This is a genomic window from Micromonospora sp. NPDC004551 (genome assembly GCF_040609975.1).
Classification (GTDB): domain Bacteria; phylum Actinomycetota; class Actinomycetes; order Mycobacteriales; family Micromonosporaceae; genus Micromonospora.
This window is the reverse complement of sequence record NZ_JBEXLM010000008.1, coordinates 1-56,155: the sequence shown is the minus strand read 5'-3', so window position 1 is coordinate 56,155 and position 56,155 is coordinate 1. Positions and strand designations below refer to the sequence as shown.

Sequence of the window (56,155 nt, the reverse complement as noted above, 5' to 3'; positions counted from 1 at the left end):
CCACCGCCGCCGTGCTCGGGGTCCACATCCATGCCGAGCAGCCCGGCCGCGCCCGCCCGGCGCCACACCTCCCGGTCGACGATCCCGTCGGCCTCCCAGCGCTCGTGGTGCGGCACGGCCTCCCGGGCGAGGAACTGGCGGCACAGGTCCCGGAAGTCTTCGTGGACGGGTTCGTAGAGATGCTGCTCCATGGCGACGAGTGTGCCCGCCGGCGCGGCCGGCGGGAAGGGGCCGCCCGGCAAGGCAAACCGCCATCAGCTCTTGACGACGCTATCCGTTGCACCTCTATTCTCACGGCACGATTTCCGTGGACCCTGATCCGCTGGCGCAACGTTAACCGTAGGACTGAGGAGCGCCCATGTCAGCCGGGCCCGCCACCCCCGCCGTCTCCCTCCGCGGGCTGTGCAAGTCGTTCGGCGCGGTGGAGGCCGTGGCCGGCGTCGATCTGGACATCGCCGACGGCGAGTTCTTCTCGATGCTCGGGCCGTCCGGCTCGGGCAAGACGACGGTGCTGCGCATGATCGCCGGGTTCGAGCCGCCGAGCGCCGGGAGCGTGCTGCTCGGCGGGCGTGACGTCACCCGGCTGGCCCCGTTCGAGCGGGACGTCAACACCGTGTTCCAGGACTACGCGCTGTTCCCGCACATGACCGTGCGGCAGAACGTCGAGTACGGGCTGCGGGTGCGCAAGGTGGGCCGCGCCGAGCGCCGGGCCCGGGCCGCGGAGGCGCTGCGTGGCGTACGGCTTGACGGTCTGGCTGACCGGCGACCGGCCGCGCTCTCCGGCGGGCAACGCCAGCGGGTGGCCCTGGCTCGCGCGCTGGTCGTCCGGCCGAAGGTGCTCCTGCTCGACGAACCGCTCGGGGCGCTGGACCTGAAGCTGCGCGAGCAGATGCAGGTGGAGCTGAAGGCGCTCCAGCGGGAGGTGGGCATCACCTTCGTCTTCGTCACCCACGACCAGGAGGAGGCGCTCACCATGAGCGACCGGGTGGCGGTCTTCGAGAACGGCCGGATCGCCCAGGTGGGCACGCCCGCCGAGGTATACGAGCGGCCCGCCACCCCGTTCGTCGCCGGCTTCGTCGGCACGTCCAACCTGCTCAGTGGCGACGTGGCCCGCTCGGTGCTCGGCCGCGACGGCACCTTCTCCATCCGGCCGGAGAAGATCCGGCTCGACGGCCAGCCCGCCACCGACGAGGAGACGTCGGCCACCGGCAGGGTGGCCGAGGTCGTCTACGCCGGGGCGAGCACCCGGTTCGTCGTCGACCTCGACGCCGGCGCCCGGCTGGTCGTGACGCAACAGAACCTGACCACCTCCTCGGCCGACGTGGCGGCACTGCGCGGCACCCCGGTCCGCCTGGCGTGGCGCACCGAGCACGCCGTGGCCGTACCCGTCCCCGCCGTACCGACCCCCCTTGCGAAGGAGAGCGCTCATGCGTACCGGTAGAACCCTCACCGCGCTCGCCGCGGTCGGCCTGCTCGCCCTGACCGGCTGCGGCGACGGCGGCACGACCACCGGCGGCTCCGGCCCGGGCGGCATCAAGCCGCCCAAGATCGACAAGCTCGCGGCGCTGGGCACCGGCGAGGGACAGGTCAACGTCGTCGCCTGGGCCGGGTACGTCGAGGACGGCTCCACCGATCCGAAGGTGGACTGGGTCACCGACTTCGAGAAGCAGACGGGCTGCCAGGTCAACGTCAAGGTCGCCGGCACCTCCGACGAGATGGTGACCCTGATGAAGACCGGCGAGTACGACGTGGTCTCCGCCTCCGGGGACGCCTCGCTGCGGCTGATCTACGGGGGCGACGTCGCCCCGGTGAACACCGACCTGATCAGCAACTACAAGGACATCTTCGACGGGCTCAAGCTGAAGCAGTGGAACTCCGTCGACGGGGTGGCCTACGGCGTCCCGCACGGACGCGGCGCGAACCTGCTGATGTACCGCACCGACGTGGTCAAGCCCGCCCCGACCTCCTGGGGCGCGGTGTTCGACGCGAACTCGCCCTACAAGGGGAAGATCACCGCGTACGACTCGCCGATCTACCTCGCCGACGCGGCGCTGTACCTGATGAAGCACCAGCCGGAACTGGGCATCAAGAACCCGTACGCGCTGGACGACAAGCAGTTCGCCGCGGCCGTCGACCTGCTGAAGAAGCAGAACGAGCTGATCGGCGAGTACTGGTCGGACTACACCAAGGAGGTGCAGGCCTTCAAGGCCGGCAACTCGGTTCTCGGCACCACCTGGCAGGTCATCGCCAACCTGGCCACCGCCGACAAGGCCCCGGTCGAGGCGATCCTGCCCGAGGAGGGGGCGACCGGCTGGTCCGACACCTGGATGATCTCCGCCAAGGCGAAGCACCCGAACTGCGCGTACCGCTGGATGGACCACATCATCTCGCCGAAGGCCAACGCGGCGGTCGCCGAGTGGTTCGGTGAGGCGCCGTCCAACAAGCTGGCCTGCGCCGAGACCGCCGACAAGAACCACTGCGCGACGTACCACGCCGAGGACGAGTCCTACTTCGAGAAGGTCTGGTACTGGAACACCCCGGTGCAGCAGTGCCTGGACGGGCGTACCGACGTGAAGTGCAAGGACTACGCGGCCTGGACCCAGGCCTGGACGACGATCAAGGGCTGAGGTGGCCACCTCCATGCTCGACCGGCCCGCGGGCGGCACCACCCCCCTCCGCGGGCCGGCCCGCCGGCTCTCGGCCTGGTTGCACCGGCACGCCGGGGTACGCCTCGCCGCCCTGCTCACCGCACCGCTGTTCTGGCTGGTGGTCGCCTACCTGGGTTCGCTGGCCGTGCTGTTCGTCTCGGCACTCTGGACGGTCAACGGGTTCACCGGGGAGGTCGTCCGCCAGCCCACGCTGGACAACTTCCGCACCATCGTCACCGACGAGGTCTACCGGACGGTCGCGCTGCGCAGCATCGGCGTGGCCGCCGGGGTGACCCTGATCGACACCCTGATCGCCCTGCCGATGGCCTTCTACATGGCGAAGGTCGCCAAGCCCCGCCACCGGCGCTGGCTGGTGGTCGCCATCCTCACCCCGCTCTGGGCCAGCTACCTGGTCAAGGCGTACGCCTGGCGAGTGCTGCTGGCCAACGGCGGGCCGGTGGACTGGCTGTTCGGCGGGCCGGGCAGCGGCCCCGGGTACGGGCTGGGCGCGACCGTACTGGTGCTGGCCTACCTCTGGCTGCCGTACATGATCCTGCCGATCTACGCGGGCCTGGAGCGGCTGCCCGACTCGCTGCTGGAGGCGTCGGCCGACCTGGGCGCCCGGGCGGGCCGGACGTTCCGCGCCGTGGTGCTGCCGGTGGTGGTCCCGTCGGTGATCGCCGGCTCGATCTTCACCTTCTCGCTGTCGCTGGGTGACTACATCACCGTGCAGATCGTGGGCGGCAAGACGCAGCTCATCGGCAACCTCGTCTACGTCAACATCGGGGCGGCGAACAACCTGCCGTTCGCCGCCGCGCTGGCCACCATCCCGGTCCTGATCATGGTCGTCTACCTGGTCGCCGTACGGCGGTCCGGGGCCCTGGAGGAGTTGTGACGCTCTCCCGGTCGGCGCGCTGGCTGCTGCGCGGCGCGATGGCGCTCGGCCTGGCCTTCATCTACCTGCCGCTCTCCATCGTGCTGATCAACTCGTTCAACGCCGACCGCACGTTCGCCTGGCCCCCGCCCCGCTGGACCACCGAGTGGTGGGTACGCGCATGGGAGAACGCGGGCGCCCGGGAGGCGCTGTGGACGTCGGTCCAGGCCGGGCTGGGTGCGACCGGCGTCGCGCTGCTGCTCGGCTCCCTGGTCGCCTTCGCCGTGCAGCGGTACCGGTTCTTCGGGCGGGAGACCGTGTCGCTGCTGGTCGTGCTGCCGATCGCGCTGCCCGGCATCGTCACCGGCATCGCCCTGGACACCGCGTTCCGCTCGGTGATGGCGCCGCTCGGCATCGGCAAGGGGCTCTTCTCGGTCATCGTCGGGCACGCGACGTTCTGCGTGGTCGTCGTCTACAACAACGTGCTGGCCCGGCTGCGCCGGTCGGGCGGCAACCTCCAGGAGGCTTCCGCCGACCTGGGCGCCGACGGCTGGCAGACCTTCCGGTACGTGACGTTCCCGGTGCTGCGCTCGGCGCTGCTGGCCGGCGCGCTGCTGGCGTTCGGCCTCTCCTTCGACGAGATCATCGTCACCACGTTCACCGCCGGTCCGGGCGTGCAGACCCTGCCGATCTGGATCTTCAGCAACCTGTTCCGGCCGAACCAGGCGCCGGTCATCAACGTGGTGGCCGCCGTGCTCATCGTCGCCTCGGTGGTGCCGATCTACCTGGCCCAACGGCTCTCCGACACGGCCAGCGGCGGCCGCCTCTGACCGCCCCCGCCGCCCACGCTCTCCGGTGCCGCCGGCTCAGCCCCACCAGGTGGCGTCGGCCACCGGAATGAAGCCGAGCGAGTCGTAGAGCGGGCGGCCGGCGCGGGCCGCGGTGAGCGTCATGGGTACGTCGCCGAACCGGGCGAGCACGCCGTGCAGCAGGGCCCGGCCCACGCCCTGCGAGCGGTGCGCGGGCAGGCTGGTCATCCAGTAGAGGCCGACGCCCTCGTCCCGGACGGTCAGGCAGGCCCCGGCCGGCGTGGCATCCGTCCCGGTGGCGCCGGCGACGTCCCGGTGCACCAGGAAGAACCGGACCTCCGGCCGGTCCAGCAGTGCGGGTGGGAACGCCTGCTCCGGGCGGTAGGGCTGGAACGGCTCCAGCGGGAAGCCGTGCACCACCACGTCCTCGGCGACGGCCAGTTGGTCGGCGTGCTCGACCGGGGTGACCGGCAACGACGGGTCGTGCACCGGCCCGGGGCGGCGGATCATCACCGGCAGGGTGCGCGGGGTCAGGCCGAGGTCGGCGAGGTCCAGGCGCGCGTACTGGTCCTCGACGACGACCGAACCGGTCCGCCCGCGGACCAGCGCGGCCAGCGTGGCCCGGTCGCCCGGGGACGGGTCCGGGTCGCGCAGGAGGATCCGCAGCCCGGCGGGCGCGTCGCCCAGCACGGCGAGGAATCCCGGCCGGCGCAGCAGCCGGTGCCCGCGGCTCTCGGCGAGCGCCGTCCACATGGCGGCGGCGTTCCCGACGGACAGCTCAAGATCGCTCGTCATGCCCTCGACGCTAGGGCCGCCGGTCGGCATCGTGCAGGTCCATTTCGCCGCCGTCGGGCTGGTCCGTTCCGGCCGGGTACGCCAGCATGGCGGGATGACCACGCTGACCGGACGACAGATCGCCGACGAGCAACTGGACGGCTGGACCTACCTGCTGGGCGGCCTGCAGACCCGGATCCGTACGCCGGACTTCGCGGCCGGGCTGTCGCTCGTGGACGCCATCGGCGCGGAGGCCGAGCGGATGGACCACCACCCGGACCTGGACCTGCGCTACACCCACGTCGACGTGCGGCTCTGGTCGCACGACGCGGGCGGGGTCACCGACCGCGACATCCGGCTGGCCCGGGCCATCACCGCGCTCGCGGCCGAGGCCGGCCTGTCGCCCGCGCAGACCGGCGTGTCCCGGCTCGAACTCGCCCTGGACAGCCCGGACTTCGCCGCCGTGGCGCCCTTCTGGCAGGCGGTGCTGGCCATGGAGCACCACGGTGACGAGGTGCGCGATCCGGCCGGCGCGCTGCCCACGGTGTGGTTCCAGGAGTCCGGCCGCGACGAGCCCCGCCAGCGCTGGCACCCCGACGTGTGGCTGGACCCGGCGGAGGTGGCGCCGCGCGTCGAGGCCGCGCTCGCCGCCGGCGGAACGCTGGTCAGCGACGCGGCAGCGCCGCGTTTCTGGGTGCTCGCCGACTCCGACGGCAACCGGGTCTGCCTCTGCACCTGGCAGGGCCGCGACTGACTCACCTCAGCGCGCGGGCGGCCACCTTCAGGTCCTTGACCAGCCCGTCGTACGCGACGTCCTGGTTGTCGGCGCGCAGCACCGCGGAGGGGTGGATGGTGGCCAGCAGCCGGGCCTCCGGGGCGTCGGCGAGCTTGCCGGCACTGTCCACCGGGACCCGGGCGAAGTCCTCGGGGTGCTGGGCGGCGCCCGGCCAGGGCATCAGCTCGCCGCGCTGCTTCGTCACCCGGAAGGTCGGGCCGAGCAGTGCCTTCGCGGCGGTGGCGCCGAGCACCACCACGATCTCCGGGTGCAGCCGGGCGAACTCGGCCACCAGCCAGGGCCGGCAGGCGGTGATGTGCACCCGGTCGGGGGTCTGGTGGATCCGCCGCTTGCCGCGCAGCTCGAAGCGGAAGTGCTTCACGGCGTTGGTGAGGTAGATGTGGCCGGGGTCGATGCCGGCGTCGTCCACGGCCTTGCGCAGCAACCGGCCGGCCGGGCCGACGAACGGCAGCCCCTTCTGGTCCTCCATGTCGCCGGGCTGCTCCCCGACGAGGACCACCCGGGCGCTCTCGTCGCCGCGGCCGAACACCGTCTGCGAGGCGTCCCGGTAGAGCTCGCAGCCCCGGCAGCCGGCCGCGGCGTCGCGCAGCTGCTCGATGGTGTCCGCCTGCGGCGGGATGAACTCCTGGGCTCCGGGGGCGTTCTCGGTCTCGGCCATGCCAGCTTTATATACCGGTTTCGGCATCGACGCCGGATGCGCCCGCGGTCCGCGTCAGTATCCGGAGCCGCCGCCACCGCCGCGCGAGGCCAGCGCGATCGCGATGATCACCAGGATGATCACGACCGCCGCCACGCCGATCCACAGACCGGTCCGGGATCCGTTCGAAGCCATGCCACACACCTCCCGGCCGCGCGTACCCGCGGGAGGCCGGGCCATGCCGCGCCTCAGGTGGTGAACCCGGCGGGCGCCGGCCGCACCGCACGGGCCACCGCGTCCGCGAGCGGGCCGAGGTCGGCCTCGTCGAGCCGGCTGACGGTGATCCGCACGCCGGGCGCGGCGGCGATCCGGTTCAGCGCGCCCGGGGCCACCGACCAGCCGGCGTCCCGCAGGGCGGTGACCGCGACCGTCTCGTCCGGCACCGGTACCCACACGTTGATGCCGGTCCGCCCGTGCGCGGCCAGCCCGCGCGCCGCGAGGGCGGCGACCAGCCCGTCGCGCCGCCGCTCGTAGCTCTCCGCCGCGCGGCCCACCAGGCCGGCCGTGGCCGGGTCGCGCCACAGCGCCAGGACCAGGCGTTGCAGGACGGTGGAGACCCAGCCGGCGCCGACCCGGGCCCGGCCGGCCACCCGGGCCACGGTGGCCTCGTCACCGGCGAGCACGGCGAGCCGCAGGTCGGGCCCGTAGGGCTTGCTCACCGACCGGACGAACGCCCACGCCGGGGTCGCCCCGGCGAGCGGGTGCAGGGGTACGCGGGCCAGCTCGGCGGCGTGGTCGTCCTCGATCAGCAGCAGGTCGGCGCGGCCGGCGAGGAGCGTACGCAGTTCGGCGGCCCGGCCGGCGGAGACCGCGGCGCCGGTGGGGTTCTGGGCCCGGCTGGTGACGATCAGCGCGCGGGCGCCGGCGGCCAGTGCGGCCCGTACCCCGGGCGCGGTGGGTCCCTCGTCGTCGACCGGCACCCCGATGGCGCGCAGCCCGAGCGCGGCGAGCAGGTCGAGCAGGTTGGCCCAGCCGGGGTCCTCGACGGCGACCGCGTCGCCGGGGCGCAGGTGGGCGGCGAGCAGGCGTTCGATGCCGTCGAGCGCGCCACCGGTCACGGTGATGTCGTCGGCCGGCACCCCGTCGGCGGCGAGCCGGTCGCGGGCGGCGGCGGCCAGCTCGGGCAGGACCGCGCTGGCCGCGTAGCCGCCGGGCGCGGCGAAGTCGGCGGCGAGCGCGGCCAGGTGCGGGCCGAGGGGCGGCAGCAGGCGGCTGTCGGGCTCGCCGGCGGAGAGGTTGCGCGTGCCGGGCAGCGGCGGCGGCATCAGCGCGGAGCGGCGGCTGGCCACCGGGGGGCGGGGCCGGACCCGGGTGCCGTGCCGGCCGGCGGTGACGACGAGGCCCCGCTGCCGTAGTTCCTGGTACGCCCTCGCGACGGTGGCCGGGCTGACGCCCAGCCCGGTGGCGAGGGCGCGGACGGCGGGCAGGGCGTCGCCCGGGGCGAGGTCGCCGGCCCGGATGCCGGTTTCCACGCTCGCCGAAATGGTGGACGAGGAGGATCCGCTGATCTGATAACGTGCTGCCACAGTTCGGAGATTGTACTAGAACAAAGGTGGGATGTCGCATGTACGCCCCGACCGAACGGACCACCGCCACCCGCATGCGGGACCGGATGGGCTACGACGAGGCTGCAGTGCACGCCGTCCTGGACGAGGCGTACCACTGCACGCTCGGGTTCACCGTGGCCGGCGAACCGCGACTGCTGCCCACGCTGCACGTCCGCGTCGGCGACACCCTCTACCTGCACGGCTCCACCGGGAGCCGGCCGCTGCTCGCCGCCCGCGACGACGCCGGCCTGCCGGTCTGTGTCGCGGTCACACTGCTCGACGGGCTGGTCTTCGCCCGGTCCCAGTTCAACCACAGCGCCAACTACCGGTCGGTGGTGGCCCACGGCACCGCCCGCCTGGTGACCGACGAGCGGGAGAAGCTGGACGTGCTCACCGCGCTGGTGGAGAAGGTGGCCCCCGGGCGCAGCACGGACAGCCGCCCGCCGAACCGGCGCGAGCTGGCCGAGACGGCCGTGCTGGCGCTGCCGCTGCGCGAGGTGTCGCTCCGCGCCCGGGCCGCCGGGGCCGGCGACGATCCCGCCGACCTGCACCTGCCGCACTGGGCGGGGGTGGTGCCGCTGCGGCTCACCGCCGGCGTGCCGGAGCCGGCCGCCGGGGTGACCGCGCCGGTGCCGGCGTACCTGCGGCCGGTTCCGTCCCCCTGGCTGGAGCCCGTGGTGCTGCGCGGCGAGCACGTCGTGCTGGAGCCGCTCGACGAGTCCCACGCCGAGGAGCTGTACGCCGCCCTCGACGACGAGGAGGTCTGGCGGTACGTCGGCAGCACGCGCCCGGGCGACGTCGAGGAGATGGCGGCCTACATCCGGTCCGCGCTCGACGCCCACCGGCGCGGGGAGCGGATGCCCTGGGTGCAGCGCTGCGCGGTGACCGGGGCGGTGGTCGGCACGACCTCCTACTACCAGCCCGACCCGGAACTGCGCGCCGTGGAGATCGGCTACACCCAGCTCGGCCGGCCCTGGTGGCGCACCGGGATCAACACCGAGGCCAAGCTGCTGCTGCTCACGCGGGCCTTCGAGGAGCTGGACGCCGTCCGGGTCACCTGGCAGACCAGCTCGCTCAACGAGCGCTCGCAGCGGGCCATCGAACGCCTCGGCGCCGTGCGGGAGGGGACGCTGCGGTCCAACCGGCGCCGCGCCGACGGCACCTGGCGGGAGTCCGCGCTCTACTCGATGCTCGCCTCCGAGTGGCCAAACGCACAGGTCACGCTGCGGGAACGGCTTCGCCCCGGGGCGCCCGTGGCGTCATGATGACCGGCGTGCTGGGGATCACCGACATCTGGACGTACGTGCTGGGCACCGTGGCGATCGTGCTGCTGCCCGGGCCGAACTCGCTCTTCGTGCTCTCCACCGCGGCGCGCCGCGGGGTGGCCTCCGGTTACCGGGCCGCCGGGGGCGTGTTCGTCGGCGACTCGGTGCTGATGATCCTCTCCGCCGCCGGGGTGGCATCGCTGCTGAAGGCGTACCCGGCGCTCTTCCTCGTGATCAAGTACGCGGGCGCCGCGTACCTCGCGTGGTTGGGGTTGACCATGCTGCGCGGGGCCTGGCGGCGCTGGCGCGACCGCAACGACCCCGCGGCGCCGCGGCTCATCGACGCGGCGGAGCCGGCGGCGGTGCGCGACCCGTTCCGGCGGGCGCTGGTGATCAGCCTGCTCAACCCCAAGGCGATCCTCTTCTTCATCTCGTTCTTCATCCAGTTCGTCGACCCCGCGTACGCGTGGCCGGCGCTGTCCTTCCTGCTGCTCGGGTTGATCGCGCAGGTGACCAGCGCGCTCTACCTGACCGCGCTGATCCTCACCGGCACCTTCCTGGCCGCCCAGTTCCACCGCCGGCGGCGGCTGGCCGCGACCGGCACCACGGCCATCGCGGTGCTCTTCCTCGGCTTCAGCCTGAAGCTCGCCACCGCCTCGGTCTGACGCCGGCTTCCCGGGCGCCGCGCGGCCGGGAAGCCGGCGTCAGGTGCCGTCGCTGCCTCCGCCGCCGCCCACGCCCGCCCCACCGGCTGTGCCGCCGAGGCCGTAGCCCGGAGCGACCGGCTCGTCGGGCGGGCGGCTGACGTGCGCGGACTCGCGGAGCCCGGCGGACCAGCCGGCCGGGGCGGCGGCATCGGCGTGCCGGTCGATGGCCTGCCGCAGCCAGCCGTCCACGGTGGCGACCCAGTCCCGCCGGTCGGCGCCCGCGTGCCAGACCCGGAACCGGCTGATGCTCTGGTGGGTCACCCCGGCCAGGGCGAGCCGGCGGTCCATCCAGAGCAGCACCTCCAGCCCCGCGGCGTTGGTCACGAAGATCACCTCCAGTTCGGTGATCGGGCCGGCGTAGAGCGGTGCCACCCAGAAGCCCAGCCGCTCGTGCAGCGGGAGCGCCTGCTCCACCCCGGGCAGCCGCCCGTACTGGAGCCCGGCCTGCCGCATGAGGAAGCCGAGCGTGTCCAGCGCGGCGAGGATGTGCTGCTGGGTGGGCAGCGGATGGACGAACACCGGCACCATGGCGCCCTGGTCCAGGTCCGGGTCGACCGACACCTCGGTACGCAACCCCGTGCGCAGGCTCATCAGCGGCACCCCGCCGAACATGGTCACCGGGGTCTCCCAGGGCAGCGGGATCGCGAAGTCGACGGCCCGCCGCCGCCCGGCGGGCACCACGAACCGGCCGGCGATCGGCACCTGGTGGTACTGCACCAGCCGGCGGGGCGACTCCGGATCGTCCGGTTCGGCCTGCGCCACCAGCCCGAGGCGGATGTGCCGGACGGGGACGTCGGTGCCACCGGCGGTCATGGTGACCCGGCCGGGCAGGCGCAGGCCGGGGCGGGTGCTCGGGTTGGGCAGCGTGGTGCTCACCGACAGCCCGGTCCACACGGACTCCGACGACACCCCGGTCAGCCGCATGCCGCGGGCTTTCCCGCTGCCCGCTCCCCCATGCGGTCCGGGTGCGCCGGTTGTCGCCCTGGCAACAACGGACGCACCCGGACCCGGCCTCAGCGCATCCGGCGGCCCCGGGGCACCGGGTCGGTCTCGTCGTCGAACTCGCCGATGACCTCCTCGAGGAGGTCCTCCAGCGCGACGAAGCCGATCGGCCGGGTCGGGCCGCCCCCGTTGCTGACCAGCGCCAGCTGGGCCTGCTGGCCCCGCATGGCCGCCACCGCCTCGGTGACCGACGCCTCGCCTGGCAGGGTGAACGCCGGGGTCATCAGCTCCTCGGCGGTCGCCGGCCGGCCGGTGGTGACCGCGCGGACCGCCTCCCGGACGTGGACGAGGCCGCACACCTCGCCACCCGTGTCGACCACCGCGAGCCGGGACCGGCCGCTGTCGCGGGAGACGTGCTCGATCCGCTCGGCGGTGTCGTCCCGGCGCACCGTGACGATCCGGTCGAACGGCTCCATCACCTGCGCCACCCGCGTGCCCTGCAGCTCCAGCATGCTGGTCAGCAGCTGGTGCTGCTCGGCGCCGAGCAGACCGTGCTCGCGGGACTGCTCCAGCAGGATGCGCAGCTCGTCCGGGCCGTGCACCTGGGCGAGCTGGTCCTGCTGGCGGACGCCGAACAGCCGCAGCACGGCGTTCGCGAGGGCGTTCAGCGCGGAGAGCACCGGGCGGGCGACCCGGGCGAAGGCCCGGAACGGCAGCGCCAGCAGCATGGCCGAGCGCTCCGCGTCGGTGATCGCCCAGGACTTCGGGGCCATCTCGCCGACCACCAGGTGCAGGAAGGTCACCAGGGCCAGGGCGAACAGCAGCCCCACCAGGTGGCTGACCGCGTCCGGCAGCCCGACCGCGTGCAGCAGCGGGCTGAGCAGGTGCTCGATCGCCGGTTCGGCCAGCGCGCCGAGGCCCAGGGTGCACAGGGTGATGCCGAGCTGGGCGCCGGCCAGCATGAGGCTCAGCTCGCGCACGCCGTCCAGCGCCGCGCGGGCCGCCCGGCCGCCGCCGGCCGCCGACTGCTCCAGCCGGTACCGCTTGGCGGCGACCAGCGCGAACTCGGCCGCCACGAAGAAGCCGTTGAGCGCCAGGAGCACCACGGAGAAGAAGAGCGCGAACCCTGGGCTCATGCCGCCTCCTCCCCGTGCGCGCCGGCCGTGGTCCGCAGCCGGACGGAGTCGGCCACGTGCCGGTCGACCGCCAGCACCTCGACCAGGGCGCGCGGCTCGACCTCCGGCTCGTCGCCGTCGACCGCGAGGGCGATCTCCAGCCGGTCGCCGACCTCGGGCACCCGGCCCAGCTCCCGCATGACCAGGCCGGAGAGGGTGTCGTACTCAGGCGCCTCGGGCAGCGCGATGCCGGTGCTGTCGGCGACCTCGTCGATCCGCCAGCGGGCCGGCACCACCCAGGAGCCGTCGTCCTGCCGGGCCGGGGCGCGCTCCGGCGGGTCGTCCTCGTCGCGGATCGGCCCGACCAGCTCCTCGGCGAGGTCCTCGAGCGTGATCACGCCGGCGAAGCCGCCGTACTCGTCGACCACGCAGGCGAGCTGGCGGTGCCCGACCCGGAGCCGGTCCAGCACCGTCGGCAGCGGCAGCGTCTCCGGCACCAGCAACGGGGGTACGGCCACCGCGCCGACCCGGGTGGTCGCGCGCTCGGCCGGCGGCACCCCGAGCACGTCGGCGATGCCGATCACACCGACCAGGTCGTCGACGCCCTCGGCGCCGCGCACCGGGAACCGGGAGTGGCCGGTGTCGAGCAGCTCGACGACCCGGCTGACCGGCTCGTCGGCCCGTACGGTGTGCACGTCGACCCGGGGGACCATGGCCTCCCCGGCGGTCAGCTCCCGGAAGTCGAGGCCCCGGTCGAGCAGGTCGGACATCTCGGCGTCGAGGTGCCCCTCCTCCCGGGACTCGGCGATGATCTGTTCCAGGTCCTCCGGGGTGGCGCCACTGGGCAGCTCCTCGATCGGCTCGATGCCGATCCGGCGGAGCAACCGCACGGCGGCCCGGTCGAAGAGGGTGATCAGCGGTCCGGCGATCCGCAGGTACATGAGGGTGGACCGGGCGAGGGCCCGGGCCAGGGGCTCGGCGCGGGCGATGGCCAGGTTCTTCGGTGCCAGCTCGCCGAGGACCATCTGCACGATGGTGGCGATGATCAGGGCGAGCGCCACCGACAGCGGCAGCGCCACCGCGTCCGAGACGCCGGCCACGCCGAGCAGGTCGGCCAGCCCGGCGCCCAGGTAGGGCTCGGCGGCGTAACCGACCAGCAGGGCGGTCACGGTGATGCCGAGCTGGGCGCCGGAGAGCATGAAGGAGAGCCGGCCGGTCACTTCCAGGGCACGGGCCGCGGCGCGGTCGCCACCGTCGGCGAGCTGCTTGAGCTTGCCCCGGTCCACGGCGACGTAACCGAACTCCTGGGCCACGAAGTAACCGGTGGCGGCGGTGAGCACGATGATGAGGGCGAGTCCGACGAGGATCAGCACGGGAGGTTCAGGGCTCCCGGGGCCGTCGGGTCCAGAGGTTGCCGGGCACGACCCGGCTGGCTACTGCTGCCCTCCTGGGCAGAGGAGTCGATCATGTGGCCATTTTATCGACGGCGGCTGGACGTTCGCTGAGGGTGCCGGAAGCCTCCCCGCTGTCCGGTTCACCGGCCGGCCAGCTCGTCGGTGTCGAGCAGCTTCCGGTCGATCCGCCCCGACCGGTAGGCGGCCCGCCCGATCATCTGCGCGGCGACCGGCGCCGTGGCCAGCTGGAAGACCGCCACCAGCGCGAGCATGCCCAGGTCCGACGGCGTACGCAGCCTCAGCGCGAGGCCGACGAGGAGCAGCAGCACGCCGAGCACCTGCGGCTTGGTGGCGGCGTGCATCCGGCCCAGCACGTCCGGGAAGCGCAGCACGCCGATCCCGGCAACCAGGCTGAGCAGGGCACCCGCCAGCAGGCACGCCCCACCGAGCCAGTCCGCGACGGTGCTCACACTTCCTCCCGGACCGCGAAGCGGACCAGCGACACCGAGCCGACGAAGCCGAGCAGGGAGAGCACCACCAGCACCGGCAGCGTGGTGGCGTGCCCGTTGACCCCCGCCTCCGCGCCCACCGCGCCCAGCATGGTGGAGAGCAGCAGGTCGGCGGCGACGACGCGGTCGAGCAGGGACGGGCCGCGGTAGATCCGGGCCAGGGCGAGCAGCGCGGTGACCGAGAGCAGCGTGGTCAGCGCGAGGGCGAGCAGCGCGGTCACGGTTGGTTCCTCCGATCGACGGGTTCGAGGCTGAGCCGGCGTACCTCCGCGGAGGAGCCGACGGCGCGGACGATGCGCCGCTCGACGGCGAGGACCCGCTCCCGGCCGGCGGTCAGGTCCTCCGGGCGGCGGACGTCGAGCACGTGCACGTAGAGCACCCCGCGGTCGCGGTCGACGTCCAGGATCAGGGTCCCCGGCACCAGGGAGATCACCTCGGCGGTGAGCGCGAGGTTGAGGTCGGTGCGGACCCGCAGCGGCACCGCGATGATCGCGCCGCGCGGGACGCAGCCGGGCCGCAGCGCCACGGCGGCGACGTGCAGGCTGGCGGTGACCAGTTCGCCGGCGAAGGTGACCGCCAGGACCAGCAGGGCGCCGGGGCGCAGCCGCCCGCCGAAGGTGACCGGCGGGAGCGGGAAGAAGAGCAGCACGGCCGCGCCGACCACCAGGCCGGCGAGCAGGTTGCCCCAGGTCAGGTCGCCCCAGAGCAGCACCCAGACGGCGACCAGCCACCCGAGGGCGATGGCCTGGTCGCGCCGCCGCCCACCCCGGCCCACGGCGGGGGCGGGGGCGTCGGGCGTGAGGTGGGCCGGCGGCGGGCCGCCCGCCGGTTCCGCGTCACCGGCCGCCCGGCCCGGGGGCAGGTCGTCGGTCACGGCAGGACCGCCCGGACGTAGGGGGTGCGCTGGCGCAGGTCGGTCGCCGCGTCCGCGGTGACCCGGAACAGCGGTCCGGCGGCCACGGTGAGCACCAGGCCGAGCAGCACCAGGGCGGCGGTGGCACCGACCATGAGCCCGGGCAGCCGGACGGGCGGGCCGGAGGTGGCCAGGCGGGGCGCGCGCCAGAACGCGATGTTCCATACCCGCGAGGCGGCGTAGAGGGTGAGCAGGCTGGTCAGCGTGCCCGCACCGACGAGCACGGCGGACAGCGTCCCGCCGGCCGCCACGCCGGCTTGGAGCAGGCCGAGCTTGCCGAGGAACCCGGAGAACGGCGGGATGCCGGCCAGGTTCATCGCCGGGACGAAGAAGAGCACGGCGAGCAGCGGGGCGATCCGGGCCAGCCCGCCGAGCCGGCGCAGGTCGGTGCTGCCGGCGCGCACCTCGACCAGGCCGGCCACCAGGAAGAGGGTGGTCTGGATGGTGATGTGGTGCACCACGTAGAAGATCGCCCCGGCCAGGCCCGCGACGCTGCTCAACGCCACCCCGAAGATCATGTAGCCGATGTGGCTGACCAGGGTGAAGGAGAAGAGCCGCTTCATGTCGGACTGGGCCGCCGCGCCGAGGATGCCGACCAGCATGGTCAGTCCGGCCACCACCATGAGCAGGCCGGAGACCTCCCCGCCAGGAAAGAGCAGCGTCTCGGTGCGGATGATCGCGTACACGCCGACCTTGGTGAGCAGGCCCGCGAACACCGCGGTCACCGGGGCGGGCGCGGTCGGGTAGCTGTCCGGCAGCCAGGCGGAGACCGGGAAGACCGCCGCCTTGATGCCGAAGGCCAGCAGCAGGGTGAGCTGCAACGACAGGCGTACGCCGGACGGCAGGCCGTCCAGCCGGACGGCGAGCTGCGCCATGTTGACGGTGCCCGTGGCCGCGTACACCAGGCCCAGCGCGGCCAGGAAGATCATCGACGACAGGATGCTGACCACCACGTACGTCGAACCGGTGCGGATCCGGACCTCCGTCCCGCCGAGGGTGATCAGCACGAAGCTCGCGGCCAGCAGGATCTCGAAGCCGACGAACAGGTTGAACAGGTCCCCGGCCAGGAAGGCGTTGGTCACGCCGGCGGTGAGCACCAGGTAGGTGGGGTGGTAGATGCTCACCGGCGCGCTCTCGCCGGACTCGCCCCGCCCCTGGCCGATCGAGTAGAGCAGCACGCAGAGGGTGACCGCCGAGGAGACCACCAGCATCAGCGCGGCCAGCTGGTCGGCGACCAGCACGATGCCGACCGGCGGCGGCCAGCCGGCCACCCGGACCACGACGGGCCCGTGCCGGTACGCCTGGACCAGCAGCACCACCGCCACCAGCAGGGTGGTGGTCAGCCCGATCACGCTGACCGACCGCTGCAACCCGGGCCGGTTGGTCAGGAGCAGGGTGAGCGCCGCGCCGAGCAGCGGCACCACCACCGGCAGCGGCACCAGCGCCGGGGTCATGCGCTGGCCTTCGTTCGCGACTGCGGGGCTCGCAACCCCGGCTCACTCCTCGCGCTCACTGCGCTGGCCTTCGTTCGCGACTGCGGGGCTCGCAACCCCGGCTCACTCCTCGCGCTCACTGGTCCTCGCCCCGCCGGCGGAGGCGGCGCAGCGCCGGCTCCGGGTCCACCTGCTCCGGATCGTTGTCCGGCCCCTCGCCGCCGAGGTCCGCCGTGGACACCTCGTTGCGCTCGGCGAGCCGGACGATCTGCCGGTCCTCCAGGTCGTCCTGCACCTCGTCGTCGCCGGACAGGTACCAGCTCCGGTAGGCGACGGCGAGCAGGAACGCGGTCAGCCCGAACGTGATCACCACGGCGGTGAGCACCATGGCCTGCGGCAGCGCGTCGCTCATCGCCGCGGCCGGCGCGGTGCCGACCAGCGGCGCGGCCCCGGCCCGGCCGCCGAGCAGGATCAGCAGGTTCACCCCGTTGCCGAGCAGGATGACGCCGAGCAGGATCCGGGTCAGGCTCCGTTCCAGCAGCAGGGTGACCCCGGTGGCGACGAGCACCCCGACGGCGATCACCAGCACCAGGGTCGGCCCCGGCGCGCCCCGCGTCATGGGCTCTCCCCCTCGCGCTGCACGGCCAGCCCCCGGGCCGGCTCGCCGGCCGCCTCGACGTGCCGGTCCACCTCGGCGCCGAGGCTGCGCAGGATGTCCAGCACGAGCCCGACCACGACGAGGTAGACGCCGATGTCGAAGAAGAGCGACGTGACCAGGTGGAACTGGCCGACCAGCGGCAGCCAGAGATCGACCTTGACGCTCTCCAGCACCTGCCCGGTGAGGAGCAGCCCGACGGCGCCGCCGCCGACCGAGACGGCCAGACCCGCGCCCAGCACGGTGCCGGCGCCGACCGGCGCGGACTCGGCCAGCTCGTACCGGCCGCCGGCCAGGTAGCGGACGGTCAGCGCGAGGCCGGCGACCAGGCCGCCGGAGAAGCCGCCGCCCGGGGAGTTGTGCCCGGAGAAGAGCAGGAACAGCGAGAACAGCAGCACCGTGTGGAAGATCAGCCGGGTGACCACCTCGAAGACGATCGAGCGGCGGCGCTCGTGCAGGGTGGCCCCGCCGCGCAGCCAGACCGTCCGCCGGTCCCGCCGCGACCGCACCGGGCCGGGGCGGCGCGGCCGGGGCCCGGTGCGGGACCGCTCGAAGATGAGGCTGGCAACCCCGGTCGCGGCCACCACCAGCACCGCGATCTCGCCCATGGTGTCCCAGGCCCGGATGTCGACAAGGGTCACGTTGACCACGTTGCGGCCGTAGCCCTGCGTCACGGCCAGCTCGGGGAACGCCGCCGAGACCGACGGCTCCCGCCGCGCGCCGGCCGCGGCCAGCGCCAGGCCGGCCATGACCAGGCCGGCGGCCACGCCGATGCCGCGGCGCACCCAGCGGCTGCGGCGCAACGGGCGGGCCGAGAAGCGTTCCGGCAGCCGGCGCAGTACCAGCACGAAGACGGCGATGGTGGCGGTCTCCACGAGGAACTGGGTGAGCGCCACGTCGGGCGCGCCGTAGAGGACGAACATCATGGCGGTGCCGTAACCGGTGACGCCCACCAGCAGCATGGCGGTGAGCCGGCGCCGCGCGCCCACCGCGAGCAGCGCGGCCACCGCGATGACCACGCAGACCACGAGCTGGGTCGGGTTGTCCCACACGGCGATCCCGGTGCGCCACGGCCGGGTGGCCAGCATGGCGCCCCCCGGGACCAGCACCAGGACGACCAGCACGGTGCCGAGGTACTGCGGCAGGGCGCCGCGCTGGGTGGCGCCGGTGACCTCGATGGCGAACCGGTCGAACCGGTGCGTGATCCACTCGTACCCCTGGTTGCCGCCGACCGGCGCGCGCAGCCGGGTCAGCGCGGGGGCGAGCGGGCCGCGGGCCAGGTGCAGCACCACCCCGCCGGCCAGCACCAGGGCGGAGAGGCCGAGCGCCGCGGTCGGTCCGTGCCAGAGCGCCAGTTTCTCCTCGACCGGGCCGAACAGCTCGGCGTACGGGTGCAGCAGGCCACCCAGCCGGCCGGCGGCCGGACCTGCGGCGAGCCCGGCGACGGCGAGCAGGGCCGGGGGTACGAGCATGGCGGCGGGCGGCGGCTCCACGTCGGTCATTTCGACACCCGGCCGCGACGCGAACGCGCCCCAGAGGAACCGGATGCTGTACGCGACGGTCAGCGCGCTTCCCACGACCAGCACGGCGAGCACCACGGGCCGCCCGGTGAACGCGCCGAGCACCGCCTCCTTGGCCACGAAGCCGAACAGCGGCGGCACGCCGGCCATCGAGGCGGCGGCCAGCGTGGCGACCGTGGCGAGCACCGGTGCGCCCCGGCCCACGCCGGACAGGTCGCGCAGGTCCCGGCTGCCGGCGCTGTGGTCGAGGATGCCGACGACCAGGAAGAGCGCGGCCTTGAACAGCGCGTGCGCCAGCAGCATGGCGACGCCGGCGAGAGCGGCCTTCGGGGTGCCCGCGCCGAGCACCACGGTGAGCAGGCCGAGCTGGCTGACCGTCCCGTACGCCAGCAGCAGCTTGAGGTCGGTCTGCCGCAGCGCCGCCCAGCCCCCGGCGACCAGGGTGACCAGCCCGGCGACCACGGTGACCGGCCGCCACGGACCGGCCGGGGCGAGCGCCGGGCCGAGCAGCCCGACGAGGAACACCCCGGCCTTGACCATGGCCGCCGCGTGCAGGTAGGCGCTGACCGGGGTGGGCGCGGCCATGGCCACCGGCAGCCACGAGGTGAAGGGGAAGACCGCGGACTTCGCGAGGGCGCCGGTGAGGACGAGCAGCACCGCGACCACCAGGTAGCCGCCGCCGGGCAGCGGCGCGGCCGTGACGACCGACCAGCGGTAGCTGCCGGCGTGGTGGCCGAGCAGCAGGAAGCCGACCAGCATGGCCAGCCCGCCGAGGGTCGTGACGGTCAGCGCCTGCGCCGCCGCCCACCGGCTGGACCGCCGCTCGGTGCTGTGCCCGATCAGCAGGTAGGAGAAGACCGTGGTCAGCTCCCAGAAGACGTAGAGCAGCAGCAGGTTGTCGGAGACGACCAGGCCCGCCATCGCCCCGGCGAAGGCGACCAGGACGGCCGCGAACCGGGCCAGGCCCGCCGAGCCGGTGTGGAAGTAGCGGGCGGAGTAGACCAGCACCAGCGCGCCGACGCCTCCGATCAGCAGCAGCATCAGCCAGGACAGAGTGGTGACCCGCAGCGCCACGTCGAGCCTGAGCTCCGGGACCCACGGGTACGTCTCGACCACCGCCCCGCCGTCGCGGACCGCCCCGGTGTGCGCCACCGCCCAGCCGAAGGTGGCGGCCGGCGCGAGCGCGAGAACCAGGCAGGCGCGGGGGCCCCACCGGCGGACCAGCAGCGGGGCGGACAGGGCCGCCACCAGGTGCAGGATCAGCAGGACGAGCACGCGCACTCCCGGTCGAGGTGACAGCGCGCCGGCCGGGCACACTGCGGCCACGACCGATCAGACGCCACATTCCCGCCCGACCGGGCGGTTTTCCGGAAACCGGCCCGGCGGTGGGGCGGCGGTCAGCGCAGGGCGGGGTCGGGGACGGAGCGGTCCCGGCGGGGCGTCTCGACGAGCAGGTCGGGGCGGCCGAGCTGGCGGACCGCCTTGTTGACCACCCGCTGGGCGGCGGCCAGGGAGCGCACCGGCAGCAGCTTGCCGCGGCTCTCCCGGCGCAGGACGAAGTAGTGGACCGCGGCCCGGACCAGCCCCCGGTCGGCGGCGCTGGAGTGGGCGGTGGCGACGACCAGCTCGCGCAGGCATCGGGCCAGATCCTCGGCCAGCTCCAGCTCGGGGCCGTGCAGGCCGGTGCGGAGCGCGGCGAGATGACTGTCGACCTTGCGGATGAGCACGTCGGTCCCGGACCCGGACCCTCGCCCCTGCACGGTCATCCAAGCCCTCCACCCCACGCTGCGTTGCGGGTGAAGTTACTTTATGTTGCGCGGTGCAAGCAAGCAGTTAAGTGAGACTTAACGCATTCAAGGCCACATCCGTCGCGTAAGGCCCCGTCCCGGACAGAACAGCGTCCGGCGTGGACTGGTTGTCACACGGGCGGGGCAGGATAGAGGGCGTGGCGGACGAGGTGACCCGGGGCGCGGCGGTCCTGGCGGAGTTCGGCGCGGCGACCCGCGAGTGGTTCACCGCGGCCTTCGCGGCGCCCACCCCCGCCCAGGAGGGCGCCTGGCGATCGGTCGCCGCCGGGCGCAACGCCCTGGTCGTCGCTCCGACCGGCTCCGGCAAGACCCTGGCGGCGTTCCTCTGGTCGCTGGACCGGCTGGCCAAGGAGCCGCCGCCGGCCGAGGCGCGGCAGCGCTGCCGGGTGCTCTACGTCAGCCCGCTCAAGGCGCTCGCCGTCGACGTGGAACGCAACCTGCGCGCCCCGCTCACCGGCATCCGGCAGGCCGCCACCCGGCTCGGCCTCACCCCGCCCGACATCACCGTGGGCATGCGCACCGGCGACACCCCCGCCGACGAGCGGCGCGCCTTCGCCCGCACCCCACCGGACATCCTCATCACCACACCCGAGTCGCTGTTCCTGCTGCTCACCTCCGCCGCGCGCGACTCGCTGCGCGGGGTCCGCACGGTGATCGTCGACGAGGTGCACGCCGTCGCGGGCACCAAGCGCGGCGCCCACCTGGCCCTCTCCCTGGAACGCCTCGACGCGCTGCTGGAAACCCCGGCGCAGCGGATCGGGCTCTCCGCCACCGTCCGGCCGATCGACGTGTGCGCCCGCTTCCTGGGCGGGGCCCGCCCCGTCGACGTGGTGCAGCCGCCCAGCAGCAAGACCATCGAGGTCAGCGTGCAGGTGCCGGTGGAGGACATGACCCGCCTCGACGAGCAGGAGCCGCCGGAGGACGCGCTGGGCGGGCTCGGCCCGCGCCGGGCGTCGATCTGGCCGGCCGTCGAGGAACGGGTCTTCTCACTGATCCGGTCGCACCGGTCGACCATCGTCTTCACCAACTCCCGGCGCAGCGCCGAGCGGCTCTGCGCCCGGCTCAACGAGCTGGCCGCCGAGGAACTGGAGGCGGCGGCCACCCCGGCCGGCGGTCGCGTGGCCCGGGGCGGGGAGCCGGTGGGCGTATCCGAGCTGCTGGCGGGCGTCCACGGCCCGGGGGCCGGCGAGGACGGTCCGGCGGACGGCGCTGCGGGGGCCGGCTTCGGCCCGGCGGCCGGCGACGGCGATCCCGCGGACGGGCCCGGCCCGGCGCGGGGGCGTGGCGCCGATGCGTTCGGCGGGCCGGTGGGGCCGTTGCGCGCGCCCCGGCAGCCGGCCGAGGTGATGGCACAGTCCGGAGCGGCGGCCGGCGCGCCGCCGGTGATCGCGCGGGCCCACCACGGCAGCGTCTCCCGCGAGGAGCGCAAGCACATCGAGGAGGCGCTCAAGTCCGGGCAGCTCCCGGCCGTGGTCGCCACCTCCAGCCTGGAGCTGGGCATCGACATGGGCGCGGTCGACCTGGTCGTCCAGATCGAGGCCCCACCGAGCGTGGCCGCCGGCCTGCAACGGGTCGGCCGGGCCGGGCACCAGGTCGGCGCGGTCTCCCGGGGCGTGGTCTTCCCGAAGCACCGCGGGGACCTGCTCTCCTGCACGGTGGTCGCCGAGCGGATGGGCGAGGGCGCCATCGAGGAGCTGCACTACCCGCGCAACCCGCTCGACGTGCTGGCCCAGCAGATCGTGGCCATGGTGGCCCTGGAGCCGTGGCGGCTCGGCGACCTGGCCGTGCTGGTCCGCCGGGCCGCGCCCTTCGCCGAGCTGCCCGACTCGGCGCTGCACGCGGTGCTCGACATGCTCTCCGGGCGCTACCCGTCGACCGCCTTCGCCGAGCTGCGGCCCCGGCTGGTCTGGGACCGGGCCGCCGACGTGCTCACCGGCCGGCCCGGCGCTCAGCGGCTCGCCGTCACCAGCGGTGGCACCATCCCCGACCGGGGCCTGTTCGGGGTCTTCCTGGCCGGCGCCGAGCGGGCCGCCCGCGTCGGCGAGCTGGACGAGGAGATGGTCTACGAGTCGCGGGTGGGCGACGTCTTCCTGCTCGGCTCGTCGTCCTGGCGGATCGAGGAGATCACCCCCGATCGCGTGCTCGTCTCCCCCGCCCCGGGGCAGGCCGCCCGGATGCCGTTCTGGAAGGGCGATCAGCTCGGCCGCCCGGTCGAGCTGGGCCGGGCCATCGGCGCCCGGGTCCGGGCGCTGCTGCGCCAGTCCGACGCCGACGCCGTGGCCGCGCTGCGCGCGGGCGGGCTGGACGACTGGGCCGCCGGCAACCTCATGACCTACCTGCGCGAACAGAAGGAGGCCACCCGGTCGCTGCCCGACGACCGCACGGTGGTCGTCGAGCGGTTCCGCGACGAGCTGGGCGACTGGCGGCTCGCCGTGCACTCGGTGCTCGGCGCGCGGGTCAACGGCCCGTGGGCGCTCGCCATCGGGCGCCGGCTCGCTGAGCGCTACGGGGTCGACGCCCAGGTGATGCCCTCCGACGACGGCATCGTGGTCCGGCTGCCCGACACCGCCGACGAGCCGCCCGGCGCCGACGTGGTGGTCTTCGACCCCGACGAGATCGCCCAGCTGGTCGAGGAGTCCGTCGGCACCTCGGCGCTGTTCGCCTCGCGGTTCCGCGAGTGCGCGGCCCGGTCCCTGCTGCTGCCCCGCCGCGACCCGCGCCGCCGCCAGCCGCTCTGGCAGCAGCGCCAGCGCGCCGCCCAGCTCCTCGACGTGGCCCGCGAGTACGCCGACTTCCCGGTCACCCTGGAGGCCGCCCGGGAATGCCTCCAGGACGTCTTCGACCAGCCCGCGCTGGCGCAGCTCATGCGCGACCTGGGCGCCCGCAAGGTCCGCCTGGTCGAGGTCGAGTCCGAGCGCCCGTCACCGTTCGCCCGCTCGCTGCTCTTCGGCTACGTGGGCGCGTTCCTCTACGAGGGCGACGCCCCGCTGGCCGAGCGGCGGGCCGCCGCCCTGGCCCTCGACTCGGGGCTCCTCGGCGAGCTGCTCGGCCGGGTCGACCTGCGGGAGCTGCTCGACCCCGCGGTGCTCGCCGAGACCGAACGGCAACTGCGCTGGCGCACCGAGCAGCGCCGCCCCCGCGACGCGGAGGACGTGGTCGAGCTGCTCCGGGTCGTCGGCGACCTGAGCGAGGCGGAGCTGGCCGAGCGGGGGGTCCCGGCCGGGTGGCTGAGCGAGCTGGAGGCGGCCCGGCGGGTGCTGCGGGTCCGGGTCGCCGGCGAGGACCGCTGGGTCGTCGTCGAGGACGCCGCCCGGCTGCGCGACGCGCTCGGCGTGGCGCTGCCCGTCGGGGTCGCCGAGGCGTACCTGACGCCGGTGGCCGACCCGCTGGGCGACCTGGTCGCCCGCTACGCCCGCACCCACGGCCCGTTCGCGGCGGCCACCTGCGCCGCCCGGTTCGGGCTCGGGGTGTTCGTCGTCGAGCAGGCGCTGCGCCGCCTGGCCGCCACCGGGCGGGTGGTCTCCGGCGAGTTCGCCCCGGACAGCGTCGGCACCCAGTGGTGCGACGCCGAGGTGCTGCGGCTGCTGCGCCGCCGCTCCCTGGCCGCGCTGCGCCGGGAGATCGAGCCGGTGCCGCCCCGGGCGCTCGCCGCGTTCCTGCCCCGCTGGCAGCAGGTCGGCTCCTCGGCCCGGGGCGTCGAGGCGGTCGCCGCCACCGTCGAGCAGTTGCAGGGAGCGGCCGTGCCGGCGTCCGCACTGGAACGCCTCGTGCTGCCCGCCCGGGTCGCCGACTACTCCCCCGCCCAGCTCGACGAGCTCTGCGCCAGCGGGGAGGTCGTCTGGGCCGGATCCGGGGCGATCTCCGGCGGCGACGGCTGGGTCACGCTCGCGTACGCGGACGTCGCGCCCCTGCTGCTGCCCCCGCCGGACGAGGCGCTGACCCTCACCCCGCTGCACGAGGCGGTGCTCGACGCGCTCGCCGACGGGCAGGCGCTCTTCTTCCGCTCCCTCTCCGACCGGGTCGGCTCCACCGACGACACCGCCCTGACCGCCGCCGTGTGGGACCTGGTCTGGGCCGGCCACCTCACCAACGACACCCTGGCTCCGCTCCGGGCGGCGCTCGGCGGCGGCGGGGCGCACCGGTCCCGGCCCACCGCCGCGCGCACCCGCTACCGCCGCCCCGGCCGGGTGGCGCTGCCCAGCCGTGGCGGGCCGCCCACCGTGGCGGGCCGCTGGTCCCGGCTGCCCGAGCGCGACCTCGACCCCACCCGCCGGGCCGCCGCCCTCGCCGACCTGCTCCTCGAACGGCACGGCGTGGTCACCCGGGGCGCCGTCATGGCCGAGCAGGTGACCGGCGGCTTCGCGGCGGTCTACCCGGTGCTCTCCGCTCTGGAGGAACGCGGCGCGGCCCGGCGCGGCTACTTCGTCGAGGGGCTCGGCGCGGCCCAGTTCGCCGTGCCCGGGGCGGTTGACCGGATCCGCGCCCTCGCCGACCCCGCCGACGACAGCCGGGCCCGGGGCGGCCCCACCGTGGTGCTCGCCGCCACCGACCCGGCCAACCCGTACGGCGCGGCCCTGCCCTGGCCGGACCGGGTGGTCGACTCCGGCGACGGAGCGGCCCCCGCCACCGGCCACCGGGCCGGGCGCAAGGCCGGTGCGCTGGTCGTGCTGGTCGGCGGCGACCTGGTGCTCTACGTCGAGCGGGGCGGACGGACCATCCTCTCCTTCACCGACGACACCGACGCGCTGGCCGCGGCCGGCAAGGCGCTCGCCGACGCGGTGCACTCCGGCGCGCTCGGCGCGATCTCCGTCGAACGCGCCGACGGCGAGGCGGTGCACTCCTCGCCGCTGCGCGACGCGCTGACGGCGGCCGGTTTCCGCGCCACCCCACGAGGCCTCCGCCTCCGCGGCTGACCACCGTTTCGCCGGCGCGGCCCAGCGGCGACAGTGGCGGGCTCGGAGGGGGCACCGGGCCCGACGGGGAGGGTCGGGCGGGCCGGCTCGCTAGGGTGTGCCCGCACACGACGAGGAGGGACGGATGGCCTCGATCCAGGTACGACCGGCCGGGCCCGGCGACCACGCCGATCTCGCGGCCCTGCACGAGCGCGAGTGGGGCGGCCCGTACGTGGTGGTGCACGACACCCGCTACGACCTCCGGGAGCTGCCCGCCCTGGTGGCCGTGGACGGGGCGGGCGGGTTCGCCGGGGCGCTGGTGCACCGGCTCGCCGGCGGCGGGCTGGAGGTGGTCAGCCTGGCCGCCACGGCACCGGGCAGCGGCGCCGGGAGCGCCCTCCTGGCCGCCGCCGAGGCGGTCGCCACGGCCGCCGGGGCGGACCGGCTCTGGCTGGTCACCACCAACGACAACCTCCGGGCGCTCCGCTTCTATCAGCGCCGGGGGCTGCGGATCGTGGCGGTGGACCCGGGCGCGGTGGACCGGGCCCGGGCGGTCAAGCCCACCATCCCGCACCTGGGCGAGGACGACATCCCGCTCCACGACGAACTCCGGCTGGAGCGGCGGCTCACCGGGCCGGAGGTTCGGCCGTGACCGGCCCCGACGGAACGGCCTGGATCTCGCTGACCACTGACTACGGCCTTACCGACGGGTTCGTGGCGGCCTGCCACGGGGTGCTCGCCCGGCTCGCCCCGGCCGCCCGGGTGATCGACGTGACCCATCTGGTGCCGCCGGCCGACGTACGCCGGGGCGCGGCGGTGCTCGCCCAGACCGTGCCGTACCTGCCGGTGGGGGTGCACGTGGCCGTGGTCGACCCGGGCGTCGGCACGGCCCGGCGCGGCATCGCCCTGGCCACCCCCGGCGGGCTGCTGGTGGGTCCGGACAACGGGCTGCTGCCGGACGCCGCCGAGGCGCTCGGCGGGATCACCGGCGCGGTGGAGCTGACCAATCCGGCCTGGCTGGCTCCAGCGGTCTCCCGCACCTTCCACGGGCGGGACGTGTTCGCCCCGGTCGCCGCGCGGCTGGCGCTCGGCGCCCCGGTCCGCGAGGCGGGCCCGGCCGTGGACCCGGAGACGCTCGTCCGGCTGCCGGCGCCAGTGGTTCGCACCGAGGACGCGGGCTTCACCGCCGAGGTTCTGACCGTCGATCACTTCGGCAACGTCCAGCTCGCCGCACCCGGCGCGCTGCTGGCCGGGCTGCCGGAGCGGCTGCGGGTGGCCGGCCGGGCGGCGGTGCGGGGGCGTACGTTCGGCGACGCCCCGGCGGGCGGGCTCGTCGCGTACGTGGACTCGGCCGGGCTGGTGGCGCTGGCCGTCAACACCGGCCGCGCGGTCGACCGGCTCGGTGTGCGACCTGGCGACGTGGTGACGGTGACCGGCGGCTGAGCCGTGCGCATCCGGCCGGCCGAGGGAGGATGGAGGCGTGCCCGAAGGCGACACCGTCTGGAACACCGCCCGCGTCCTCCAGCGCGCGCTGGCCGGCGCCCGGCTCACCGGCTCCGACTTCCGCGTGCCGCAGCTCGCCGCGACCGACCTGACCGGCTGGACGGTGCGCGAGTCGGCCAGCCGGGGCAAGCACCTGCTGCTCCGGCTCGCCGCACCGCCCGACGTCACCGCGCGGGCCACACCCACACCGACCGGCCCCGCCACCGGACGGACCGACGCCGCCGCCCGGGCCACGCCCACAGCGACCGGCCCCGCCGCCGGACGGACCGACGCCGCGCAACGCGAGACCGCCGCGCCGCCGGCCGGTGCGACGGACGGCGGCGGGCGGGACTGGACGCTGCACTCGCACCTGCGGATGGACGGCGTCTGGCGGGCGTACGCCCCGGGCGAGCGATGGTCGGCCCGGCCCGCGCACCTCATCCGGGTGGTGCTCCGCTCCCCCGGCGCGGTCGCGGTCGGCTATCACCTGCACGAACTGGCCCTGATCCCGACCGCCGAGGAGGAGTCGCTGGTCGGCCACCTCGGCCCGGACCTGCTCGGGCCCGACTGGGACCCGGACGAGGCGGTGCGCCGGCTGTCCGCCCACCCGGACGAGACCATCGGCGAGGCGCTGCTGGACCAGCGCAACCTGGCCGGGGTGGGCAACCTCTACAAGTGCGAGGTGCTGTTCCTGCGCGGGGTCTCCCCGTGGACGCCGGTCCGTGCCGTGCCCGACCTGCCGGGCACGGTCGCTCTCGCCCAGCGTCTGCTCGCCGCCAACCGGGGCCGGTGGACGCAGAGCACCACCGGTTCGCTGCACCGGGGCCAGACCAGCTACGTCTACGGCCGCCGGGCCCAGCCGTGCCGGCGCTGCGGGACGGCGATCCGCAAGGAGGAGCTGGGCGAGCGGGTCACGTACTGGTGCCCGGCCTGCCAGCCGGACCGCTGAGCGGGACGGCGCGTGGAACTTCCACGAAATACCCAAGATCGCCCGAGATAGGGACGATTGGGCAGTTCCCTCCCCCACCTTCCGCGTCGCATGCTGCGGTGGAGTGCTCACCGCTTGTCAGCAGCGCGTACGCCCGCCACGTCGGGGTGACGGCAGGCGCGCCCCGAACCCGGGGAGAGCCATGGTGCTGTTCCGCAGACTCCGGCCGGGATGGGCGGACCGGTTCGCCCGGACCGCCGAGGACCACGCGCCGACCGTGCCCGCCGCCCGCACCGCCGACGAGGAGACCGGCCCCGCCCCGGCCAGCCTCGACCCGGCCGCCGTGCCGCGCTGCTTCGGCCCGGTGCCGAACTTCGCCGCCAGCCCGCTGCCCGCGCTCGACGCCGACGGCCGGCCGCTGCCCGGCACCGGCATCCGCAAGTTCGTCGACCCGTTGCCGGTGCCCGGCCCGCCGGCCACCGCCGGGCTCGGCGCCCGCCTGCCGGTCGCGGTCCCCGACACGATCACGTGGCCGGGCTGCGACTACTACGAGATCGGCCTCCAGGAGTACGCGCAGCGCCTGCACCGCGACCTGCCCGCCACCCGGCTGCGCGGCTACCGCCAGCTCAACCTGGGCACCGACGCGGCCGGCCACAACACGGTCGCGCCGCCCGACCGGCCCTGGCACCTCGGCCCGATGATCGTGGCCCGGCGCGGCCGGCCGGTGCGGATCAAGTTCATCAACCAGCTGCCCACCGGCCAGGCCGGCGAACTGTTCCTGCCGGTCGACGAGACGGTCGACGGGGCCGGGGTCGGCCCGCTGGACGGGCCCGCGCCCTACCCGCAGAACCGGGCGGTGCCGCACCTGTCCGGGGCGCAGACCGCGTGGATCAGCGCCGGCAACCCGTGGCAGTGGGTCACCCCGGCCGGCGAGATCACGCCGTACCCCACGGGGGTGGGGGTGACCCCGGTGCCGGACATGCCGCCGCCCGGCACCGGCGCCACCACGCTCTACTTCCCCAACGAGCAGAGCGGCCGGCTCCTGTGGCTGCACGACAACACCCTCGGCCTGTCCCGGCTCACCGTCTATGCCGGCCAGCTCGCGCTCTACCTGCTCACCGATCCGGCCGAGGAGCGGCTGGTCGACGACGGGGTGCTGCCCGCCGACCAGCTCCCCCTGGTGATCGAGGACAAGACCTTCGTGCCGGACGACGCCCAGCTCGCCGCGCAGGATCCCACCTGGGACCGGGACCGCTGGGGCGCGAAGGGCAGTCTCTGGCACCCGCACGTCTACCAGCCTCGGCAGAACCCGTACCGGACCACCGGCGGCAACCCGACCGGCCGCTGGGACTACGGCCCGTGGACGCACGACCCGGACGGTGGGGCCAGCCCCTGGGTCGCCCCGGTGCCGAACCCGCACCACGACCCCGTCGCCGAGCCGGACGAGCCGCCACTCGCGCCGGGCGTGCCGCACCCGTCGGCCGTGCCCGAGGCGTACGGGGACACGCCGTTGGTCAACGGTGTGGCCTACCCGTACCTGGAGGTCGCGCCGCGGGCGTACCGGTTCCGGATCCTCAACGCCTGCCCGGACCGCACGCTCAACCTCCAGCTCTACCGGGCCGGTTCCGACCGGCCGATGTGGACCGACACCGGCGCGGCGGGCGACGCGCGCGCCGGCGAGGTGCCGATGGTCGAGGCGGCCCGGGCGCCCGGGCGACCGGCGCACTGGCCGGTGGACGGGCGCGAGGGCGGGGTGCCCGACCCGGCCGCCGCCGGGCCGGAGCTGATCCAGATCGGCAACGAGGGCGGCCTGCTGCCAGCCCCCGTGGTGCTGCCCAACCGTCCGATCGGCTACCGGTACGACCGCCAGGACCCCACCGTGCTCAACGTGGACGGGCACACCCTGCTGCTCGCCCCCGGCGAGCGGGCCGACGTGGTGGTGGACTTCGCAACCGTCCCGCCGGGCAGCACGCTGATCCTCTACAACGACTGCCCGGCCCCGCTGCCGCGGTTCGACCCGCGCTACGACCAGCACACCGGCGCGCCGGACCGCAGCGCCACCGGTGGCCTCCCCGTTACTCGCCCCGGCTACGGCCCGAACACGCGTACCCTGCTCCAGATCCGGGTGACCGGCACCCCGGCCGCGCCGTACGACCGGGACCGGCTCGCCGCCCGGCTGCCCGGCGCGTACGCGGAGAGCCAGCGACCGCCGATCGTGCCGCAACCGGCCTACGACGCGGCCTTCGGCACCCGCACGCCCGGCGCCACGCTGGTGCCGGCGCGCGCCACCTCGGTGACCTTCACCCCGGTGGGCGCGGCCGCGCCGGTCACCCTGCCGCTGGCCGTCAAGTCGGTCGGGCAGGTCTTCGAGCCCCGGCACGGCCGGGCGGTGGGGCGGCTCGGGGTCGGCCACCCGAACGCCGGGCAGCGCAGCCCGGCGACCCTGCCGCTCGGTCCGGTGGACCCGGCCACCGAGGTGCTCTCCGCGACCGACCCGACCGTGCCGGTGGGCGCACCGGCCGACGGCACCCAGCTGTGGCGGATCGTCGGCGACGCGCCGCGCACCCACCCGGTGCACATCGAGGGCTGCGACGTGCAACTGGTCAACCGGGTCGGCTGGGACGGCACGGTCCGCCCACCGGACGCCAACGAGCTGGGCTGGAAGGACACCGTCCGGGTCAACCCCCGGGAGGACGTGATCGTGGCCCTGCGCCCGGTCCCGCCCAGCCTGCCGTTCAAGATCGGCGACAGCGTACGGCTGCTCGACCCGTCCCGGCCGGCCGGCGCCCGGCTGGACGCCAGCCCGCTCAGCCCGGTCGACGGGCGGCCCGCCGCCGTGGTCAACCAACTGGTGAACCTGGGCTGGGAGTACCGCTGGCAGACCCGCTCGGCGGGACTGCGCGACCAGGGCATGAGCCGGCCGCTGGTGCTGCGGGTCGCGCCCAAGGCGCCGACCGGGCTGACCGCCACCCCGGCGCCCGGCTCGGCCACCGCGCTGCCCGCCATCGCGCTGGCCTGGACCGGAAACGGCAGCCGGCCCCCGGCCACCAGCCACCGGCTGCAACGGGCCACCGACGCCTCCTTCACGGCCGGCCTCACCGAGATCACCGTGGCCGCCACCGCCACCCGGTACACCGACGCGACCGTCACCCCGGGGGTCACCTACCACTACCGGATCCGCGCCGAGAACGCGGTGAGCTGCTCGGCCTGGTCGAACAGCATCCCTGCGGCGGTGCAGCTCTCCGCTCCGGCGAAGCTGGCCGCCGTGGTGCCGCCGGCCGCGCCGCTGCGGGTCGCCCTGCGCTGGGCGAACCGCTCCTTCGCCACGGGCGTGGACGTGCAGCGGGCCACCAACCCGACGTTCACGAGCGGACCCGGGACCACGGCCATCGCCGTGGGCGAGACCCACCTCGACCCGGCGGTCGCCCCGGACACCACCTACTACTTCCGGGTACGCACGACGTATCTGGGCGCGGCGTCACCCTGGTCGACGGTGGCCACGGTGACCACGCCGCCCCGGCCCGGGGTGCCGACCGGGGTGCTCGCCACCGCCACCGCGCCCGCACCGGACACCGCCACGGTGATCCTGAGCTGGTCGGCCAGCACGCCGACGGGGACGGGCGCCGGCTTCGTGGTGCAGCGCTCCACCGACGCCACCTTCACGCAGGACGTGGCCACGTTCAGCGTGACGGGCCGCGGCTTCACCAACACGGGCCTGGCCCGGGGCGTGACGTACCACTACCGCATCCGCTCGACGAACGTGGTGGGAACGTCCGCCTGGACCACCCCCACCCAGGTGACGACCCCACCTGACCGACCACCCGTCCCAGGCCCTCGTTGATTAAGAGGTTTGCGTCAGGAATCGCGCCGATCCTGACGCAAACTTCTTGATCAACGCGGCCTGAGGGCGGCGCGGCGGGTTACGGGGTGCGGAGGGGGGTGTGGGTGGTGCGGAGTTCGGCCAGGGCGGACGCGACGCCGTGCAGCAGGTCGGTGGCCTCGGTGAGGCGGGCGGCCGACGGGTCCTGGGTGCTCGGGTGGGCGTCCTCGGCGACGTAGCCGGCGGCGGCCACCACCAGCCGCTCGTACGCGGCCACCCCACTCTCCAGCTGACCGACGAGGGTGGCGTGGGCCTCGCCGAGCGAGCCGCGCGCCTCGGCGGGCGCGAGCTTCAGCGCACGTTCCACGCCGGCCACCCGGTTGGCGAGGTCGCGCAGGGAGCGGTCGGCCTCGGCCGCCTCACGGACAGCCGGCTCGGCCAGCCCGGTGAGCCGGCCGGCCAGCCCGGCCAGGGTCAGCGCGGCCCGGTCCAGCCGAGCCCAGGCGTCGGCGGCCGTGGTGCCGCGCAGCGCGAGGCGGGAGCGGACCCGGCGTACCTCGGCGAGAACACCGGGGCCCACGGGCAGCCGCTCGACGGCGGCGACCAGCCGGGCGCGGGAGCGGGCCGCCGCCTCGGCCGGGTCGAGGGCGGGCGGGGCCGGTACGGCGGCGAGGGCCCGCAGGTCGACCCAGCGCCAGGCGGCGAAGGCGATCGCGCTGCCGGCGGCGCCGGCCCAGACCGCGTCGGGCAGGCCCAGCCCCGCGTACGGGGTGAGCACCGCGGCGGCGCCGCCCAGCCCACCGGCCAGGACGCTCCAGCGCCGCGCGGACCGGCGCAACCTGCGCAGCCGGCGGAAGTGCCGCTCCCGCTCGTCGACCATCGGACTCCCCCGTCCCCTAGCTCGTGGTGCTCTCCCCGGTGCCGCGCTCCCGGCTCATGGTGGCCCGGATCTCGTCGAGCCGGGCGGCGGCCGCCGGGTCGGCGGGCTGCCCCACCCCGGGGCGCTCCTGCCGGCCGCCGAGCTGCTCGCCGGCCATGCTCGACCGGATCTGCTCCAGCCTCGCCGACCCGGCGGAGTCGAGGGTCGCCTTCTGGATCTCCAGCATCCGGCCCTCGACCGAGTTGCCGGCCAGTTCGGCCCGGCCCATCGCGTCGGCGTAGCGGCGCTCGATCCGGTCGCGGACCTCGTTGAGCGACGGGGTGGTGCCGGGTGCGGTGAGCGCCGACATCGACTCCAGCGAGCGGGCCACCGTCTCCTGCATCTTGGCCTGTTCGAGCTGGCTGAGCAGCTTGGTGCGCTCGGCCAGCTTCTGCTGGAGGATCATCGAGTTGTTCTCGACCGCCTTGCGGGCCTGCGCGGCCGCGCCGAGCGCCTGGTCGTGCAGGGTCTTGAGGTCCTCCATCGCCTGCTCGGCGGAGACCAGCTGGCTGGCGAGCAGCTGGGCGGACTGCTCGTAGCGGCCCGCCTCGGTCTCGTCACCGCGACCCCGGGCCTGGTCGGCCAGCACCAGGGCCTGCCGGGCGTTGGCCTGCAGCTGCTCGACCTCGGTCATCTGCCGGGACAGCTTCATCTCCAGCTGGCGCTGGTTGCCGATCACGGCGGCCGCCTGCTGGACCAGCGCCTGGTGCTGCCGCTGGGCCTCCTCGATGGCCTGCTGGATCTGCACCTTCGGATCGGCGTGCTCGTCGATCTTCGCGCCGAAGAGCGCCATCAGGTATTTCCAACCCTTGACGAACGGGTTCGCCATCTCCGCCTTGTCCCCTCAGTAGCGTCGCGTCGCCTCGGCCGGGGTCGACCCGCGGGCCGCGCGGTGTGCCTCCATGGTCCCAGTCCGACGCCAATGCGGCACCCGTACGACCCTGATCAACACTACGACCCGGTCGCCACCGGCGACCACGGCGCGACGGGCGGAATCAGGCGGCGCAGACGACGTCCCGGTCCGCGGGGCGGACCCGGGTGGTGCGCAGCGTCGCCTTGAGCGGCGAGTCCTGGCGGACCTGGACGGCCACCGAGCCGTCGGAGGTGACCTGGCGGACGCCCCGGTTGGTCGCCTTGCGCACGGCCGGCGTCGGCTCGACCGGCTCGTCGGTCACCGGGACGAGCACCCCGGGCATCTGCTCGGCCAGCGCGACCGTGTCGCTGACCTCGCGGAGCAGCTCGGAGAGGCGCGCGCCGAGCGCGTCGCAGATCGCGGCCAGCAGCTCGCTGGAGGGTTCCTTCTGGCCGCGCTCGATCTCGGAGAGGTAACCGAGGCTCACGTTGGCGGCGGAGGAGACCTCGCGGAGGGTGCGGTGCTGCCCCTGCCGGCGCGCCCGCAGTGCGTCACCGATCACCCGGCGTAGCAGAACCATCGCACCTCCCCCTGAACGGGAACCACCATCTCCGGCCGGGCGAGCCGCGCCGGGCGCGGCGGACCGCCCCCGCGCCGGCGTCGTCCGCCGGAGCCTTCCCGCAACCGTACCCGTTGACCGCCCGGACGACATCCCACCCCGCCTCTCCAATACTGCGGAACCGGCCGCACGGGCCGGTCGGCCGCCCCGGCCGGCCCGCCCGCGCTCGGGAGTGTCGCCGGCCGGACCACCGCCGCCCGGTCGGCCCACCGCCGCCGACCGGCTCACCGCTGGCCGGCCGCCGCGCGGTCGGTGTCGTCCGCCTCGCCGGTGGCCCGCGCCTCGTCGGCCTGGACGGCGGCGTGGATCTGCTCGGCGAGCAGACGCAGCGCCTCGATCACCGCGGCCGAGCGGATGTGGTCCCGGCCACCGTCGAGGCGCAGCTCGCGTACCTCGGTGCCGCGCGGCCCGGCCGCGGCGACGTAGACCAGGCCGACCGGCTTGCCGTCCTGCGGCTCCGGCCCGGCCACGCCCGTGGTGGCCAGCCCCCAGTCGGCGCCGCAGCGCCGCCGCCCGCCCTCGGCGAGGGCGGTGGCCACGTCGGGATCGACCGGTCCGCGCTCGGTCAGCAGATCCTCCGGTACGCCGGCCAGCTCCGACTTCAGCTCGGTCGCGTAGACCACCAGGCCGCCCCGGAAGATCCCGCTCACCCCGGCGATCTCCACGATCGCGGCGGAGAGCAGCCCACCGGTCAGCGACTCGACGGTGGCCAGGGTCTCCTTGCGCTCGTGCAGGCTGTGCACCACCGAGGCCGCCGGGCTGCCGGCGGTCCGCTCGTGCTTCGCATCCGTGTCCATGCCGGCCCTCTCTTCCCGCCCCTCCGCGACCTACTCGTCCTGGGCACGGATTCGCCGATCATGAGGGTATCGCCGGCGACCCGCCGTACGGGTCAGCGGGCGGCGGGGCGGCGCAGGCGCAGGGCCTGGGCGATGTAGTCGAAGCCGGTGACCACGGTGACCACCACGGCCGCACCCATGATCCAGGGGCCGACCGGGGCCAGCGCCTCGGGCATCGGCCAGAGGTACCAGGTGATCGCGAGGATCTGGAGCGCCGTCTTGACCTTGCCGCCCCGGCTGGCCGCGATGACGCCGTGGCGGATCACCCAGAACCGCAGGGCGGTGATGCCCAGCTCGCGGGCGAGGATCACCACGGTCACCCACCAGGGCAGCCGGTCGTACCAGGAGAGCAGCACGAGGGCCGCGCCGGTGAGCGCCTTGTCGGCGATCGGGTCGGCCACCTTGCCGAGCGAGGTGACCAGCCCGAACCGGCGGGCGATCCAGCCGTCCACCAGGTCGGTGGCCGAGGCGACCACGAAGATCACGCAGGCCGCCATCCGCCAGCCGGCGTGGCTCATCGCGGAGGCGACCACGGTGGCCGCGAAGACCGGGACCAGCACGAGCCGCACCGCGGTGAGGACGTTCGCCGCGTTGAGCAGCGGCACCGGGGCCGCCACCGTCGACTCCGCTCCGGTCATGTTCGGCACCGCCCCACGTGGCTTCCCCGTTCCGTCCGGGCCCGCCGTCACCGTGCCGCGCCGGGCGCCGCCGAGATCATCTCATCCGGTACGGCGACCAGGTCGACTCCCTCGGTCGCGGTGACCGTGGCCCGGACCAGGTCGCCGGGGCGCAGCGCGGCCAGGTCCACCCCGCCGCCCTGGGGGGCCACCAGGGTGGTCGAGCCGTCGACCTCGGGCGCCTGGTGGGCGGCCCGCCCCTCGACCACGCCGTCGGCGACGGAGTCGACCAGCACCTCCACCGTCGAGCCGAGCCGCTCCTCGGCCCGCTGCGAGCAGAGCTCGTCGGCGAGCGCGGCGAGCTTGTCGTAGCGCCGCTTGATCGTCGCGGCGGAGACCTTGCCGGGCAGCCCGGCGGCCTCGGTGCCGTCCTCGTCGCTGTAGTCGAACACGCCGATCGCGTCGAGGCGCGCCTCGGTCAGGAAGCGGGTCAGCTCGGCCACGTCCTGCCGGGTCTCGCCGGGGAAGCCGACGATGAAGTTGCTCCGCGCGCCCGCCGCCGGGGCCAGGTCCCGGGCGGAGGCGAGCAGCTCCAGGAACCGGTCGGTGGAGCCGAACCGGCGCATCCGGCGCAGCACCGGCTCGCTGGAGTGCTGGAACGACAGGTCGAAGTACGCGGCCACACCCGGCGTCGTGGCGATCACCTCGACCAGGCCGGGCCGGGTCTCGGCGGGCTGGAGGTAGCTGGCCCGTACCCGCACGATGCCGTCGATCGCGGCGAGCTGCGGGAGCAGCTTCTCCAGCGCGCGCGGGTCGCCCAGGTCCTTGCCGTACGAGGTGGAGTTCTCGCTGACCAGCACCAGCTCGCGGACGCCGGTCTTGGCCAGCCACTCCGCCTCGGCCAGCAGCTCGTCGGGGGTGCGCGAGACGAACGCACCGCGGAACGCCGGGATGGCGCAGAACGCGCAGCGCCGGTCGCACCCGCTGGCCAGCTTGAGCGAGGCCACCGGGCCGGTGTCGAGCCGGTGCCGCAGCACCTGCCGCAGGTGCGCCGGGGTGTGCTCGTCGGCCTCGGTGGCGACCCGTGTCGGGGTGCCGTGGCCAGGCAGCGACACCGCCGCCTCGCGGCGCTTGACCGGGGTGAGCGGCAGCAGCTCGCGCCGGTCGCGCGGGGTGTGCGCGTCCAGCGCCTCGCCGGCCACCACCGCGTCCAGCCGGGCCGCGATGTCCGGGTAGTCGTCGAAGCTGAGCACCGCCTGCGCCTCGGGGAGGCTGTCGGCCAGCTCGCGGCCGTAGCGCTCGGCCATGCAGCCGGCCGCGACCACCTTGGCGCCGGTGTCGGCGGCGGCCAGCAGCGTCTGGATCGAGTCCTGCTTGGCCTTCTCCACGAAACCGCAGGTGTTGACCACCACCACGTCGGCGCCCTCGCCGTCGGTGGTCACCTGCCAGCCGTCGGCGTGCAGCCGGGCGGCCAACTCCTCCGAGTCGACCTCGTTTCGGGCGCAGCCCAGGGTCAGCAGGGCGACGCGACGGCCGTCGTGGGAGGAAGGGGAGGTGGCAGACACCATCCGAGGGTACCGGGCCGCGGCGGGAACCCCACGGCGGCGGGCCGCCGGCATCGGTCGGCTCACACCGGGCCGCGGGTCAGCGGGCCGCCGCGCCGACCCGGGCCAGCCGGTCGAGCAGGAATACCTCCGTGCCGGCCAGGCCGGTGGAGCAGAAGACCGAGATCTGGTCCGCGCCGGTCCGGCCGGGGACCGCCCCGGCCAGCACCGCGCCCAGGTCGCGCAGCCGGTCCGCGTACGGGTCGACGGCGGCGAGCATCGGCGGGGCGTACGCGGCCGCCTGCGCGGGCGAGTCGGTGACCAGCAGGTCGGCGGCGTCCAGCAGGTCGGGCCCGAACTCGTGCCGGTCGACCTGCTTGAAGCCGACCGTGTTGACGTGGGTGCCGGGGGCGAGGTCGGCGGCGGCCAGCACCGGGCTGGTGCTGGTGGTGGCGAGCACCACGAGGTCCCGGTCGCGCACCGCCGCGGCGGCCGAGCCGACCGCGCGGGCCGGCACGCCCAGCTCGGACCGGACCCGGGCGGCGAACGTCTCGCGGCGGGCCGCCGAGCGGCTGTGCACGGTCACCTCGCGCAGCGGACGGACCGCGGCGGCGGCCCAGACCTGGGTCCACGCCTGGCGGCCGGAGCCGACCACGCCGAGGGTGGCCGCGTCGGGGCGGGCCAGGGCGTCGACCGCCACCCCGCCGAGCCCTCCGGTGCGCCGCGAGCCCAGTTCCTCGCCGACCGCGATGGCGCGTACCGCCCCGGTGGCCGCGTCGTGCAGCACGACGAGCTGCCCGCTCTCCGGGTGCCCGAACGTGTCGTACGAGCGGAAGCCGTACCACTCGCCGGTGAGGTGCCCGGCCGTGAGCACCATCCGGCCTCCGCCGAGCGGGGCGGACGCCCGGGGCGGGGCGATCAGCCGTCCCTCGTACGCGGCCAGCAGCGCGTCCCGCATGGCGGCGACGGTGAGCGGGGCGTCCACGGCGGCTGCGACGTCCTCGTCGGAGAAGAGCACGGTCATGCCGACCATCGTGCAACCTGAAGTTCGCGTGAACTCCAGCGATGGTGGGGTTCGTCACCGCGGCGGACCGCCGGCCCCGGCGGTGCTAGCGTCGGATCCGGCGGCCCGTGCCGCCCCGGACGAGTGGTGGGCGTACCCGGTCAGGCCAAGACGCCCCGTGTGACCGCCCGTCCCGGCCCCGGTGGCCGGGCCCGTCCCGTCAGAGGTGCCCTATGGCCTGGCTCGTGCTGGTGCTCTCCGGACTGCTGGAGACCGCGTGGGCGATCGCCCTCGATCGCAGCGCCGGATTCACCCGTCCACTCCCCTCGCTGGTCTTCGTCGTCTCGCTGGTGGCCAGCATGGCCGGCCTGGCGTACGCCCTGCGCGACATCCCGGTCGGCACCGGCTACGCGGTGTGGGTCGGCATCGGCGCGGTCGGCACGGCCCTGGTCGGCATGCTGGCGCTGGGCGAGCCGGCCAACCTGCCCCGGATCGCCAGCCTGCTGCTGGTGGTGGCCGGCGTGGTCGGCCTCAAACTCTTCCACTGACCCCCCGACCGGCCCGTCGTCCGGTTTGGACGGCGGGCCGATCCGGGTAGTTGTCCCTCGCCCCACCCGAGGAGACCACTAACGGAGGACATCATGGCCGACATCCACGCCACCGCCCGCCCGCGCAGCAGCGCGGCACGCGTCTGCACGATTCTCGCGTTCGTCTTCGCGGTCATCGCGATCTTCTTCCTGCCGCCGCTGTTCGGCCTGGTCGGCCTGGTGCTCGGCATCGTCGGCGCGGTGCTCGGCGACAAGCCGCTCGGCTGGTACGCGGCCGCCGCCAGCGTGGTCGGCGCCGTCATCGGCATGATCATCAGCTACGCGATCTACAACTCCTGAGCCCTACGCGCGAGGGCCCGCCGGCGAACCGGCGGGCCCTCGACGTGTGTCGGGGTGGTCAGTCCTCGCCGCCGCGCAGGCCGGCCAGGACCTCCTCCAGCTCGTCCGGCTTGACCAGCACGTCGCGGGCCTTGGACCCCTCGGACGGGCCGACCACGCCGCGCGTCTCCATGAGGTCCATGAGCCGGCCCGCCTTGGCGAAGCCGACCCGCAGCTTGCGCTGGAGCATCGAGGTCGAGCCGAACTGCGAGGTCACCACCAGCTCCACCGCCTGCACCAGCAGGTCCAGGTCGTCGCCGATGTCCTCGTCGATCTTCTTCTTGCTGTCCTGCGCGACGGTCAGCACGTCCGAGCGGAAGTCCGGCTCGCGCTGGTCCTTGCAGAACTTCACCACGTCGTGGATCTCGCGCTCGGTCACCCAGGCGCCCTGGATGCGCAGCGGCTTCGAGGCCCCCATCGGCAGGAACAGCCCGTCGCCGCGGCCCAGCAGCTTCTCCGCGCCGGGCTGGTCGAGGATGACCCGGGAGTCGGCGAGCGAGGACGTGGCGAAGGCGAGCCGGGACGGCACGTTCGCCTTGATCAGGCCGGTGACCACGTCGACCGAGGGGCGCTGGGTGGCCAGCACCAGGTGGATGCCGGCGGCCCGGGCGAGCTGGGTGATCCGGACGATGGAGTCCTCCACGTCACGCGGCGCGACCATCATGAGGTCGGCCAGCTCGTCCACGATCACCAGCAGGTACGGGTAGGGCCGCATCTCCCGCTCGCTGCCCGGCGGCGCCTTGATCTCGCCGTTGCGCACCTTGCGGTTGAAGTCGTCGATGTGCCGGACCCCGTTGGCGGCGAGGTCGTCGTAGCGCATGTCCATCTCGCGGACGACCCACTCCAGCGAGTCGGCCGCCTTCTTCGGGTTGGTCACGATGGGGGTGACCAGGTGCGGGATGCCCTCGTAGCCGGTCATCTCGACCCGCTTCGGGTCGATGAGCAGCAGCCGCACCTCGTCCGGCGTGGCCCGGGTGAGCACGGACACCAGCAGGGAGTTGAGGCAGGACGACTTGCCCGCGCCGGTGGCGCCCGCGATGAGGATGTGCGGCATCTTGGCCAGGTTGGCCACCACGTAGCCGCCCTCGATGTCCTTCCCGAGCGCCACCACCATCGGGTGGTGGTCGCTGGTGGCCGCCCGCGACCGCAGCACGTCGCCGAGCGCCACGTTCTCCGGGTCGGTGTTCGGGATCTCCACACCGACCGCGCTCTTGCCCGGGATGGGGCTGAGGATCCGCACGTCCGGCGACTTGACGGCGTACGCGATGTTGCGGGAGAGCTGGGTGATCCGCTCGACCTTGACGCCCGGCCCCAGCTCGACCTCGTAGCGGGTGACCGTCGGGCCGCGGGTGAAGCCGGTGACCGCGGCGTCCACGTCGAACTGCTCGAAGACGCCGGTCAGCGCGGCGATCACCTCGTCGTTGGCCTTGCTCCGGGTCTTCGGCGCGGCGCCGCTGCCCAGCATGTTGGCCGGCGGCAGGGTGTAGTCGCCGGCCAGCCCGGTGAGCGCGAGCTGCTCGGCGCGGGTGGGCAGCGGCGAGTGCTCCGGCGGCTCGACCGGCTTGCGGCTGGCCGGCACCTTCTTGCGCGGCAGCACGAGGGTGTCCTGGAGGTCGACGCCGTCGAGGTCGTCGTCCGGGTCCAGCGGGTCCAGCGGCGGCGGGAGGCGCTTGGCCGCCCGCTTGCGGGCCGGCTTCGGCGCCGCCTCGGTCTCGGCCTCCTCCGCCTCGGGCGGCGGGACCGGGCCGGCGCGCAGGCCGAGCCGCTCCGGGATCTTGTTGATCGGGGTCGCCGTGATCACCAGCAACCCGAAGATCAGCAGCAGGAGCAGCAGCGGCATGGCCACCCAGGCGGTGACCGCCGACTTGAGCAGGTCGCCCACGCCGGCGCCCAGCAGGCCGCCCGCGTAGTCGCGCTGGACCTCGTCGACCGGATCCTGCCCGATGTGGAGCATGGCCGCCGTGGCGAGCAGCATGGAGCCCCAGCCGACCAGGCCGCGCCCCCGGTGCTCGGGGTCGGCCGGGGTGCGCATCAGCCGCCAGGCGCCCACCATGAGCAGCACCGGCAGCACGATGGCGATCGCACCGACGAAGAGGCGGGCGGTGTCCGCGAGGTGCCGGCCCACCGGCCCCGCGCCACCGGACCAGATGCCCACCGCGCTGAGGATGGCCAGGCCGAACAGGAGCAGCCCGGCGCCGTCGCGGCGGTGCTCCGGGTCCAGCTGGCGGGTGGTGGCGGCCTGCCGGCCGGCGGCCCGGAACGCCCAGCCCACGCTGTGCGCGAGCCCCATCCACAGGGCACCCACCGCCCGGCCCACGAACGCCGCGGGGCTCGGCCCGGGCGCCGGACGCCGCCGGGCGGTCGCCCGGGTGGCCTTCTTGGCCGGCTGGCGGGCGCGACTGTTCGTGGTTCCGCGCGGCGACGCGCCGCGCCGCCGGCTCGCCTGAGAGGTACGGCCCGCCATAGAGTCACCGTAACGGCGGGACCCGGCAGATCGCCGCTTTTCCGGGTCGTGTCCGCGCGTCGCGGCACGGATCCGCCGCCGTTTGTGTTATTCGCCTCAGAAGGGATGCCCTCATGGCGTCGCCGGAGATCGAGGACGGTCCGGACGGCCCCCTGGCCGGACACCCGCAGACGCTGCGACCGCTGACCCGCGAGCTGATCGCCGCCGTTCTGCTCAACCGGGGGTACGCGGTGGCCGAGGACGCCGACGGCGACCTGGTGGGCCGCTGGGGCGACAGTCTGATCTGGTTCTTCCGCCGCGGCAGTGCCGGGGAACTGCTCCAGGTACGCACCGTCGCGGCGCACCGGTTCGGCATCGAGCACGTGCAGGACCTGCACGCCTTCTGCAACGCCTGGAACCACGACCGGCTCTGGCCCAAGGCGTTCGTGCACGTCGCCGACGACGGGCTGGCCCAGGTCTGCGGTGAGGTGACCACCGACCTGGAACGCGGCGTCACCCCGCACCAGCTCGACCAGCTCGTCGACTGCGGCGTGACCACCGGCTGCCAGCTCGCCGCCGCCGTGGCGGACCTGCCCGGCGGGACGCTGCGATGACCACCTTCCGGGACCGGGGGCTGGCCGACGCGCTCGCCGACGCCCGGGACCTGCCCGACGGTGAGGCCCGCTGCGCCGAGCTGGAACGGATCGCCGCCCGGGCGGACGCCATCGGCGACCCCCGCACCGGGCTGGCGGCACGGTTCGCGCTGGTCGAGGCGTACCTGCACCTGGGCGAGCGGTGGCGGCTCGTGGAGCCGGTGCGCCGCTGTGTGGCCACGGTGGACCGCCGGCCGGGGTTGCTCGACGGCCACCCCGGCGAGGCCGAGCGGCTGCGCCGGCACCAGCGGCAGGCCGTCGAGGCGCTCTTCGGCACCCCGCGGGTGGCCCTGGACCAGGCCCGATCCCTGCTGGACGATCTCGCCGACCGGCTGGGGCCGGACGCCGGGCCGGTGGCCGAGCTGCGCTGCCGGCTGGCCGACCACCTCGGTGACGAGCCGACGGCCCGCCGCGAGTACGACCGCTGGTCCGCCGCCGACGTGTCCCACCCGGTGGCCGGTTGTGCCGGCTGCGCCCCGGCCCGGCGGGCGGAGCTGCTGGCCGGCTGGGGTGAGCCGGTGGCCGCGCTGGCCGCGCTGGGCCCGGCGCTCGACGGCGAGCCGGGCTGCACCGACCAGCCGGAGCGGGCCCTCGCCGCAGGGCTGCTGCCCTGGCTGCGCACCGGGGAGGCGGAGCGTGCCGCCCGGGCGCACGTGCGGGCGTACCGGCGGCACCGCCGCGAGCGGGCCGCCTTCCCGCAGCTCGCCACGCACCTGCGCTTCTGCGCGCTGGGCGGGCACCTGGCGTACGGGCTGGACGTGCTGGCCGAGCAGCTGCCCCGGCTGGACCACCCGGCCGACGACCTGACCGCCATGGAGTTCGCCGCGGCGGGCGCGCTGCTCTGCGGGCTGGCCGTCGAGGGCGGTCTGGGCGGGCGGCGGATCCACCGCCCCGGGCACGGTCCCCGGCCGGCCGCCGACGTGGACGTGGCGACCCTGGCCGGGCAGCTCCAGTCCCTCGCCACCACGCTGGCCGGCAGCTTCGACGCCCGCAACGGCACCGGCCACCAGTCCGGCCGGATCGCCTCCTGGCTGGCCGAGCGGCCGCTCGCCGAGCCGGTGCCGCTGCCCGGCGAGGACGAAATCCCCGACGACCACGCGGCCGAGCCCGGGCCGCCCGGCGAGGAGGAGCCCGCCCCGCTGAGCCTGCGGATGCTCACCGCCGCCCTCGACGCGCGCGGCGACGCGTACACGGTGGAGCCCGACGGCACCGTGGTGGGGCGCTGGGGCCAGGCGGTGATCCAGTTCCGCCGGCTCGGGCCCCAGGGCGAGGTGCTGCACGCCCGGGCCGTGGCGCCACGCCTGCTGCCGGCCGCCCGCCGCGCCGAGGCGTACGCCTTCTGCAACGCCTGGAACCACGACCGGCTGCTGCCGGCCGCGTACGTGCACGACCCGGGCGACGGGACGCTGCTGCTGGCCGCCGACGTCACCACCGACCTGGCGTACGGGGTGGCCCTGGCGCAGCTCGTCGTGCTGGTCACGTCGGCGGTCAGCACCGGAGCCGCGTACGCCGAGGCGGTCGCGGCACTGCCGTGAGCCCGGACACGGCGCGGCCCCCGGCCACCGGGCGGTGGTGGACGGGGGCCGCGGTCCGGTGCCGCCGGAAGTGGACCCGGCGGTGGCTCAGCGGGCGGAGAACGCCAGGGTGTATTCGCCGGCGCCGGCCAGCCCGACCACGCGGTAGCGATAGGCGCCGGCCGGGGTGTCGGCGGTCAGCCGGGCCGGCCCGTCGGCGCTGTCGGCGCGGGCCACGGTGCGGAACGCGGTGCCGGTGAAACGTTGCAGCTCCAGCGCCACCCGGGTGCCCTCCGGCGCGGACACGCACGCCTCCTGGGCGCCGCCGGGCACCCGGAAGAAGCGGCCGTCCGGCTGGACCTGCGCCCGCCCGGCGGCGATCCGGCCGGTCCGGCTCTCCTGACCGGTGCAGTCCGTCGCGTCGCCGGCCGGCGGGGTGGCCGGCGCGGTGCTCGCCGGCGGCGCGGTGGCCCCGCCCCCGGCCGGCGGCGCGGTGGCCCCGCCCCCGGCCGGCGGCGCGGAGGGCCGGCCGTTCGCGGTGACCAGGGTCAGGTTGTTGCGTTGGAGGATCTCGTTGACCGGCTGGAAGAAGGTCACCCCGCCCCTCGTGCAGTCGCCGGAGCCGCCGGAGGTGACGCCCTGCGCCTGGTCACCGGAGAGCCAGGCGCCGCCCGAGTCGCCCGGCTCGGCGCAGACGTTCGTCCGGGTCAGCCCGGTGACCGTCCCCTCCGGATAGTTCACCGTGGCGTTCCTCGCCTGGATGACCCCGCAGCGGGTGCCGGTGGTCGAGCCGGAGCGGCACACCGAGGCGCCGACCGGGGCCTCGGTGGAGCCGTTCACCGGCACCGTGCCGCCGTTGAAGTCGTTCACCACGCCCTGCGGCGTCCACTGCCCGTTGACCTCGACCACGGCCCAGTCGTCGCCGGGGAACGAGGAGGCGGCGAAGGTGCCCTGGGCGACCCGGTTCGCGCCCGCCGTCCGGTCCCCCGGCCGGCCGCAGTGCCCGGCCGTGACGAAGCCGCCGACCACCGAGAAGCCGACCGAGCAGCGGCCGGCGTTGTTGATGAAGTACGCGTCGCCGCCGCGCACGTCGAACAGCGGGCGGGGCGCCTCGTCGGCGGTCCGCACCCGGACCGCGTCGGCGGGCACGCCGCCGGCCTCGGCGAACCGGCGACCGGCCGCCTCCGCGCCGGGCTGGGCGACCACCACGACCGAGTTGGTGGCCACGTCGACGTACCAGCCCGCGACGTCCGGGGTGGCCTCGTCGCCGGCCGCGTCGAGGCGGGACTTCACGGCGTCCAGTTCGGCGACCCCGCGGTCGACCCGCTTCGGCACCGCGCCCGCGGCGGTCACCCGGGCCGCCTGCGCGGGATCGGCCACCGCGACGTTCAGGGTCGTCCCGTCGGCGCCGAGCCAGCTGCCGCCGTAGTGGGCGCCCAGTTCACCGCGGAGTTTCGCGACCGTGCCGGACGCCCACCGCTCGGCCTTCAGCCGTCGCGCCGCCTGGTCCCGGGTGAGCGAGAGGTCGCGGCTCAGCGCGTCCAGCACCTCGGGCGCGACGCCGTCGGCCGCCGCGGGCTCGGTCCGCCGGGTCGTCGGGTTCTCGCCGGCGAACGACGGCAGGGTCACCGCCGCCGCCGTGCCCGCCGCCGCCACCAGTACGGCGATGGCTGTCATCCGTCTGCGGTCCATCCGCCACGCTCCTCCCGGCCGGCGCGGGGTACGCCTGCCGGAGCGGAGTACGGAGACGGGCGCCGATCGGTTGAACGCGGGCGGCCGCCATCGGCGGAGCGCGTCGGGGCGTACCCGGAGAGCGACGAGGCCGGCCCACCGCGGGCGGTGGACCGGCGTGCCGTGCTTGCCGAGGTCAGACCTCGACGACCGTGGGGACGATCATCGGGCGACGGCGGTACGCGTCGTTCACCCAGCGCCCGACGGTGCGCCGGACGATCTGCTGGAGCTGGTGCGGGTCGGTGATGCCGTCCGCGGCGGCCCGGTTCAGCGCCTCGGTGACCAGCGGGACCACCGGGTTGAACGCCTCCGGGTCCTCCGAGAAGCCCTTCGCCGAGACGGTCGGCCCGCCGACCACCTTGCCGGTGACCGAGTCGATCACGACGGTGGTGGCGATGAAACCGCCGTCGCCCAGGATCCGGCGCTCGGTGAGCAGCGACTCGCTGACGTCGCCGACCGCGAGGCCGTCGACGTAGACGTAGCGGCTCTTCACGTGGCCGACCAGGCTGGCGCGGCCGTCGACCAGGTCGACCACGTCGCCGTCCTCGCAGAGCACCACCCGGTCCGGCGCGACGCCGGACTCGATGCCGAGCCGGGCGTGGGCCCGCAGGTGCCGCCACTCGCCGTGCACCGGCATGAGGTTGCTCGGCCGGGTGACGTTGAGCAGGTAGAGCAGCTCGCCGGCGGGGGCGTGACCGGAGACGTGCACCTTGGCCACGTCCTTGTGGATCACGGTGGCGCCCGCGCGGGCCAGCCGGTTGATCACCCGGTAGACCGAGGTCTCGTTGCCCGGCACCAGCGAGGAGGCGAGCACCACGGTGTCGCCGGGGGCGATGGTGATGTGCCGGTGGTCGCCGCTGGCCATCCGGCCCAGCGCGCTCATCGGCTCGCCCTGCGAGCCCGTGGACATCAGCACGATCTGCTCGGGCGGCAGCGTGGTGGCCTCCTCCAGCCCGACCACCAGGCCCGGCGGGATGTTGAGCAGGCCGAGGTCGCGGGCGATGCCCATGTTGCGCACCATCGACCGGCCGATGAGCGCCACCTTGCGGCCGTGCTCGATCGCCGAGTCGAAGACCTGCTGCACCCGGTGCACGTGAGAGGCGAACGAGGCGACGATGATCCGGCCGCGCGCCTTCGCGAAGATCGAGTCGAGCACCGGCCCGATCTCCCGCTCCGGGGTGACGAAGCCGGGGATCTCCGCGTTGGTGGAGTCGGAGAGCAGCAGATCCACGCCCTCCGCGCCGAGCCGGGCGAAGCCGGCCAGGTCGGTGATGCGGCCGTCGAGCGGGAGCTGGTCCATCTTGAAGTCGCCGGTGTGCAGCACCAGGCCGGCACCGGTGCGGATCGCCACCGCGAGCGCGTCGGGGATCGAGTGGTTCACCGCGAAGAACTCGCACTCGAACGGGCCGAGCCGCTCGCGCCGCCCCTCGGCGACCGTCAGCGTGTACGGCTGGATCCGCCGCTCGGCCAGCTTCGCCTCGACCAGCGCCAGGGTGAACTGCGAGCCGACCAGCGGGATGTCCGGCTTGTGGGCGAGCAGGTACGGCACCGCGCCGATGTGGTCCTCGTGGCCGTGGGTGAGCACGATCGCCTGCACGTCGCCGAGCCGGTCCAGGATCGGGCCGAAGTCGGGCAGGATGAGATCCACGCCCGGCTGCTCGACGTCGGGGAAGAGCACCCCGCAGTCGACGATCAGCAGCTTGCCGTCGTACTCGAAGACCGTCATGTTCCGGCCGATGGCGCCGAGTCCGCCGAGCGGGATGATCCGCAGGCCGCCCTCCGGCAGCGGCGGGGGCAGCTCACCCTCGATGTGCGCCTCGGTCACGCGTCACCTCATTCTGCGACGCCGTCGCGCGGCGTCCGTCGTGTCGTTCGATCATTCGGGTAGGGGCAGGCCCGCCGCGGCGCAGTCGGCGCGCAGCTGGGCCAGTTCGTCGCCGGTGGCGTCCACCAGCGGCAGGCGCACCGGGCCGGCCGGCAGGCCCTTGGCCGCCAGGCCCGCCTTGACCAGGATCACGCCCTGGGTCCGGAAGATTCCGGTGAACAGCGGCAGCAGCCGCCGGTGCAGGGCGAGCGCGGCGGCCGTGTCGCCCGCCTCGTACGCCTCGATCATCTGCTTGGTCTGCATGCCGGTGAAGTGCGTGGAGGTGCCGACCACGCCGACCGAGCCGACCGCCAGGGCGGGCAGGGTCAGGGCGTCCTCGCCGCTGTAGAAGGCCAGGTCGCTGCGCGCCAGCACCCAGGAGGTGGCGGTCAGATCGCCCTTGGCGTCCTTGACCGCCACGATCCGGCCGTGCTCGGCCAGCTTGACCAGGGTGTCGGTGGCGATCGCGGTGCCGGTGCGGTGCGGGATGTCGTACACCATGATCGGCAGGCCGCTGGCGTCGGCGACCGCGGTGAAGTGACGCAGCAGCCCCGCCTGCGGCGGCTTGTTGTAGTACGGCGTCACCACCAGCAGACCGTGCGCGCCGGCCTTCTCCGCCTGCGCGGCCAGCTCGACCGTGTGCCGGGTGTCGTTGGTGCCCACCCCGGCGACGATCCGGGCCCGGTCACCGACCGCCTCCGCGACGGCGCGGATCAGGGCCTCCTTCTCCGCGTCGGTGGTGGTCGGCGACTCGCCGGTGGTGCCGTTGAGCACCAGCGCGTCGTTGCCCTGCTCGTCGACGAGGTGGGTGGCGAGCCGTGCGGCGCCGTCGAGGTCGAGCGACCCGTCGGCCGTGAACGGGGTCACCATGGCCGTGATCAGTCGCCCGAACGGGCGCGACGGACCCCGGTTCGCGGCGGCAGGGAGGTCGTGCGTCATGTTCACAACCTAGCGGACGACCACCGGACCCCCGGCGGTGAAGGGCGACGACTCACTCGGCGTGCGGGGACGCCGCCACCTCGGTGCCGTCGGGCAGCGTGGAGATCACGAAGTCGGCGAAGACGTTGGGCGCGACGCCCTGGAGCTGCCGCAGGCACTCCACGGCCAGCTCACGGATCTCCACGTCGGCGTGCTCGGTGGCGCGCATCTTGATGAAGTGCCGCCAGGCCCGGTAGTTGCCGGTCACCACGATCCGGGTCTCGGTGGCGTTGGGCAGCACCGCCCGGGCGGCCTGCCGGGCCTGCTTGCGGCGCAGCGTCGGGTTGGGCTCGTCGGTGAACCGGGCCTCCAGGCCCTCCAGCAGCTCGTTGTACGCCCGCACCGCCGCCTCGCTCGCCTCCACGAACTTCTTGTGGAGCTCCGGGTCCTCGGCGATCACCGCGGGCTCGACCATGGCCGCGTCCCGCTCGGGGACGTAGCGCTGGGAGAGCTGCGAGTAGGAGAAGTGCCGGTGCCGGATCAGCTCGTGGGTGAAGGACCGGGACACCCCGCTGAAGTAGAAGCTCACCGAGCCGTGCTCCAGCACGGACAGGTGCCCCACGTCCAGGATGTGCGCCAGGTAGCCGGCGTTGGTCGCGGTGGCCGGGTTCGGCTTCTTCCAGCTCTGGTAGCAGGCCCGCCCGGCGAACTCGGCGAGCGCCTGACCGCCCTCCGCGTCGGTCGACCACGGCACGTCGTCCGGGGCCTGGAACTGGGTCCACGCGATCAACTTGACCTGGGGCTGCACCATCTCCGGCATTCCTGCGACTGTAGTGGCCCGTGGGCCTCCGGCGAAACTTGGGCGCGCGGAGGTGAAGCGGGGCACCAGCTGCGAATCCTGGACACTTCCCGTCCGCTCCGAGCAGCAAGTGTCCAAGATCTCGACGGCGGTCGCGGTCCGGCCGGATCGAGCCGCCGGTCGGCCTCCGTCAGATCGTCGATCACCGCGGCGAGCGGGCCGCGTCGGTCCGGTCAGACGTAGAGCGAGGTGAACGGGGCCCAGGGCAGGTTGCGCACCACCGAGAAGGCGAGCCACAGGGCCAGGAAGCCGCCGATCACCTTGGGGCTGATCCGCAGCTCGGGCAGCCGCCAGCCGAACGCCCGGTTCCCCGCCCAGCTCACGAAGAGCCAGGCCAGAAAGGGCAGCGAGAACACGAAGAGGAAGTGGTGCCGGGCGGCGGCGGGCAGGTCGGCGTGCAGCACGTACCAGAGGGCACGGGTGCCGCCGCAGCCCGGGCAGTCCAGCCCGGTGGTGAGCTTGAGCAGGCAGGTCGGCCGCGCGTCCGGGTCGCTGTGCGTGGGGTCGCTGAGCAGGGCGTAGGCCATGCCCAGGCCGACGCAACCGAGCGCCGCGAGGGGCACCGCCCAGCGCGGGGCGCGGGCGTGCAACCGCAGCACGAGGCGGGTGAACCGGTCCGGCTCGACCGCCGGGTAGGCCGCCCCGGCAGGCCAGGCCCCCGGCCCGCCGTGCGCCCCGGCGGCGTGCTCCGCGTGCGGCCCGTGGTGGACGTGCACGGCGTGCTCCGCGTGCGGCCCGTGGTGGACGTGCACGGCGTGCTCCGCGTGCGGCCCGTGGTGGACGTGCACGGCGTGCTCCGGAGGCGGTCCGGTGACGGTGGCGGGCGGTCCGGCCGGGGCCGGTCCGGTGGGACCGGTGGGCGGGACCGGATGCGGGTCGGGCGCGGCGGCCGGCCGGTCAACGCTCGTCACGCGCTCACCGTACACCCGCCACGCCCACCAGGGCGGCGGCCAGCGGAGCCGCCAGGTCTCCACCGGCGGGCGGGGCGACCGCGTCGAGGCCGAGCCAACCGGCGAGCCGGTAGAGCTCGGCGGCGAGCGCCACCGCGGTCTCCCCCGGGTCCGCGCCCGGCTCGACCCATGCGGCCGGCACCAGCAGCACCCCGGCCTTCCGGTCGGCCTTGAGGTCGACCCGCGCGGTGAACCGCTCCCCCTGGAGGAAGGGCAGCACGTAGTAGCCGTAGACCCGCTGCGGCGCGGGCACGTAGATCTCGATCCGGTAGGTGAAGTCGAAGAGCCGCTCGGTGCGGCCCCGTTCCCAGACCAGCGGGTCGAACGGGCTGACCAGCGTGTTGCCGCGCACCCAGCGGGGCAGCCGGGCCTGTGCGTGCAGGTAGGCCGGCTGCCGCCAGCCCGCCACGGTGACCGGGGTCAGCTCGCCGGTCTCGACCAGCTCGGCGATCGCCTGCCGGGCGCCGGCCACCGGCAGCCGGAAGTAGTCGCGCAGCTCCGGCTCGGCGGCCACCCCCAGCGACCGGGCGGCGATGGCCACCAGCGTGCGGTGGGCGTCGGCGGGGCTCGGGGTGGGCGCGTCCAGCACGGCGGCCGGCAGCACCCGCTCGGGCAGGTCGTAGCGGCGGGCGAACGAGGTGGTGCGGTCGGCGGCGGTCACCTCGCCGGACCAGAACAGGAACTCCAGGGCGCGCTTGACCGTGGACCAGTTCCATCCCCAGTTGCCGGTCTCCCGGGGCGCGTCGTGCTCGATCTCGGCGGCCGTGAGCGGGCCCCCGGCGGCCACCTCGTCACGCACCCAGGCGACCAGCTCGGGCTGCTCCTCGGCGATCCGGCGCATCCCGCCCCAGGCCTCGTCGTGCGCCTTGGCCATCCTCCAGCGCAGCGCCGCGTGCAGCCCCACCGGGACCAGCGACGCCTCGTGCGCCCAGTATTCGAACAGCTCGCGGGGGCGCCGGTAGGCCGCCGTGTCGAGCAGCGTGGTCGGGTAGGGCCCGAGCCGGCTGTAGAGCGGCAGGTAGTGCGCGCGTTGCAGGACGTTCACCGAGTCCATCTGGATGAGCCCGACGCGGTCGAGCACCCGGCGCAGGTGCCGGCGGGTGGGCACGCCGGTGGGCGCCGGGTCGGTGAAGCCCTGGGCGGCCAGGGCGATCCGGCGGGCCTGGGCGAGGGAGAGGGATTCCGGTACGGCCATCGTCCGGGACCCTAATCCACCCGTACGACACGACGATTCCAGGTCGCGGCGCGGCGCTGGACGCGCCGAACTGGAATTGTCGCAGGGTGCGGCGGCTGGACCGACGCCCCGGCGCGGCATAGAACGGACGGGTGGCCACCATCCGCCGGGAGGAACCGGACGACGCCGAGGCGATCGCCCGGGTGCACATCCGTGGCTGGCAGTCGGGGTACGCCGGGATCATGCCGGCCGAGGTGCTCGACCGGCTGAACCCGGTCGCCTGGGCCCAGCGCCGCCGGGATCTCGGCACGGCCGACCCGGAGCACCCGTTCACCACGCTGGTCGCAGAGACCGACGGCACGATCGAGGGGTTCACGACCTTCGGGCCGTACCGGAACAACCAGGACCGCGGCGATCTCGACCCGGCGTACGGCGAGATCCTGGCGGTCTACCTGGAGCCGGCGCGGTGGGGCAGCGGAACCGGTCAGGCGCTGCTCGCGGCGGCCCGGGCCGGCCTCACCGAGCGGGGCTACCCGGAGTACCGGCTGTGGGTGCTCGCCGACAACGTCCGGGCCCGCCGCTTCTACGAGCGGGCCGGGTTGTCACCGGACGGGGAGGAGTCGACCTACGCGGTGCCGCTGCACGGCGGGCGGGACCCGGTCCGGCTCCGCGAGCTGCGCTACACCGCCCGGCTCGACGGCTGACCCGGCCGGCACACCGCGCCCGGCGGGGCCCTCGCCGGCCGGCGCGGCCCAGCGGCGGATCGGCAGGGCGAGCAGCAGCGCGAGGCTGATCCAGACGTAGGTGTTGCTGCCCAGGAATCCGTCGACGCCGGTGAAGTCCTTCTCCCAGGCCCAGACGATCCGGCTGGTGAGGAAGGCGTACCCGACGAGCGCGGCGGCCAGCAGCAGGAGGCGCCGGCGGCTGCGGGCGGGCGCCGCCATGCCGTTGTCGATGAGCAGGATCAGCCCCGGCAGCAGCCAGACCAGGTGGTGCACCCAGGTCACCGGGCTGACCAGGCACATGACGGCACCGGTCAGCGCCAGCCCGGTGGCCTCGTCGCCGGCGGCCACCGCGGCCCGGGAACGCCAGCCCCAGATCACGAGGGTGGCGAGGACCAGCACCAGCCAGGCGACGGTGCTCGGATGTTCCGGGTCGAGCCGGGCCACCACCCCGCGCAGCGACTGGTTGGAGACGAAGGCCAGCTCGCCCACCCGGTCGGTGTTCCACAGCGCCTCGGTCCAGAACTCCCGCGAGGCGTCCGGGAAGAGCGCGGCGGCCACCAGGGTCGCCGCGGCCGTCGTGCCGATCGCGGTGAACGCGGCCCGCCACCGGCCGGTGACCAGCAGGTAGACGATGAAGATGCCCGGTGTCAGCTTGATCGCGGTGGCCAGCCCGATGCCCACCCCGGCCCACCGGCTGCGCGCCGGCAGCAGCCGGAGCAGGTCCACCGCCACGAGGAACAGCAGCAGCATGTTGACCTGGCCGAAGTTGACCGTCTCGCGCATCGGCTCGTAGGCGGCGGCCAGGCAGAGCGCCACCGCGAGGGCGAACCAGCGGGTCCAGCCGGCGCGGCGGGCCACCGGGTCGAGCAGCCACCAGATCACCACGGCGCTGACCACCACGGTGGCGGCGACGCTCACCGTGATCGCCGCCGGCCACGGCAGGTACGCCATGGGCAGCATGACCAGGGCGGCGAACGGCGGGTAGGTGAAGCCGTACTGGGTGCCGCCCTTGAGGAAGTCGTAGATCTCCCCGCCGTCGTGCACCCAGAAGGTCAGCGCGCCGTAGTAGACCTTGAGGTCGAAGAAGCCGTGCCGCACGGCGGCCACCGACAGGAAGGCGGTCACCGCCACGGCGAGCGCCAGCACGGCGACGACCTGCGTGATCGTCCGCCAGGCACCCTGCGCCACCGTCGCCCTCCTCGCCCTGCGTAGGCTCACGTGCCATGGCTCTCGGGTACGTCCGTCCCGCGCGTCCGTCCGACGCCGGCGAGATCGCACGCCTCCAGCTCGCCACCTGGCGGGCCGCGTACCGCCGGATCCTGCCCCGGCACGTGCTCGACAACCTGGACGAGGCGTACCTCGCCCGGCGGTGGAGCGCCGCGGTGCAGGAGCCGCCCTCGGGCGCGCACCGCGTGCTGGTCGCCGTCGAACAGGCCGAGCAATCGTATCTGGTGGGGTTCGCCGCCTCCGGTCCGGCCGACGCCGAGGCGCTGGCGCCGGGCGAGCCGGCGGACGCGCTGGCCGAGGGTGTGGCGGCGGTGACCGACCTGCTGGTCGAGCCGCGCTGGGGCCGGCGCGGCCACGGCAGCCGGCTGCTCGCCGCCATGGTGGACCACTGGCGGGAAGACGGCTTCACCCGCGCGGTGGCCTGGGCGTTCGACGCGGACGCGGCGACCCGGAAGTTCCTCACCTCGACCGGCTGGGAGCCGGACGGCGCGGGCCGGGCGCTGGACGTGGACGACATGCTGGTCCCCCAGGTCCGCCTGCACGTCGGCGTCCCCACCGAACCGGCCGCCTCCTGACAACCCGCCGGTGACCCGCCGGTGAAGGTGCGCCCGCGCGCCGCCCACCCCTGGTAGGCACGACGGAGGCAACGCACCGGCGGATCGAGGAGGGGTGATGTTCGAAGCCACGAAGGCGTTCAGCGGGTTCTCGGTGGACGACCCGGATCGCGCGGAGCGGTTCTACCGCGACGTCCTGGGGTTGCGGGTGTCCCGGGACGACGCGATGGGCGGCCTGCTGACCCTGCACCTGGCCGGGGCCCGGCCGGTGCTGGTCTACCCGAAGCCCGACCACCGGCCGGCGACCTACACGGTGCTCAACTTCCCGGTCCCGGACGTCGACCGGGCGGTGGACGAGCTGGTCGCGCGCGGGGTGCGGTTCGAGCGCTACGAGGGGATGCCGCAGGACGACAAGGGGGTCATGCGGGGCAACGGCCCGTCGATCGCCTGGTTCACCGACCCGGCCGGAAACGTGTTCTCGGTGCTTCAGGAGAGCTGAGCCGGGGCCGGCGGTCCCGGCACGGGGCGGGACCGCCGGCCGCCGGTCAGCCCTTGTCGGCGCCCTCGTTGGCGCCGCGGACGAAGTAGCGCTGGAAGATCACGAAGAGCACCGCCACCGGGATGGTGGCGAGCAGCGCGGCACCCAGCTTGAGCGGATACTGTGTGCCCTTGCCGAGCGAGCCGCTGACCAGGTCGGCGAGCCCTCGGGGCAGGGTGAACAGGTCCGGATTCTGCACCGAGACCAGGCTGTGCGGGAACTCGTTCCAGGAGCCCTGGAACGACAGGATGGTCAGCGTGATCAGAGCGGGCCGGGCCATCGGCAGCACCACCGACCAGAAGGTGCGGAACACGCCCGCGCCGTCGATCCGGGCCGCCTCCTCGACGCTGACCGGCACCGACTCGAAGAACTGCTTCATGATGAAGACGCCGGCCGCGTCGGCGAGCAGCGGCACCACCAGGCCCGCGTAGCTGTCGTAGAGGCCGAGCTGCTTGAGCACCAGGAACTTCGGGATGAGCAGCACGACGCCGGGCACCGCCATCACCGCGATGACCGCGGCGAACAGCCCGGCCCGGCCCCGGAAGCGCAGCCGTGCCAGCGCGTAGCCGGCGAGCGAGTCGAAGAAGACCCGGCCCAGGGTGACCAGCACGGTGACCAGCAGCGAGTTGCCGAGCCAGAGCGGGAAGTTGGTGCCCGCGAAGATCCGCTCGAAGCCGGCCAGGGTCAGCGAGTCGGGCAGCGGCGACAGCGGGTTCGCCGCCGCGTCCGGCTCGGTCTTGAACGAGTTGCCGAGCTGGATGACGAACGGGTAGAGGAAGATCAGCCCGAAGGCGATCAGGACCGCGTACCCCAGGATGCGGTTGACCCGGGCGCGCGGCCCGCGGTCGGCGCGGCGCGCGACGGGCGCCGCCGGCCGGTCGGTGAGCACGGCCATGTCAGGACCTCTCCGGTACGCGTCGCCGCCACCACCGGGCCCGCCGGGGCTCGTCCCGGTCGGCCATCACCCGGCGCTGGAGCAGGGTGAGCAGGATGATGATCAGGAACAGCACGAACGAGATGGCCGCTCCGGAGCCGTAGTCGAAGTCCCGGAAGGCGGTCCGGTACGACAGGTACGCCGGGGTGAGTGTGGTCTTGGCCGGGTCGCCCTGGCTCATGACGTACACCTGGTCGAAGACCTGCCACGAGCCGATCAGGCCGAGGGTGAGCACCAGGAAGGTGGTCGGCTTGATCAGCGGCAGGGTGACGTGGCGGAAGCGCTGCCAGCGGGTCGCCCCGTCGAGCGTGCTCGCCTCGTCGAGCGCCACCGGGACGTTCTGCAGCGCGGCCAGGAACATGAGCATGAAGGTGCCCGAGGTGGTCCAGATGACCAGGCAGATGATCGAGACCATGGCCACGCTCGGCCCGGAGAGCCAGTCCCACCAGGTCAGCCCGAGCGGGCCGCCGGAGGTGAGCGCGCCGGGCGGGTTGTCCACGCCGACGGCGCCGAGCAGCAGGTGCAGCACGCCGCGGGAGTCGGCGAACCACTCCGGCCCGTCGATGCCGAGGAGCCCGAGCAGCTTGTTGACCGCGCCGGAGTTGGCGAACAGGAACAGGAACACCACGCTGATCGCCACGGAGCTGGTGACCGAGGGGAAGTAGAAGGCGCTGCGGAAGAAGCCCTTCCCCTTGAGCAGCCGGTTGTTGACCACGAGGGCCAGGCCGAGGGCGAGCACCGTCTGCACCGGCACCACGATGCCCACGTAGTACATGTTGTTGCGGATGCTGGTCATGAAGTCGCGGCGGGCGAGCCCGTCCTCGGTGAACAGCCGGCTGTAGTTGTGGCCGCCCACGAACGGCACGTCGCCCGTGAACGGGCTGCCCTGGCCGTTCCAGTCGGTGAGGCTCACCCACAGCGCCATGAGGATCGGCAGCAGCAGGAAGAGCCCGAGGATCACGATCACCGGCGCGACGAAGAGCCAGCCGGCGATGTTCTCGTTGCCGCGGATGCCGCCGCCGCGACGGCGGCGCGGTGGCGCCGGCGCGGTGGCCGGTGCGCGCAACGCTTCGGTTGCCATCTCGTCCCTCCCTCCTTGTCCATGGGAGCCGGCGCGGAGGGGCGCCGCGGGGGGGCCCCCCCCGCCCCCCCCCCCCCCCCCGCCCCCGGGGGGGGGTTGTGGGAGTTTGGCCCGGGCGACGTGGGGGGGCCGCCCGGGCGACGCA

The 56,155-nt window shown here is 74.7% G+C and carries 50 protein-coding genes and 1 riboswitch (1 of these 51 cut by a window edge); of the genes, 19 read left to right on the top strand and 31 right to left on the bottom strand.

Translation table 11 applies throughout. From position 1 onward, the window contains the following. A protein-coding gene (locus tag ABZW14_RS12300; RefSeq protein WP_355344075.1) for an acyl-CoA dehydrogenase family protein crosses the window boundary here: on the bottom strand, positions 1-191 show its start. The gene continues 952 nt to the left of window position 1, outside the view; the window shows 191 of its 1,143 coding nt (coding positions 1-191); its start codon is at positions 189-191; its stop codon lies beyond the left edge, outside the window. Between the two features lie 167 nt (positions 192-358). Between ABZW14_RS12300 and ABZW14_RS12295 the strand changes: the two genes are divergently transcribed. The 4 genes from ABZW14_RS12295 to ABZW14_RS12280 are packed head-to-tail and all read left to right on the top strand — an operon-like array spanning position 359 to position 4,352. After that, complete coding sequence (locus ABZW14_RS12295) at positions 359-1,441, top strand: ABC transporter ATP-binding protein (protein ID WP_355344072.1); 1,083 nt, start codon at positions 359-361, stop codon at positions 1,439-1,441. Continuing rightward, the gene (locus tag ABZW14_RS12290) at positions 1,428-2,627 is read left to right on the top strand and encodes an ABC transporter substrate-binding protein (RefSeq protein ID WP_355344069.1); all 1,200 of its coding nucleotides are present in this window, start codon (positions 1,428-1,430) and stop codon (positions 2,625-2,627) included. The genes ABZW14_RS12295 and ABZW14_RS12290 overlap by 14 nt, the downstream gene beginning before the upstream one ends. 13 nt (positions 2,628-2,640) lie before the next feature. Beyond that, positions 2,641-3,543, top strand: a complete 903-nt coding sequence (locus ABZW14_RS12285) for an ABC transporter permease (RefSeq protein ID WP_355344066.1) — start codon at positions 2,641-2,643, stop codon at positions 3,541-3,543. Next, positions 3,540-4,352 (top strand): ABC transporter permease, encoded by an 813-nt coding sequence (locus ABZW14_RS12280; RefSeq protein WP_355344063.1) that lies wholly within the window; start codon positions 3,540-3,542, stop codon positions 4,350-4,352. Before ABZW14_RS12285 ends, ABZW14_RS12280 begins: the two co-directional genes overlap by 4 nt. Before the next feature lie 36 nt (positions 4,353-4,388). On the opposite strand, the gene ABZW14_RS12275 is transcribed toward ABZW14_RS12280, so the two are convergent. Further along, positions 4,389-5,126 carry a GNAT family N-acetyltransferase gene (locus tag ABZW14_RS12275; protein ID WP_355344060.1) on the bottom strand — a complete coding sequence of 246 codons (738 nt, stop codon included), beginning with the start codon at positions 5,124-5,126 and terminating at the stop codon, positions 4,389-4,391. Between the two features lie 94 nt (positions 5,127-5,220). Between ABZW14_RS12275 and ABZW14_RS12270 the strand changes: the two genes are divergently transcribed. Beyond that, on the top strand, positions 5,221-5,859 hold the full coding sequence (locus ABZW14_RS12270; protein WP_355344508.1) for a 4a-hydroxytetrahydrobiopterin dehydratase: 639 nt from the start codon (positions 5,221-5,223) through the stop codon (positions 5,857-5,859). A 1-nt stretch (position 5,860) separates the two neighbouring features. Here ABZW14_RS12270 and ABZW14_RS12265 read toward each other — a convergent pair whose 3' ends face one another. Further along, complete coding sequence (locus ABZW14_RS12265; RefSeq protein WP_355344057.1) at positions 5,861-6,559, bottom strand: UdgX family uracil-DNA binding protein; 699 nt, start codon at positions 6,557-6,559, stop codon at positions 5,861-5,863. A gap of 227 nt (positions 6,560-6,786) precedes the next feature. After that, entirely contained in the window at positions 6,787-8,124 is a 1,338-nt protein-coding gene (locus ABZW14_RS12260) for an aminotransferase class I/II-fold pyridoxal phosphate-dependent enzyme (RefSeq protein ID WP_355344054.1), read from the bottom strand. Between the two features lie 38 nt (positions 8,125-8,162). On the opposite strand from ABZW14_RS12260, the gene ABZW14_RS12255 reads away from it, so the two are divergent. Together ABZW14_RS12255 and leuE are read left to right on the top strand one after the other, a co-directional pair. Next, positions 8,163-9,410, top strand: a complete 1,248-nt coding sequence (locus ABZW14_RS12255) for a bifunctional pyridoxamine 5'-phosphate oxidase family protein/GNAT family N-acetyltransferase (protein ID WP_355344051.1) — start codon at positions 8,163-8,165, stop codon at positions 9,408-9,410. Next, on the top strand, positions 9,407-10,075 hold the full coding sequence (gene leuE, locus ABZW14_RS12250; RefSeq protein ID WP_355344048.1) for a leucine efflux protein LeuE: 669 nt from the start codon (positions 9,407-9,409) through the stop codon (positions 10,073-10,075). The genes ABZW14_RS12255 and leuE overlap by 4 nt, the downstream gene beginning before the upstream one ends. A gap of 39 nt (positions 10,076-10,114) precedes the next feature. On the opposite strand, the gene ABZW14_RS12245 is transcribed toward leuE, so the two are convergent. From ABZW14_RS12245 to ABZW14_RS12200, 10 genes are all read right to left on the bottom strand, one after another. Next, positions 10,115-11,041, bottom strand: coding sequence for a sporulation protein (locus ABZW14_RS12245; protein WP_355344045.1), 927 nt, complete (start codon positions 11,039-11,041; stop codon positions 10,115-10,117). An 89-nt stretch (positions 11,042-11,130) separates the two neighbouring features. Then, a complete protein-coding gene (locus ABZW14_RS12240) occupies positions 11,131-12,195 on the bottom strand; it encodes a hemolysin family protein (protein ID WP_355344043.1) in 1,065 nt (354 codons plus the stop codon). Then, on the bottom strand, positions 12,192-13,547 hold the full coding sequence (locus tag ABZW14_RS12235; RefSeq protein ID WP_355344040.1) for a hemolysin family protein: 1,356 nt from the start codon (positions 13,545-13,547) through the stop codon (positions 12,192-12,194). Before ABZW14_RS12235 ends, ABZW14_RS12240 begins: the two co-directional genes overlap by 4 nt. A gap of 161 nt (positions 13,548-13,708) precedes the next feature. After that, positions 13,709-14,038, bottom strand: a complete 330-nt coding sequence (gene mnhG / locus ABZW14_RS12230) for a monovalent cation/H(+) antiporter subunit G (protein WP_355344037.1) — start codon at positions 14,036-14,038, stop codon at positions 13,709-13,711. Then, entirely contained in the window at positions 14,035-14,298 is a 264-nt protein-coding gene (locus ABZW14_RS12225) for a monovalent cation/H+ antiporter complex subunit F (RefSeq protein ID WP_355344034.1), read from the bottom strand. The genes mnhG and ABZW14_RS12225 overlap by 4 nt, the downstream gene beginning before the upstream one ends. Further along, complete coding sequence (locus ABZW14_RS12220; protein ID WP_355344031.1) at positions 14,295-14,951, bottom strand: Na+/H+ antiporter subunit E; 657 nt, start codon at positions 14,949-14,951, stop codon at positions 14,295-14,297. The genes ABZW14_RS12225 and ABZW14_RS12220 overlap by 4 nt, the downstream gene beginning before the upstream one ends. After that, positions 14,948-16,444 carry a Na+/H+ antiporter subunit D gene (locus ABZW14_RS12215; RefSeq protein WP_355344028.1) on the bottom strand — a complete coding sequence of 499 codons (1,497 nt, stop codon included), beginning with the start codon at positions 16,442-16,444 and terminating at the stop codon, positions 14,948-14,950. The genes ABZW14_RS12220 and ABZW14_RS12215 overlap by 4 nt, the downstream gene beginning before the upstream one ends. 115 nt (positions 16,445-16,559) lie before the next feature. After that, positions 16,560-17,042 (bottom strand): Na(+)/H(+) antiporter subunit C, encoded by a 483-nt coding sequence (locus tag ABZW14_RS12210; RefSeq protein ID WP_355344025.1) that lies wholly within the window; start codon positions 17,040-17,042, stop codon positions 16,560-16,562. Then, the gene (locus ABZW14_RS12205; RefSeq protein WP_355344022.1) at positions 17,039-19,873 is read right to left on the bottom strand and encodes a Na+/H+ antiporter subunit A; all 2,835 of its coding nucleotides are present in this window, start codon (positions 19,871-19,873) and stop codon (positions 17,039-17,041) included. The genes ABZW14_RS12210 and ABZW14_RS12205 overlap by 4 nt, the downstream gene beginning before the upstream one ends. A gap of 122 nt (positions 19,874-19,995) precedes the next feature. After that, entirely contained in the window at positions 19,996-20,364 is a 369-nt protein-coding gene (locus ABZW14_RS12200; protein WP_355344019.1) for a hypothetical protein, read from the bottom strand. A 170-nt stretch (positions 20,365-20,534) separates the two neighbouring features. On the opposite strand from ABZW14_RS12200, the gene ABZW14_RS12195 reads away from it, so the two are divergent. The 5 genes from ABZW14_RS12195 (at position 20,535) to ABZW14_RS12175 (ending at position 31,549) form a co-directional block, all read left to right on the top strand. Further along, entirely contained in the window at positions 20,535-25,319 is a 4,785-nt protein-coding gene (locus ABZW14_RS12195) for a DEAD/DEAH box helicase (protein WP_355344505.1), read from the top strand. Positions 25,320-25,443: 124 nt separating this feature from the next. Further along, positions 25,444-25,950: a GNAT family N-acetyltransferase gene (locus tag ABZW14_RS12190; RefSeq protein ID WP_355344016.1), complete on the top strand. Its 507-nt coding sequence runs from the start codon at positions 25,444-25,446 to the stop codon at positions 25,948-25,950. Then, positions 25,947-26,741 (top strand): SAM-dependent chlorinase/fluorinase, encoded by a 795-nt coding sequence (locus ABZW14_RS12185; RefSeq protein WP_355344013.1) that lies wholly within the window; start codon positions 25,947-25,949, stop codon positions 26,739-26,741. Before ABZW14_RS12190 ends, ABZW14_RS12185 begins: the two co-directional genes overlap by 4 nt. Positions 26,742-26,778: 37 nt before the next feature. Next, positions 26,779-27,729: a zinc finger domain-containing protein gene (locus ABZW14_RS12180; RefSeq protein ID WP_355344010.1), complete on the top strand. Its 951-nt coding sequence runs from the start codon at positions 26,779-26,781 to the stop codon at positions 27,727-27,729. A gap of 181 nt (positions 27,730-27,910) precedes the next feature. Next, positions 27,911-31,549, top strand: a complete 3,639-nt coding sequence (locus tag ABZW14_RS12175; protein WP_355344007.1) for a multicopper oxidase domain-containing protein — start codon at positions 27,911-27,913, stop codon at positions 31,547-31,549. A 79-nt stretch (positions 31,550-31,628) separates the two neighbouring features. Here the strand turns inward: ABZW14_RS12175 and ABZW14_RS12170 are convergent, their stop codons facing one another. The 7 genes from ABZW14_RS12170 to ABZW14_RS12140 form a co-directional block, all read right to left on the bottom strand. Then, the gene (locus ABZW14_RS12170; protein ID WP_355344004.1) at positions 31,629-32,408 is read right to left on the bottom strand and encodes a hypothetical protein; all 780 of its coding nucleotides are present in this window, start codon (positions 32,406-32,408) and stop codon (positions 31,629-31,631) included. A gap of 16 nt (positions 32,409-32,424) precedes the next feature. Then, positions 32,425-33,276, bottom strand: coding sequence for a PspA/IM30 family protein (locus ABZW14_RS12165; protein WP_355344001.1), 852 nt, complete (start codon positions 33,274-33,276; stop codon positions 32,425-32,427). Between the two features lie 166 nt (positions 33,277-33,442). Beyond that, entirely contained in the window at positions 33,443-33,880 is a 438-nt protein-coding gene (locus ABZW14_RS12160) for a helix-turn-helix transcriptional regulator (RefSeq protein WP_355343998.1), read from the bottom strand. Positions 33,881-34,143: 263 nt separating this feature from the next. After that, positions 34,144-34,716 carry a CinA family protein gene (locus ABZW14_RS12155; protein WP_355343995.1) on the bottom strand — a complete coding sequence of 191 codons (573 nt, stop codon included), beginning with the start codon at positions 34,714-34,716 and terminating at the stop codon, positions 34,144-34,146. A 92-nt stretch (positions 34,717-34,808) separates the two neighbouring features. Continuing rightward, the gene (pgsA, locus tag ABZW14_RS12150) at positions 34,809-35,393 is read right to left on the bottom strand and encodes a CDP-diacylglycerol--glycerol-3-phosphate 3-phosphatidyltransferase (RefSeq protein ID WP_355343992.1); all 585 of its coding nucleotides are present in this window, start codon (positions 35,391-35,393) and stop codon (positions 34,809-34,811) included. 47 nt (positions 35,394-35,440) lie between these two features. Beyond that, positions 35,441-36,940: a 30S ribosomal protein S12 methylthiotransferase RimO gene (gene rimO / locus ABZW14_RS12145; protein ID WP_355343989.1), complete on the bottom strand. Its 1,500-nt coding sequence runs from the start codon at positions 36,938-36,940 to the stop codon at positions 35,441-35,443. A gap of 76 nt (positions 36,941-37,016) precedes the next feature. After that, positions 37,017-37,940: an ornithine cyclodeaminase family protein gene (locus ABZW14_RS12140; protein ID WP_355343986.1), complete on the bottom strand. Its 924-nt coding sequence runs from the start codon at positions 37,938-37,940 to the stop codon at positions 37,017-37,019. Between the two features lie 93 nt (positions 37,941-38,033). Then, a riboswitch (guanidine-III (ykkC-III) riboswitch) is annotated at positions 38,034-38,100 on the top strand. A 52-nt stretch (positions 38,101-38,152) separates the two neighbouring features. Between ABZW14_RS12140 and ABZW14_RS12135 the strand changes: the two genes are divergently transcribed. Further along, positions 38,153-38,467 carry an SMR family transporter gene (locus tag ABZW14_RS12135; RefSeq protein WP_355343983.1) on the top strand — a complete coding sequence of 105 codons (315 nt, stop codon included), beginning with the start codon at positions 38,153-38,155 and terminating at the stop codon, positions 38,465-38,467. Between the two features lie 93 nt (positions 38,468-38,560). Beyond that, positions 38,561-38,806 carry a hypothetical protein gene (locus ABZW14_RS12130; protein WP_355343980.1) on the top strand — a complete coding sequence of 82 codons (246 nt, stop codon included), beginning with the start codon at positions 38,561-38,563 and terminating at the stop codon, positions 38,804-38,806. A 58-nt stretch (positions 38,807-38,864) separates the two neighbouring features. On the opposite strand, the gene ABZW14_RS12125 is transcribed toward ABZW14_RS12130, so the two are convergent. Then, the gene (locus ABZW14_RS12125; protein WP_355343977.1) at positions 38,865-41,309 is read right to left on the bottom strand and encodes a DNA translocase FtsK; all 2,445 of its coding nucleotides are present in this window, start codon (positions 41,307-41,309) and stop codon (positions 38,865-38,867) included. A 113-nt stretch (positions 41,310-41,422) separates the two neighbouring features. Here ABZW14_RS12125 and ABZW14_RS12120 point away from each other — a divergent pair, with 113 nt between their 5' ends. Further along, entirely contained in the window at positions 41,423-41,902 is a 480-nt protein-coding gene (locus ABZW14_RS12120) for a YbjN domain-containing protein (protein WP_355343974.1), read from the top strand. Beyond that, the gene (locus tag ABZW14_RS12115; protein WP_355343971.1) at positions 41,899-43,476 is read left to right on the top strand and encodes a YbjN domain-containing protein; all 1,578 of its coding nucleotides are present in this window, start codon (positions 41,899-41,901) and stop codon (positions 43,474-43,476) included. Before ABZW14_RS12120 ends, ABZW14_RS12115 begins: the two co-directional genes overlap by 4 nt. A gap of 87 nt (positions 43,477-43,563) precedes the next feature. Here the strand turns inward: ABZW14_RS12115 and ABZW14_RS12110 are convergent, their stop codons facing one another. The 6 genes from ABZW14_RS12110 to ABZW14_RS12085 form a co-directional block, all read right to left on the bottom strand. Continuing rightward, entirely contained in the window at positions 43,564-45,147 is a 1,584-nt protein-coding gene (locus ABZW14_RS12110; RefSeq protein ID WP_355343968.1) for a S1 family peptidase, read from the bottom strand. A gap of 175 nt (positions 45,148-45,322) precedes the next feature. Continuing rightward, on the bottom strand, positions 45,323-47,011 hold the full coding sequence (locus ABZW14_RS12105) for a ribonuclease J (RefSeq protein ID WP_091268479.1): 1,689 nt from the start codon (positions 47,009-47,011) through the stop codon (positions 45,323-45,325). Positions 47,012-47,062: 51 nt separating this feature from the next. Further along, the gene (dapA, locus tag ABZW14_RS12100) at positions 47,063-47,989 is read right to left on the bottom strand and encodes a 4-hydroxy-tetrahydrodipicolinate synthase (protein WP_355343964.1); all 927 of its coding nucleotides are present in this window, start codon (positions 47,987-47,989) and stop codon (positions 47,063-47,065) included. Between the two features lie 52 nt (positions 47,990-48,041). Further along, the gene (gene thyX / locus ABZW14_RS12095; protein WP_355344503.1) at positions 48,042-48,779 is read right to left on the bottom strand and encodes an FAD-dependent thymidylate synthase; all 738 of its coding nucleotides are present in this window, start codon (positions 48,777-48,779) and stop codon (positions 48,042-48,044) included. A 221-nt stretch (positions 48,780-49,000) separates the two neighbouring features. Next, on the bottom strand, positions 49,001-49,543 hold the full coding sequence (locus ABZW14_RS12090) for a DUF2752 domain-containing protein (RefSeq protein ID WP_355344500.1): 543 nt from the start codon (positions 49,541-49,543) through the stop codon (positions 49,001-49,003). 199 nt (positions 49,544-49,742) lie between these two features. Beyond that, entirely contained in the window at positions 49,743-50,972 is a 1,230-nt protein-coding gene (locus tag ABZW14_RS12085; protein ID WP_355343961.1) for a crosslink repair DNA glycosylase YcaQ family protein, read from the bottom strand. A 131-nt stretch (positions 50,973-51,103) separates the two neighbouring features. Here ABZW14_RS12085 and ABZW14_RS12080 point away from each other — a divergent pair, with 131 nt between their 5' ends. Further along, complete coding sequence (locus ABZW14_RS12080) at positions 51,104-51,655, top strand: GNAT family N-acetyltransferase (RefSeq protein ID WP_355343958.1); 552 nt, start codon at positions 51,104-51,106, stop codon at positions 51,653-51,655. Here the strand turns inward: ABZW14_RS12080 and ABZW14_RS12075 are convergent. Beyond that, positions 51,554-52,864 (bottom strand): glycosyltransferase family 87 protein, encoded by a 1,311-nt coding sequence (locus ABZW14_RS12075; protein WP_355343955.1) that lies wholly within the window; start codon positions 52,862-52,864, stop codon positions 51,554-51,556. The two genes, ABZW14_RS12080 and ABZW14_RS12075, sit on opposite strands and share 102 nt — an antisense overlap. Before the next feature lie 35 nt (positions 52,865-52,899). Between ABZW14_RS12075 and ABZW14_RS12070 the strand changes: the two genes are divergently transcribed. Beyond that, a complete protein-coding gene (locus ABZW14_RS12070; RefSeq protein ID WP_355343952.1) occupies positions 52,900-53,478 on the top strand; it encodes a GNAT family N-acetyltransferase in 579 nt (192 codons plus the stop codon). A 97-nt stretch (positions 53,479-53,575) separates the two neighbouring features. Beyond that, the gene (locus ABZW14_RS12065; protein WP_355343949.1) at positions 53,576-53,956 is read left to right on the top strand and encodes a VOC family protein; all 381 of its coding nucleotides are present in this window, start codon (positions 53,576-53,578) and stop codon (positions 53,954-53,956) included. Positions 53,957-54,002: 46 nt separating this feature from the next. Here ABZW14_RS12065 and ABZW14_RS12060 read toward each other — a convergent pair whose 3' ends face one another. Both ABZW14_RS12060 and ABZW14_RS12055 read right to left on the bottom strand, forming a co-directional pair. Beyond that, complete coding sequence (locus ABZW14_RS12060) at positions 54,003-54,890, bottom strand: carbohydrate ABC transporter permease (RefSeq protein ID WP_355343946.1); 888 nt, start codon at positions 54,888-54,890, stop codon at positions 54,003-54,005. Between the two features lies 1 nt (position 54,891). Continuing rightward, positions 54,892-56,010: a sugar ABC transporter permease gene (locus ABZW14_RS12055; protein WP_355343943.1), complete on the bottom strand. Its 1,119-nt coding sequence runs from the start codon at positions 56,008-56,010 to the stop codon at positions 54,892-54,894. Positions 56,011-56,155: the final 145 nt, after the last annotated feature.

Excerpts from the sequence above, each read along its gene's own strand:
- ABZW14_RS12160 (WP_355343998.1), bottom strand. The coding sequence starts at position 33,880 with ATGGTTCTGCTACGCCGGGTGATCGGTGACGCACTGCGGGCGCGCCGG.
- ABZW14_RS12135 (WP_355343983.1), top strand. The coding sequence starts at position 38,153 with ATGGCCTGGCTCGTGCTGGTGCTCTCCGGACTGCTGGAGACCGCGTGG.
- ABZW14_RS12170 (WP_355344004.1), bottom strand. The coding sequence starts at position 32,408 with ATGGTCGACGAGCGGGAGCGGCACTTCCGCCGGCTGCGCAGGTTGCGC.
- ABZW14_RS12285 (WP_355344066.1), top strand. The coding sequence starts at position 2,641 with ATGCTCGACCGGCCCGCGGGCGGCACCACCCCCCTCCGCGGGCCGGCC.
- thyX (WP_355344503.1), bottom strand. The coding sequence starts at position 48,779 with ATGGTGCAGCCCCAGGTCAAGTTGATCGCGTGGACCCAGTTCCAGGCC.
- ABZW14_RS12070 (WP_355343952.1), top strand. The coding sequence starts at position 52,900 with ATGGCTCTCGGGTACGTCCGTCCCGCGCGTCCGTCCGACGCCGGCGAG.
- ABZW14_RS12110 (WP_355343968.1), bottom strand. The coding sequence starts at position 45,147 with ATGGACCGCAGACGGATGACAGCCATCGCCGTACTGGTGGCGGCGGCG.
- ABZW14_RS12055 (WP_355343943.1), bottom strand. The coding sequence starts at position 56,010 with ATGGCAACCGAAGCGTTGCGCGCACCGGCCACCGCGCCGGCGCCACCG.
- ABZW14_RS12175 (WP_355344007.1), top strand. The coding sequence starts at position 27,911 with ATGGTGCTGTTCCGCAGACTCCGGCCGGGATGGGCGGACCGGTTCGCC.
- pgsA (WP_355343992.1), bottom strand. The coding sequence starts at position 35,393 with ATGACCGGAGCGGAGTCGACGGTGGCGGCCCCGGTGCCGCTGCTCAAC.
- rimO (WP_355343989.1), bottom strand. The coding sequence starts at position 36,940 with ATGGTGTCTGCCACCTCCCCTTCCTCCCACGACGGCCGTCGCGTCGCC.
- ABZW14_RS12085 (WP_355343961.1), bottom strand. The coding sequence starts at position 50,972 with ATGGCCGTACCGGAATCCCTCTCCCTCGCCCAGGCCCGCCGGATCGCC.
- dapA (WP_355343964.1), bottom strand. The coding sequence starts at position 47,989 with ATGACGCACGACCTCCCTGCCGCCGCGAACCGGGGTCCGTCGCGCCCG.
- ABZW14_RS12165 (WP_355344001.1), bottom strand. The coding sequence starts at position 33,276 with ATGGCGAACCCGTTCGTCAAGGGTTGGAAATACCTGATGGCGCTCTTC.
- ABZW14_RS12120 (WP_355343974.1), top strand. The coding sequence starts at position 41,423 with ATGGCGTCGCCGGAGATCGAGGACGGTCCGGACGGCCCCCTGGCCGGA.
- ABZW14_RS12240 (WP_355344043.1), bottom strand. The coding sequence starts at position 12,195 with ATGAGCCCAGGGTTCGCGCTCTTCTTCTCCGTGGTGCTCCTGGCGCTC.
- ABZW14_RS12275 (WP_355344060.1), bottom strand. The coding sequence starts at position 5,126 with ATGACGAGCGATCTTGAGCTGTCCGTCGGGAACGCCGCCGCCATGTGG.
- ABZW14_RS12200 (WP_355344019.1), bottom strand. The coding sequence starts at position 20,364 with ATGACCGTGCAGGGGCGAGGGTCCGGGTCCGGGACCGACGTGCTCATC.
- ABZW14_RS12295 (WP_355344072.1), top strand. The coding sequence starts at position 359 with ATGTCAGCCGGGCCCGCCACCCCCGCCGTCTCCCTCCGCGGGCTGTGC.
- ABZW14_RS12190 (WP_355344016.1), top strand. The coding sequence starts at position 25,444 with ATGGCCTCGATCCAGGTACGACCGGCCGGGCCCGGCGACCACGCCGAT.
- ABZW14_RS12265 (WP_355344057.1), bottom strand. The coding sequence starts at position 6,559 with ATGGCCGAGACCGAGAACGCCCCCGGAGCCCAGGAGTTCATCCCGCCG.
- ABZW14_RS12155 (WP_355343995.1), bottom strand. The coding sequence starts at position 34,716 with ATGGACACGGATGCGAAGCACGAGCGGACCGCCGGCAGCCCGGCGGCC.
- ABZW14_RS12210 (WP_355344025.1), bottom strand. The coding sequence starts at position 17,042 with ATGACGCGGGGCGCGCCGGGGCCGACCCTGGTGCTGGTGATCGCCGTC.
- ABZW14_RS12215 (WP_355344028.1), bottom strand. The coding sequence starts at position 16,444 with ATGACCCCGGCGCTGGTGCCGCTGCCGGTGGTGGTGCCGCTGCTCGGC.
- ABZW14_RS12140 (WP_355343986.1), bottom strand. The coding sequence starts at position 37,940 with ATGACCGTGCTCTTCTCCGACGAGGACGTCGCAGCCGCCGTGGACGCC.
- ABZW14_RS12255 (WP_355344051.1), top strand. The coding sequence starts at position 8,163 with ATGTACGCCCCGACCGAACGGACCACCGCCACCCGCATGCGGGACCGG.
- ABZW14_RS12115 (WP_355343971.1), top strand. The coding sequence starts at position 41,899 with ATGACCACCTTCCGGGACCGGGGGCTGGCCGACGCGCTCGCCGACGCC.
- leuE (WP_355344048.1), top strand. The coding sequence starts at position 9,407 with ATGATGACCGGCGTGCTGGGGATCACCGACATCTGGACGTACGTGCTG.
- ABZW14_RS12245 (WP_355344045.1), bottom strand. The coding sequence starts at position 11,041 with ATGCGGCTGACCGGGGTGTCGTCGGAGTCCGTGTGGACCGGGCTGTCG.
- ABZW14_RS12270 (WP_355344508.1), top strand. The coding sequence starts at position 5,221 with ATGACCACGCTGACCGGACGACAGATCGCCGACGAGCAACTGGACGGC.
- ABZW14_RS12065 (WP_355343949.1), top strand. The coding sequence starts at position 53,576 with ATGTTCGAAGCCACGAAGGCGTTCAGCGGGTTCTCGGTGGACGACCCG.
- ABZW14_RS12290 (WP_355344069.1), top strand. The coding sequence starts at position 1,428 with ATGCGTACCGGTAGAACCCTCACCGCGCTCGCCGCGGTCGGCCTGCTC.
- ABZW14_RS12130 (WP_355343980.1), top strand. The coding sequence starts at position 38,561 with ATGGCCGACATCCACGCCACCGCCCGCCCGCGCAGCAGCGCGGCACGC.
- ABZW14_RS12060 (WP_355343946.1), bottom strand. The coding sequence starts at position 54,890 with ATGGCCGTGCTCACCGACCGGCCGGCGGCGCCCGTCGCGCGCCGCGCC.
- ABZW14_RS12125 (WP_355343977.1), bottom strand. The coding sequence starts at position 41,309 with ATGGCGGGCCGTACCTCTCAGGCGAGCCGGCGGCGCGGCGCGTCGCCG.